The organism is Pedobacter sp. MC2016-24 (genome assembly GCF_015223055.1).
Classification (GTDB): Bacteria; Bacteroidota; Bacteroidia; order Sphingobacteriales; family Sphingobacteriaceae; genus Pedobacter.
This window is the reverse complement of sequence record NZ_JADFBX010000003.1, coordinates 519,042-576,712: the sequence shown is the minus strand read 5'-3', so window position 1 is coordinate 576,712 and position 57,671 is coordinate 519,042. Positions and strand designations below refer to the sequence as shown.

At 41.2% G+C, this 57,671-nt stretch carries 32 protein-coding genes (2 of these 32 cut by a window edge); 4 read left to right on the top strand and 28 right to left on the bottom strand.

The features are described from left to right. The 20 genes from IM797_RS10655 to IM797_RS10560 all read right to left on the bottom strand — a co-directional run. A protein-coding gene (locus IM797_RS10655) for a glycoside hydrolase family 28 protein (RefSeq protein ID WP_194127087.1) crosses the window boundary here: on the bottom strand, nt 1-30 show its 5' portion. Its footprint begins 1,332 nt before the window's first position; the window shows 30 of its 1,362 coding nt (coding positions 1-30); the start codon lies at nt 28-30; its stop codon lies beyond the left edge, outside the window. 373 nt (nt 31-403) lie between these two features. Continuing rightward, nucleotides 404-1,867, bottom strand: a complete 1,464-nt coding sequence (locus tag IM797_RS10650; RefSeq protein ID WP_228098798.1) for a right-handed parallel beta-helix repeat-containing protein — start codon at nt 1,865-1,867, stop codon at nt 404-406. A 99-nt stretch (nt 1,868-1,966) separates the two neighbouring features. After that, a complete protein-coding gene (locus IM797_RS10645; RefSeq protein ID WP_194127086.1) occupies nt 1,967-2,488 on the bottom strand; it encodes a hypothetical protein in 522 nt (173 codons plus the stop codon). A 153-nt stretch (nt 2,489-2,641) separates the two neighbouring features. Next, complete coding sequence (locus IM797_RS10640) at nt 2,642-4,408, bottom strand: RagB/SusD family protein (RefSeq protein WP_228098797.1); 1,767 nt, start codon at nt 4,406-4,408, stop codon at nt 2,642-2,644. Nucleotides 4,409-4,445: 37 nt separating this feature from the next. Next, the gene (locus tag IM797_RS10635; protein ID WP_194127084.1) at nt 4,446-7,649 is read right to left on the bottom strand and encodes a SusC/RagA family TonB-linked outer membrane protein; all 3,204 of its coding nucleotides are present in this window, start codon (nt 7,647-7,649) and stop codon (nt 4,446-4,448) included. 32 nt (nt 7,650-7,681) lie between these two features. Continuing rightward, nucleotides 7,682-9,196 carry a fasciclin domain-containing protein gene (locus IM797_RS10630; protein WP_194127083.1) on the bottom strand — a complete coding sequence of 505 codons (1,515 nt, stop codon included), beginning with the start codon at nt 9,194-9,196 and terminating at the stop codon, nt 7,682-7,684. A 56-nt stretch (nt 9,197-9,252) separates the two neighbouring features. Next, the gene (locus IM797_RS10625) at nt 9,253-10,998 is read right to left on the bottom strand and encodes a fasciclin domain-containing protein (protein ID WP_194127082.1); all 1,746 of its coding nucleotides are present in this window, start codon (nt 10,996-10,998) and stop codon (nt 9,253-9,255) included. A 17-nt stretch (nt 10,999-11,015) separates the two neighbouring features. Then, nucleotides 11,016-12,431 (bottom strand): RagB/SusD family nutrient uptake outer membrane protein, encoded by a 1,416-nt coding sequence (locus IM797_RS10620; protein WP_228098796.1) that lies wholly within the window; start codon nt 12,429-12,431, stop codon nt 11,016-11,018. A gap of 58 nt (nt 12,432-12,489) precedes the next feature. After that, the gene (locus IM797_RS10615) at nt 12,490-15,813 is read right to left on the bottom strand and encodes a SusC/RagA family TonB-linked outer membrane protein (RefSeq protein ID WP_194127080.1); all 3,324 of its coding nucleotides are present in this window, start codon (nt 15,811-15,813) and stop codon (nt 12,490-12,492) included. Between the two features lie 21 nt (nt 15,814-15,834). After that, nucleotides 15,835-18,087, bottom strand: coding sequence for a fasciclin domain-containing protein (locus tag IM797_RS10610; protein ID WP_194127079.1), 2,253 nt, complete (start codon nt 18,085-18,087; stop codon nt 15,835-15,837). Between the two features lie 842 nt (nt 18,088-18,929). Continuing rightward, nucleotides 18,930-21,257 (bottom strand): beta-galactosidase, encoded by a 2,328-nt coding sequence (locus tag IM797_RS10605; protein WP_194127078.1) that lies wholly within the window; start codon nt 21,255-21,257, stop codon nt 18,930-18,932. A 52-nt stretch (nt 21,258-21,309) separates the two neighbouring features. Then, nucleotides 21,310-22,275 carry a family 43 glycosylhydrolase gene (locus IM797_RS10600; RefSeq protein WP_194127077.1) on the bottom strand — a complete coding sequence of 322 codons (966 nt, stop codon included), beginning with the start codon at nt 22,273-22,275 and terminating at the stop codon, nt 21,310-21,312. Nucleotides 22,276-22,451: 176 nt separating this feature from the next. Beyond that, nucleotides 22,452-25,241, bottom strand: a complete 2,790-nt coding sequence (locus IM797_RS10595) for a glycosyl hydrolase (protein WP_228098795.1) — start codon at nt 25,239-25,241, stop codon at nt 22,452-22,454. After that, nucleotides 25,242-25,553: an L-rhamnose mutarotase gene (rhaM, locus tag IM797_RS10590; RefSeq protein ID WP_194127076.1), complete on the bottom strand. Its 312-nt coding sequence runs from the start codon at nt 25,551-25,553 to the stop codon at nt 25,242-25,244. Between the two features lie 48 nt (nt 25,554-25,601). Beyond that, the gene (locus IM797_RS10585; protein WP_194127075.1) at nt 25,602-26,729 is read right to left on the bottom strand and encodes a glycoside hydrolase family 88 protein; all 1,128 of its coding nucleotides are present in this window, start codon (nt 26,727-26,729) and stop codon (nt 25,602-25,604) included. A gap of 37 nt (nt 26,730-26,766) precedes the next feature. After that, nucleotides 26,767-29,703, bottom strand: a complete 2,937-nt coding sequence (locus IM797_RS10580) for a sugar-binding domain-containing protein (protein WP_194127074.1) — start codon at nt 29,701-29,703, stop codon at nt 26,767-26,769. Between the two features lie 94 nt (nt 29,704-29,797). Then, nucleotides 29,798-30,595: a rhamnogalacturonan acetylesterase gene (locus tag IM797_RS10575; protein ID WP_194127073.1), complete on the bottom strand. Its 798-nt coding sequence runs from the start codon at nt 30,593-30,595 to the stop codon at nt 29,798-29,800. An 89-nt stretch (nt 30,596-30,684) separates the two neighbouring features. Then, nucleotides 30,685-31,446 carry a rhamnogalacturonan acetylesterase gene (locus IM797_RS10570; RefSeq protein WP_228098794.1) on the bottom strand — a complete coding sequence of 254 codons (762 nt, stop codon included), beginning with the start codon at nt 31,444-31,446 and terminating at the stop codon, nt 30,685-30,687. Between the two features lies 1 nt (nt 31,447). Continuing rightward, entirely contained in the window at nt 31,448-33,775 is a 2,328-nt protein-coding gene (locus IM797_RS10565; protein WP_194127072.1) for a sugar-binding domain-containing protein, read from the bottom strand. A gap of 17 nt (nt 33,776-33,792) precedes the next feature. Beyond that, a complete protein-coding gene (locus IM797_RS10560) occupies nt 33,793-35,664 on the bottom strand; it encodes a rhamnogalacturonan lyase (RefSeq protein WP_194127071.1) in 1,872 nt (623 codons plus the stop codon). 389 nt (nt 35,665-36,053) lie between these two features. Here IM797_RS10560 and IM797_RS10555 point away from each other — a divergent pair, with 389 nt between their 5' ends. The 4 genes from IM797_RS10555 to IM797_RS10540 all read left to right on the top strand — a co-directional run bounded on the left by IM797_RS10555 (nt 36,054) and on the right by IM797_RS10540 (nt 43,053). Beyond that, the gene (locus IM797_RS10555; RefSeq protein ID WP_194127070.1) at nt 36,054-36,656 is read left to right on the top strand and encodes an RNA polymerase sigma-70 factor; all 603 of its coding nucleotides are present in this window, start codon (nt 36,054-36,056) and stop codon (nt 36,654-36,656) included. Nucleotides 36,657-36,785: 129 nt separating this feature from the next. Beyond that, nucleotides 36,786-37,784, top strand: coding sequence for a FecR family protein (locus tag IM797_RS10550; RefSeq protein WP_194127069.1), 999 nt, complete (start codon nt 36,786-36,788; stop codon nt 37,782-37,784). Between the two features lie 206 nt (nt 37,785-37,990). After that, nucleotides 37,991-41,500, top strand: a complete 3,510-nt coding sequence (locus IM797_RS10545; RefSeq protein ID WP_228098793.1) for a TonB-dependent receptor — start codon at nt 37,991-37,993, stop codon at nt 41,498-41,500. Nucleotides 41,501-41,520: 20 nt separating this feature from the next. Beyond that, the gene (locus tag IM797_RS10540) at nt 41,521-43,053 is read left to right on the top strand and encodes a RagB/SusD family nutrient uptake outer membrane protein (RefSeq protein WP_194127068.1); all 1,533 of its coding nucleotides are present in this window, start codon (nt 41,521-41,523) and stop codon (nt 43,051-43,053) included. Between the two features lie 81 nt (nt 43,054-43,134). Here IM797_RS10540 and IM797_RS10535 read toward each other — a convergent pair whose 3' ends face one another. From IM797_RS10535 to IM797_RS10500, 8 genes are all read right to left on the bottom strand, one after another. Continuing rightward, a complete protein-coding gene (locus IM797_RS10535) occupies nt 43,135-44,748 on the bottom strand; it encodes an arylsulfatase (protein WP_194127067.1) in 1,614 nt (537 codons plus the stop codon). Between the two features lie 17 nt (nt 44,749-44,765). Further along, entirely contained in the window at nt 44,766-47,189 is a 2,424-nt protein-coding gene (locus IM797_RS10530) for a hypothetical protein (RefSeq protein ID WP_194127066.1), read from the bottom strand. 11 nt (nt 47,190-47,200) lie between these two features. Further along, entirely contained in the window at nt 47,201-49,648 is a 2,448-nt protein-coding gene (locus IM797_RS10525; protein WP_194127065.1) for a glycoside hydrolase N-terminal domain-containing protein, read from the bottom strand. 126 nt (nt 49,649-49,774) lie between these two features. After that, nucleotides 49,775-50,644: a YARHG domain-containing protein gene (locus IM797_RS10520; RefSeq protein WP_194127064.1), complete on the bottom strand. Its 870-nt coding sequence runs from the start codon at nt 50,642-50,644 to the stop codon at nt 49,775-49,777. Nucleotides 50,645-50,707: 63 nt separating this feature from the next. Beyond that, entirely contained in the window at nt 50,708-51,640 is a 933-nt protein-coding gene (locus IM797_RS10515; RefSeq protein WP_194127063.1) for a hypothetical protein, read from the bottom strand. 153 nt (nt 51,641-51,793) lie between these two features. Continuing rightward, a complete protein-coding gene (locus tag IM797_RS10510; protein WP_194127062.1) occupies nt 51,794-53,080 on the bottom strand; it encodes a metallophosphoesterase family protein in 1,287 nt (428 codons plus the stop codon). 23 nt (nt 53,081-53,103) lie between these two features. Next, nucleotides 53,104-54,576, bottom strand: a complete 1,473-nt coding sequence (locus IM797_RS10505) for a SusD/RagB family nutrient-binding outer membrane lipoprotein (RefSeq protein ID WP_194127061.1) — start codon at nt 54,574-54,576, stop codon at nt 53,104-53,106. Between the two features lie 11 nt (nt 54,577-54,587). Then, nucleotides 54,588-57,671, bottom strand: the 3' portion of a protein-coding gene (locus tag IM797_RS10500) for a SusC/RagA family TonB-linked outer membrane protein (RefSeq protein ID WP_194127060.1). Its footprint extends 369 nt past the window's final position; 3,084 of the gene's 3,453 nt are visible here — the last part of the coding sequence; its start codon lies off the right edge, out of view; the stop codon is at nt 54,588-54,590.

The following is a 57,671-nucleotide window of genomic DNA, read 5'->3' as shown; positions in this document are numbered from 1 at the left end:
CATGATCAGCCCCGGTATTACTCGTTTCATATTCCCAATAATAGATAAACAAGCTATTATTGGCAACATGCACTAACCTGTACTAATTTTAATGATACTTTGCTTGAGTATTTATAAAGTTTTAGTCCATTTTTATTCTGCCGCAATGTTTGATTCTTAAGCTACAACGAGACAAGTCACGCTGTAGCTTAATATTATTTATTTGTTACCTGATTTACCAAGAAGCCACCATGCAGCGGTTAATATGATCAGCAAAGGAATTAACCATTTCAAAATGCCTCCACCGGATTTTTCCGCTTGCGGCGCGCTATGGCTTTAATTTAATTCGGCACGTTTATCTGAACGTGCCGAATTGAATTAAAGCCATAGCAACAATCGTTATCAAGTTCAAATCAATCAATTATCAAGGCGCCACAGGACCCGAAGGAATGGGGCTCTTATTGATCCCAAATTCAAAACAGCCCAGATCAGGGCTAACCCCGGTAAAAGTAAAGCCTAGATTCACACCCTTATCAATTAAGTCGCTTCCCGATACCAAACGCATAAAATCGTTGGTTGGCAAAGTAAAATCAGAGTGTCGGCCTTGAGTAAGCAAAGATTCTGTCTGACTTAAAAAATCTGAATCATTCACCGTTATGGTACTCAACTGGAAATAGTTGTTGCTGGCAGTGCTCAACGTCAGGTTAAGGTTGCTCAATTCTGTCGACCTTGCTTTGTACCCTAAATTGTTGTTCAAATTGTGACCATAACCCGCCACATCGCTGGCATAATCGGAGCTTCTGTTCAACATGTTAAAATTTACCGCATTTTTTAATGCTGTATTGTTGTACCAATTGCTTCCGCCAAGGTGATGATTGGCGTAAAAACCGGAACTTTTATTATTTACTGCCAAACAGAAACGTACGTTATGACGCGGAATAACAGCGGGTAAATTGGTGAAATTGGTTACGCCAAATCCTCCGATTTTAAATCCATTACCATCACCCAGACTGACCATTGCAGAGGAGTATCCATTGTTGAATGCCCAACAGTTTTCAAAGGTTATCGATTCAAATGCGTTGATACAATCAAAGCCATCATCACTGTTCAACCATGCCCTACAGCCCCTAAAAACATTCCCAGTATAGCCCACCCCATCGTTATTCGGGTGACAACCGAAGCCATCTACATTGCCTCCTTTTTGGTTTTCAGACACGTTATCCCAATTGTTCCAGGCATCACAATTCAGGATGAGGTTGTTGCCTCCTTTGGTGAGGTAAAAACCATTGGCCATGCCATCGTGCATTTTCAAAGCTTCATAGATGTTATTGCTGCCTTCATTTCTAAAACATTCACTTTGTGTATGGGCAGTTATGGTAACTTTCACTCCTTTTACATCCAATCCTTTAATGGTGATGTAGGAACCTTTGACCATAAATGCCGTAATGCGTTTATCAGCTGGGGTTACATTTGAAAAATCAAATACTGGTTTTTCGCCCGGGTAAGCCAGGTACTGAATTCTGGCACTCGCTGTTCCGCTCTTATCCAGATAGGTTACAATGGCGTAAAGGGTTTCCGTTCTGGCAATCTGAGCAGTTTGCATCACATAATTTCCGCCTCTAATGTAAACGATATCACCTGGCACACAGGCAGTCTGTGCTCTTTGAATGGTTAAAAAAGGCAGATCGATGGTTCCTGGATTGGTATCTAGTCCCGTTGGAGAAACATAATAGATGTTTGTAGCCAATACGGCCAGTGTGCTTAAATCATTGTTTAGTGCAAGTTTTTCATTTTGGAGGATGTTCTGCTTAGCGCAGCCTGAATTGAGGAAAAGAATGGCCATAGCCAGCCTCATGAGCAGCGAACTGCTCCGGTAATTGATGCTCATACAATAGGGATATATTTGGTTGTGCCTACTCTGTTTAGGATTTTCGGCTTACTCCTGAATTTAAAAATCTATTTGCTTCATACAGATTAACGGAGCATGTTACGGAGTAATCGTAGGATATAAATTTACTGTTGCGTCCTGAAAAAAGTCTGCTTCATCCCAGTACATGATGCCTGCATAAATCCACAATGGAACTTCTTCAGTTGTGTTCAGATCAAAAGAACCCTCATAGGAATATTCTGAGGTAGTTGGATAAGATTCGTAATCCCAATCGGATCCATATCCAGAACCTGGAGAAACATTCCACAATGCCTGTTTACTTGCATAAATAATACCTGGCCATCCGTCGTACCCTATATTGGTTTGGAATTCAGCCATTAAATTCCCAGGATTATGCGGAATATTCTTCGCGGTAACATGGTAAAAAATGGTATGGCCGTCTGGCCCAAGAGAAAAATGAGCATAAAGGAGGTTACTGTCAAATGTGTAGGACGTACTGGTGCTTGTTGCCGTAAAGGTGCCAGAAGTTGTGGAAGTGTAAATGGGATTCCAGCTAACTGTTTGTGCTTTGGCAGCCCCAACAGCAAAAAGCAAGGCGATTGCAAAAATAATTCTTTTCATTTTTGATTTAATTAAGGATGATTATTGCCTACTCTATTCAGGATTTTCGGCTTACTCCGGAGTATTAAATTTGAAATTTTAGGCACAAAAAAAGGGGGGCTAGATCAATTTCTGCTCATTCCCCCCTCTTCAACTTATGTTTGAGAACCTATGTCATTTCCATTTAAAAGGCAGATACCAGTTCTCTATGTTCATGAGTTTCGCCCTTACGGTCGAAGCTTCAGAATTACCGTCTTTTAACAATTTCTGATAGACACGTTCTGCTAAAAAAGATGGATCGTTTCTACGTCGGGCCACACGCACCAAATCTGCCCATCTATTGCCTTCAAAGGCCAGTTCCAGTGATCCTTCATCAATAAGCTTGGACTCCAGTCCGGTCATATCTGTTTGATAACTGGTATTAATTGCAACCACTCCAGACCTTCCTCTTACACCTGCATTTTTGTGATACGGACCACGATAGGCAGTGTTAGAAGCAATATACTGCGCATTAAATCTATAGGGCTCTTCATAAGGAGTGATCATCGAAGCAAGATAAGCCGCAGTATTGGTAGAAGACGCCAAAGTTGCATCTGCAAAGGTGTTCGCAATTCCGGTATTTAGTAAAGCCCATGCAAGCTTGCCTTTTCCATCTCTATTGGCTGCTTCGGCATAGTGTAAATGCAGGCCAGCACCACGCCACAAATACCACATTCCATTTCTGGTTAAGGGCACCAAAGGATCATAGTTGTAAATGTACTTCATTACCACAGGTTGGCCATTTACAGTTGTATAACTTAGTTTGCCTCGGGCATCGTAAGGAATCCCATTTCCCTGAGGATTACTTGCCCAGGCATCTATAGCTGTCTGTGCCGGCTTAAGCATATATTTTCCTGCACCTGTATTGGCAAAAAGTTCAATGAATGGGTTAGTTGGATTAAAACCAGGATTATATGGCATTGCCCAAATCCATTCATGGTTCCAATTCGCTGCCGTATTGGACAAACAAAACATAGACTTAAAGCCGTAAGTTATGCTGTAACTCAAAGCAGATTCAGAGTGCAAACCACCATAATTGGTGCCTCCATCTGTATAAGAAACACCATTTCCGTAGGTGCCATCATTGTAATTTACGTGAAAGGTGTTAAACATTGAATTTGTATTGGTATTGGTAGCTTCTGTTTCCATTACATTTTTATAATTTTTTGCAGCCTCTAAATAATTACCCTTCCATAACTGCAATTCACCTAACATGTAATATTTATTAATAAACATCCTTTGCGTATTACTTCCATCAGTTGTAATGGACAATGAAGATCCTGTTGGATAACTATAGCTACTGATATAAGGCATTTGTTTCATATCCGCGATCAGTTTATCCAGCAATGCATCTAAATTCAACTTAGGGAATAAAGATTCATTCTTTAAATCATCTACACTTGACAAAGCATCTGTTACATACGGTACGGAACCATATTGAATCCCTAACTGTAAGTATAAAAAACAGCGCAACGTAAGGATATCAGAATACCTTTTCTGATAATCATCCACACTCATCAGGTGCTTTTCATTCATGATATTGAAATTCTTCAAAACATCATTACAATTCAGGATAACTTCATAAAAAGGCCGCGGATCTGCATACGGATTATCACCCGTAACTGAATGCGTATTCAATTGTTTCAAATAGGGATCTGCATTATTGGTTACATCAAGCAAATCTGCCCGAACTTCATTAAGCAATACATACTGCTTGGCCAAATTTTGAAATTTGCCGTAAATTCCGATTACAGCAGCATCTGCATCAGCTACATTTTTATAAGCATTGTTGATATCCAGCTTATCTTCAGGTAACACTTCAAACACCTTTTTACATCCCCCTAAAGTGATAGCCATTATTGCTATCAGGACTGACATTTTAATAAATAATATCTTTTTCATTCTATGCAATTTTATAATTCCTTTAATCAACAGACACTTATAACCCTATCCTTACTCCAAGTTGAAATGACCTGACCAAAGGTTCAACTGTAGTATCAACGCCCTGCGTATAAATACTTCCGGTCGCATTAAATTCAGGGTCGTATCCTAAATACTTGGTAATTACGAACAGATTATTTCCGGTTACATAAACTTTCGCATATTTAAGTGCTTTTGTTTTTAAGGGAATGTTATAACCTAAAGCCAACGTACGTAATCTAAGATAGGAACCATCCTCAATCCAACGATCCGAGAACCGGGCATTTCCCATCGGATCGTTTAAAGTGGCCTTGGGAATATCGGTCACCTGTCCTTCCATTTTCCAGCGGTTCAGAACTGCAATACTTTGATTATTGTAATTGCTTGCTGATTCCAGGTTTGAACGGGTATAGTTATAAAGATCATTACCATAGCTAAACGTAAACAAAGCATCCAGCGACCAATTTTTATATACAAATTTGTTACTAAAACTACCTGTAAAATCAGGATTGGGGTTACCTATAACCACACGGTCACGATCATCTATGATTTTATCTCCATTGACATCTGCAAATCTAACGTCACCGCCTGAAAAAGCAACAGAATTACCTACTGGGGTTTTTATTGTATAACCTGTGCTTGCAGCATCTGCATTGCTGCTGTAAACCCCACTCGTTTTGTATCCGAAGAAGAGATTTGCAGCGCTTCCTTTTTGTGTAATGTATGTGGCTCCTCCATATGAATTTAGTAGGCTTCCATTATCATTCGGAAGTGATAAAACTTTATTTTTATAAGTGTTATAGGTTAAGCCCAGATCCCATTTCAAACTTTTGTTCAGGATCCTCGAGTTTAAACCAATGTCTACGCCATTTGTACGCATTGAGCCCGAATTAGCAACAACAAGTGCTAGTCCGCTGACTGTTTCAGTCGGCTCATAAATAAGCATTTTTGATGTTTTATTGCTGTAAAAGTCAATAGATAAAGATAGATTTTCGTTTAAGAAAGCAGCGTCAATTCCAAGATTAGCTTTCGCTACCTTTTCCCATTGCAATTCAGGGTTTCCAAAATTCCCCCTTACCAAACCTGATAAGCCCAGTAGATTCTGTTTCACATAATATTGACGGGAGGTATAGTTACCAATATCATCATTTCCGGTAAGCCCATAACTAGCGCGAACCTTTAACAAATCAATGGCAGTCATATTTGACATAAACTGCTCTGAAGAAATCAGCCAGGCTGCCGATACCGATGGCAAAACAGCAAAAGGAGACCCGCCAATTTTAAAACCATCTTTTGCCTCTGTACCGAAGCGAGATGAACCATCGACAGCAAGATTTAAATTAAGAAAATATTTACGGCTAAAATCATAAGAGGCCGCTAAGTAATTGTTTAACCATCTGTACTTTCCAATGTCCCCGCCCAGCTCTCTTAACGCTGCTGAACCGTTTCCAATACTAATTAACTGATCCGTAGCTGAATTATAGGTTCTCGCATAATCACTTTCGCTTTCGCTATTGGTGTATCTAAATCCTGCAGTGGCAGAAACGTTGTGTAGCCTATTAAAGGTTTTTTGGTAACTAATCCTTGTGTCACTATACAGATTGTATACACGCTGAACCTGTGAAGCTAAACGACTATCAGCAATCGCATTTCTAAGCGTGTCGTTTGACACTCCTTTTCTAGGTATAAAATAGCTCTCACGTTGCTTATCGTAAGTCACTCCAATTAAAGAGGACAAATTCAGGTTTTTACCTAGTTTATAGTTAAAGTTAATAGAGCCAAAAAATCTGTAATTTTTAGTGGCCGATTGCGCAGTGTTAATCAGAGAACGTGGATTACTGACTGAGAAAATATCTACATCGGATAAACTTGGCGATACATTATTATTCGCATCAACCTCATTTGGTCGTAAAAAAGGTGCTTTAACCAAGGCAGAAAATATTGGGCTGGTTGTGGTTGATAATCCCTGGTCCCTCAGATTTTGTTCAGCATATGTAAAAGCTAAATTCGCATTGGCAGTAAGTTTAGAAGTCAGTTTAAATTCAGCATTAAAACGTGTATTATATTTAATCAAATCAGTGCTATCAATTACTCCTTTATTCTTTATATAACCAATTGAAAGTGCATATTTTGCGATATCATCTCCTCCTGTGATTTTCAGAAAATAATTCTGGTTATAGCTTGTTCTAAAAACCTGATCCTGCCAATTGGTATTGTTATGGTAAGTATAATAATTCGGATTCAATTGATCATTCATGTAAGGTAAAGCTGCAACCTGACTACTCGGTATGCCCCCACTTTGCAAAAGATCAGAAAGATAAAGTCGATATCCATTCGAGTTCATCAAAGGCAATTGCTTCGGTTCAAGATTAACACCTCCATAAAGCGAAAAATCAATTTTTGTAGCCAATTCTTTAGCTTGATTGGTGTTGATAAAAACAACCCCGTTTGCGGATTTTGTACCATAAATTGACGCAGTTCCATCTTTAACCACAGTAATGTTATCGATATCTTTAACATCTATATACTGAAGCGGGTTGTTAACATGCCCTCCAATTAAACTTGATCCGTAATTATTACTATCATAGATCATTCCGTCGACTACAAACAAGGGCTGATTTGTCGAATTAATGGATGTAAAACCCCTTAAGAATAAATTAGCGCCAATACCAGCCGTTCCTGAGCGTCGGATTACGTTTAAGCCGGGAATTCGGCCCTGGAGGTAAGTATCAGGAGTTTCAGCATTTAATTTCCAGCTGCCACCAGTACTTACTGCATTTACAGCTCCAGCAATGTAACTTAATCTTTTTGAATCAAACGCATAGCTGGCCTCATCGTACAACGATGTAAATGATTCTTCGTGTAATCGTACAACGAGGTCTTTCATCCCCCTTAAAGGGATCTCCTTCTCTTGAAAACCCGCCCCAGAAACCGTAACAATAGCATTATAATCGGGCACGGTCAGAGAAAACTTACCTTTTTCATCAGTCAAAGCTGCGGAAAATCCCTCTACACGCACATTAAGTCCGGACAAACCTTTTCCTGTTGCTGCATCTACTACTGTACCTTTTAGCTTTGGTCCGGTACTTTTTTTCTTGGGAACAATGGTAACCGAGTCTACGGCTTTACCTACTGAATCTGTTTGTGAAAAAACTGCAGTTGATGCAATTAGAAACATCAGTGTTACTGGTAAACTTTTAAAAAATGAGGTGGTTTTAAACATAATATAGTTTATTTGAAATAGCCTTGTCTTAATTATTGGATTACCGGAACTAATTTCACATAGTCTAACAGCAAAGTATTAACATTCACAGCTGTACTAGCCGCAGAAACAAGCGACATGGTCACATTACCATATTTAGTGACTATACAATCTCCAATATAAAGATCAGAATAGGCTATTGCATTCGCTGTAGCATCAGTTGAAGCAACCGAAACTGGCTTATATCCTAAATCTGTTGCAATATTTGAGCTATTGAATACAAGCTTCTGGTTAAAAGTTACTGTTTGCGGATCTCCTGTTGTTCCTGCAATTGCTCTCCAGTAAACTTTATATGTTGCAGAAGGAATATTTCTTAAACGATAGTTTACATTAAGCGCAGATACTCCCGAACGATAGACTTCAAGCGTCTTGTAAGGGATGCCTTTATTATCTGATCTTATCGGATAAAATACACTTCCTGAAATTCCGCTTGAACTAAAACTACTCACAACTTCACCTTCAACAGTGATTGTTGGAATTTTTTCTGCTACGGAAAAATTCATACTACTCATTACATAAACCCAACCATTACTCGCCTTATAAGATGCGATGATTGCACTTTTATTAATTGGTATGTTAACATTATTAACAGACAGAAGTTGGGCCGGAAGTTGATTCGGAGAGTAAGACCCGCTTACTGCTAGATCTTTAACTACGTTCCAGGAGGTGAGGTTGGTTGTTGTGCTATCTGGAAAAATGCTGGTACTGTTGTAATACTTAGTCAATTTTGCTTTTTCAGCGCCAAAAGATGCGTCAGCGAGTAAAAAGAAAGTATACTGATTTTGTTCGTTGCTTACATTTTTAACCGCAGATAAAAATCTATTTGTAGTAACTAATCCCGTACCTGGTTTTAATATTGGTTTACCAGTTACTGGATCATAACCAGTGATTGTAGCTAGACTAGTATCCTGAGCTGTTTTGTTAAGTGACATCAGGTATGTTTTTTGATCCAGGCCAATAGTGGCCGAACTTACATATTCCCAGATGCTTTGTTTTACCGGTGCGGCTCCATCAATGACATGTAGGATGCCATTTTTAGCATATTGATTGGCGAGGCTGATATTGGCTTCATCAAATGTATTTTTGGTAAAAGGAACATATTTCCCATTTAACATCAAGATACGTTGTGTAGTATCTGCGGGAACGGTAGTAGCATAAGTAAGATTGGCGATGTGGTTGGCTACAAAAACTTTCAATTTGGCCGTATCAGTCACAATACTGGCGTCCAAATTCTGAAGGGCCGAATTTGTAGGTGCCCATACGGTATAATTTTTTGAAGTGTTTATAATCTCTGCATAACCAGTTTTTATTAAATATCCACTAAATGTGGAAAGGTTCGCATTCGCATTAATTTTATCCATCACACTTAAGGTCATTGCTTCGCCTGAAACCATTCCCCGCTCTTTCCAGGTATCTTTACAGGCGGTCATTACGCTCAATACACAAAGCATAACAAACATTAAAAATCGGGTAGTATTGCCTATCATATATTTTTCACTTAAAATCATTTAAATTGTTTTAGGTGGCCGGATAAATAAATTTCCGACCACGAATTGCGCAGATTTTAATATCCACAAATTTTTGCGTCAGTACTGGTCTTTTTAAACCTGCAGCTCTTTTGATCCTGATCAATTGGAATAAAATGGATCATATCCAACCAACTCACTGCGCCATAGGTTCCATTAACACAAGTTAGCCTTATCGTCTGGTATCCCGTAGTTGTAATATCTGCAACACCCAACAAGCGTCCGGCATTATTCTTTGTGCCATTTGGCTGTTCATACGAATATCTTTTATATCCTTGTGCCAACATCAGGTTATCAGAGTTTGGATCACTTAAACTAACTCCAGATGCATCGAGGTAAGAAATCATCGATGCAATATTTGGGAGGGTTTGTTCATTAGCTGTACCTGCATTCATCGTTGCCTGTAAATTTGGAGCCTTGGAACTCTGTGCTCTGTAGCATAGCCAGACCTTATATTTACCTTTTACCAACATGGGTGTTTTAAATTGCACCCAGGTGTGTCTACTAGCAACCTGCCCAAGTTGAATGGCTAAATAATCGTTGTAAGCGGTATAAAATGTTGTTCCTGTTAAAGAACCATCTACAACATAATTTGACGTTGTTGTAGCACTTGGATTTTGAAAAGTAATTCCAGCGCAAAGGCTCTTATTACCAGAGGTATTAATATCAATGGCTTTTCCTAATTGGCGGAAGAATGACGTTTGTGCACGCAATTCAGGTTGATCTCCTAAATCATAATATACAGCCTCTGGATTACGGACCTTAATTTTGAAATATTTTGAGGCGTCATTTAACACTCCATTCCTGCCAGAAACATCGCTAAAATTTCTAATAAGCGGAACCCCGGCTTCCGTAACGTCGTTAAAGGTAACCTCATTTAATATTACATCCTGACCTGTTTTCTTGGTAACAATAACTTCATTCGGCGCAATAGTAGGAAAAGATTCTGCACTCACAAGATCAGCCATATAGTTCGCCCCCGGTAAAACATGATAAGCTACAAACAACCACAAACTATCTGCATGATCTTTAGGATTATTTTTAGTAGAAAGCTTTGCCCTAAGCTGTTCGTAAGTAGTAAAACCCGCTACCCGCAAAGCACTATCACTTTGAGCAATAGCGGTTACAAACCGGCGTGTTGTATCCACATTATTAACAGTATTCAACGTATCGTATAAACCCGTAGCTCTCAGGGCTTGCGTAAAAATAGAATAACGTGAATTATCTGCAATCAGTTGTGCAACCGTTTTTGAAGCTGGAATAAGTACATGGTCCAGAACGTGAATAATTCCATTTCCAGTTCTGATATTTGCCTGTAAAATATTTGATTGCCTGTTAACAGTATATTTTGTAATTCCTCCTGTATTCGAAGCTCCGGTTAGGAGAAATTGGCCATATTCAGTTAGTGGAAGTTTTCCATCTGTAAATTTGGCTGTTGAAATCGTATCCGAGATTAAATGAAATTTAATCAAATCTTTGAGCGCATTTGCATCAATATCTGCAACTGAAGTTTTATTCAAATCTTTCAACCAGCTTTTTACAGCGTCATTTGTCGGGGCAAAAATGGTATAAGAACCGTATGCACCAAGGAAACCAGCCGATCCTGATTTTTTAATTATTTCAGAAAATAAAGAAAACTGTTCAGGATACTGATCTAAATAACCAGTAATATTTACATCACTTGTAGTCGTTAGTGTCATATGTTCTCTTTTACAGCCCATAAGACCAGTAACAAGCATAAATACAAGGCCTATTACTCCGTACATTTTTTTAGTTGTTTTCATAACCTTTATTTTAGTGATTATTTGTAAAAATTATTTTGCTCTAAAGCAGGGTCTGTGTTAATTTCATTTTGATTAATTGGGAAATAGTGGCTATCAACATCCCGATAAATAGCCAACGCAGACTGTTGTCTTGCCGCAGGAACAGCACGTTCAACGACCCTGTTAAAAATCTCATTCAATCTTTGATAGTTATTTCTTTTTGCATTTCTCAACAGATCAAACCAACGCTTACCTTCAAAAGCAAATTCTCTTGCTCTTTCATTCAGGATATAATCTGAGATGCCAGCCGCATCAGATGCATCAGGACTCTCAGCTGTAATTACCGGAGCTGTTGCCCTTTCACGGATTCTCGTTACGATATCTAAAGCATCCTGACCACGATTTACCTGAGCACATGCTTCTGCTTTCATCAATAAGATATCAGCATAGCGGTAGGCAAACCAATGTACATAAGAGGGATTATCAATCGAGTATTTTGTAATTGTAAAAGAAGTAGGATTATATGCGGCATCTTCTCCCCGGATATCCACCATGGGAGTTGGAGACTCATCAGGAGCAAAGAATTCTCCGGAAGTTGCCGGACCAGCTATGAATTTCTTCTTAGATGCAACCAAAAAGGCATTAAATGGATTTGAAGTACCGGAGGCATCAAACTGAAATTCAAAAATGCCTTCTGCTGAGTTTCCATTATAAAACAACTGAGTATACCAGCCACTTGAATGAGGTACAAGTGTAAACTGGCCAGAATTTATCAGTTTATCACATTCTAAAATGCAATTATCATATTGCTCCATCCACAAATAAACATCAGCAAGAATTGCTTGGGTGGTGTATTTTGTAACACGACCTTTATTTGACGCCGGTGTACCATACGTGCTAACAGCATTAAGTTCTGCCTTCTTTAAATCGGTCACAATTTGGGCTAAAATTGCAGCTGCTGGACTTTTTGGCAAATTTTCAAGCTGGGCATCTGAAGAAGTAGATTTCAACTTTAAAGGTACATCTCTAAAAGACCTTACCAGGTAAAAATACATCAAACTTCTAATAGCAAGTGCTTCAGCCAGATAAGCATCCAAACTACTCTGAGTAAAGGTTTTATCATGTGTCAGCACTTGAGGAGCAAAATCAATTACGGTATTACAGTTATTAATTACTCTATAAACTGCAGACCAATTGGTTAATGAATTTGTAGGTAATACGTTAACATTAATAATATCTTGCTCATCGGCATTGATTCCGGCACCAGCTGCAACCATATCGCCTCTAATTTCACCCCAGGTAAACAAGTTATAAATGAGACCGGCATCTAACAATGAGGAGTAACAGCCAATAACGGCAGCTTTGACATCTTCTTTAGTTTTCCAATATTCTTGACGAATAATACCATCCTGTGGCTCCAGGGTCAGGTATTTGCCACAAGAAGAACTGATCAATACAACTACGATCATCAGTATTTTATATATATATGCTTTCATTTTCTTCCTTTTTTAATTAAAATCTAGCCGAAATACCCATTGTAACTGTCTTAATAGGTGGTGTCATAGAGTTGTCAACAGCAACAGAGAAAGGCCCGCTAATTTTTGTGGTAACCTCTGGATCCTGCCCGGTGTATTTAGTTAATGTCAAAATATTTTCAGCTGTCATGTAAACACTAAGGCCTTTTAAATTAATTCGCTTCAACAGGTTCTTACCAAGGTCATATCGAACTGTTACAGTCCTCCATCTTAAAAATGAGGCATCCTCAACATATCTACTTGAACCTAGCCAGTTATAGTTATTAGCAGAGCCATATACTGCTCTTGGAATATCAGTGATATCTCCTTCTGCTTTCCATCTCCTTAATACTGCCGTACTCTGATTATCGTAAGAAGACATGTTGGTGGTTGCCATTTTTGTTCCGTTAATTAAATCATAACCCGTACGGAAACTGAAGAAAGCACTCAATTTTAGGTTTCCATTAAAAGTAATACTTGGTCCAAAACCTCCTGTATATTTAGGATTACTATTCCCCAGGTAGACAATATCTTTATAATCGATACTTCCATCATGGTTAATATCTTCGTATATCGCGTCACCGGCTTGAAACTGATAATTAATAGAGGCATTGTTGGCATAAAATTTCATGTATTTTTTCTGTCCGTTTAGGCCTGTGATATCATTTCCATCTGCATCTTTTGCCACGGTAGACTCAGTAGTGGGATATACGCCTTTGAATTTGAACCCATAAAATGATCCGAAAGGATTTCCAACCTGCAAATATTCTTTGTATGTGCCATTGCTTGTTATTTTCCCGTTATTTTCAGCTGGATACAATGGAGAAATCTCGCGAAGCATATTTTGGTTTTGCGCAATATTAAAAGCAAAATCAACACGCCATTTCTTATTCCTAACCAGTATACTGTTGATACTGAATTCCCAGCCTTGGTTATCCATTGTACCCACATTCATATCTACAGAGCCGAAACCAGTATAAGTTGAAAGTGCCAGGTTCTCGTAAAACAAATCTGTAGTTCTATTTCTATATACTTCCACATCCATGTTTACCCTGTTATTGAACATATTTAAGTTCATACCAAGGTTTTTACCTGTAACGGTTTCCCATCGTAAATTGGTTAACTCCAAATTAGATGATGAAACTCCTGTTTCTCCCAGATAGGTAAAATCATACGTGTTGTAGGTATTGTAAAATCGATAGTCTTTTTTTGGCGCATTACCTGCCTGACCATAACTGGCCCTGAAACTCAAATCGTCGATAAAATTAAACCTTTTCATAAATGGCTCCCCGGATAAACGATAGCGGGCTGATACCGAAGGAAACAATCCATATCTGTTATTGGGTCCGAAACGGGAGTTTCCATCTCCCCGCAATCCCACATTAATTAAATAACGATCCAGGAATCCATATTGCGCACTTATCAATGCCCCAACACTACGTGTCTGCGACAGGGTAGATACAAGTTTTAAATCGCTATTGGCCGTTCTGCCACCGCTACTTACATCAGGAAGCTCAGAGGACGCTGAATTCGCACTCATCTCCTGTTGACTCACATATCGACTGTCATTGCTTTGCAGGGAAAGCAATCCCTGAAATGTATGTTTTTCTCCTAAAGTAGGTGTATACAATAGATTTGTTTTTGTAGTTACAGTGAATTGATCTCCGTCCACATCAGATGCCCTATTGGAGATAGTTTCAGTGATAGGTCTTCCAGTGACAATTTGAGGTAAAAACGTTGTGATTTTTGAATTGTTAATATCAAACTGTACATCTGAAGTCGCAGTCAATACATTTGGAACTACATTGTACTGCACGTTAAAATGGGGTGTCACACGATCTCCCAATTGATAGTTAGACGCTTGTAATGCCATTGAAACAGGGTTGTATGTTCCGCCTAGCACATAGTTGTTACTTCTAAGGTAATAATACGCATAACCTTGAGCAGTTACGGCTGGTGTAAAATAATTAGACGTTAAATTACCGTACTCGTCATATTCATAAATACTCTGGTTAGGCATTTTTATGTAAGCTGCTTGCCTAACACCTAAATCTTTTGAACCAGTATACAATTGATTATTGGCGATGTGTGTGTAGGAAACGTCCGTTCTGAATCGAATACGTTCTGATACCGTATAATCCAAGTTAATCCTTGTGGTGATACGCCCCAGGTCAGTTCCTTTAGTAGTACCCTGCTGGTTGAAATATCCTAAGGAGCCATAATAACGTGCACGCTCTCCTCCACCTGAAATGGAAACGTTATGATCCTGCAGGTAACCTATTCTTGTAATTGCCTTTACCCAATCGGTGTTGTTACTGAAGTTATAATAATTGTACGCGTCGTTTTTGTCATATTGAAACTCTTTTGCAAATTCAGTAGTTGAAAATATTTTCCCTGCGTTATAATACTCTTCGGAAATCAAGGTAGAATATTGATTTCCGTTAAGTAATGGAATGGCGCTGGGTTGTTTAGAATATGAACCTTTAAAAGTATAAGTGATATTTGGCTTACCTATAGATCCTCTTTTTGTTGTGATAATTAATACTCCATTTGAAGCCCTTGACCCCCAAACCGCAGTAGCGGCCGCGTCTTTTAGTACGCTGATATCCTTAATATCAGAAGGCGCAATATTTAGCAATTGAGCATAGTTGTTTTCATCTGAACTGGCAAAATTAAAATCTTCTGGAATTTCTGTTTCGTAAGGCATACCATCAACCACAATGAGTGGATTAGTTGCACCGTTTATGGAGGAAGTTCCGCGAATACGTATCTGCATACCAGCCCCGGGATCTCCCGAAGTAGCTGCAATATCCACACCGGGTAATCTGCCCTGCAACGCCTGGTCTATTGAGGCTGACTGCATTTCTTCGAGTACTTTAGCGTCAATTGTAGCAACAGCAGTGGTCAGGTTACGCTTGTCGATTTTCATTCCAGTTCCGTTGTCTGTATTTTTTTTGCCACCTATCACAATCTCATCAAGCGAATTACTACTGGATTTAAGTGCAATATTGATTACAGTCCTTCCGGCGATAACAATGCCTTTTTGCGTTTCATAACCAATAAAAGAAACCATCATTTTATTAGCGGAATTATTTATCTTAAGTGCAAAGTTACCCTCAATATCTGTAGACACTCCGCCTACCGTACGATTATCTTTATCCACTTCTACAACAGAAGCCCCTATAATGCCTTGTTTATCCTTTGCATCGATTACTTTTCCCCGAATAACCAAGGGCGGCTGAGCCTGGCCAAAGGCATCTCCTGCCAGTATCAAAATAAAAGCAAAAACAAAGTACATGTTCTTGGTAAAAAATCTTTTCATATATCTGCTATTTCAGGATAATTAATAATCAAATTTTAAATAACGATCTAGTTGATGAATCACCGTTCTATTAGATAAGACATTACTATTTGAGATTACCACGTTAGCCAGTGGACTACTGTTTTTCATGTCTTTTACCTGCATACTGTTTAAACTATTCGTGATTGTTACGTAAGTGTCATTACCATTAGAATCCTTATACAAAGTCTTATACAGACCAGCTTTTAAGCCGTCCGGAACTATGGTATTACCTGAAATGATATGGTATTGAATAAACCTATTGATCTTAGCAATGTCGTTTACATTTGTTGGTGCGTAAGTGGGCGCTCCGGTTACAAGATCCCCAGGAAGTACCCCATCTTTAACTGCTTGGACTATCGCGGCATTATTAGGTACAAAAACGGTATAATTAACGCCAAGAGGTACTCCATTAATTTCAAAAGTAGTAGCATTGTAAAGTGAGCTGCCCTTAAGGTACATCGAGAAACTATAGAATGGATCAGTTGAAAGTGTACCTTTTGCTATGATATGCTGGCTGACTTGTTTTGTGGTAAACGAAAGGAACTTGTTCACAAAAAAAGCATAACCATTGCTGGCTTTTCCATCAGTGCTACTTAATGCACTGTTTACCGAGACGTATTGTTTAGTAACATCAGTACTATCCAATGTACCAGATGAATATATTTTCAAATTATCATACTTAATATATTCTCCATTCAACGTCTCGACGATTCCAGCTCCTCCGGAAAGTAAATTACTCATCTCACCATGGGACGCCGGAATGATGGCTTGCTGCAAGACCCTTTTAAAATCTCCATTTGCTGGAATTGTTAGCCGACCAGTAATTGTAGAGGAGGCTAAGTAATTCGGATTGTAGTAATAACCATTTGCGGTTAGCGTCGCATCGCTCATCATAATTAAATTCGCTTTGATCTTAGAGTTTTTCACCGATGTGTACAAACCATATTCATTCAAGAACGTAGAAGTAGTCAAATACGCTGGATTCAAATACGCTTTTCCAAACACTGTAGAAAATACGTCTGCATTTTGAACTTTACTAACACCATAAAACAAACCATTACTCAATAATTTTTTGTCGATAACATCAGAACCCGGGTTAAATTGCGGAACCTCTCCAGTAAGTGCAGCCGTCGCGTTAGAAAACTTGCTAGGCCATACCATGCTTTTATACATATGAGCATTTAAAAAATCAATCAATACCTGTTGATTACTAATAAATAAATCCTTCATAGTTTTACCAGGATAGTATTTCAACAATACATCTCTTTCATAAGCAAGTAACTCTTCATTTCTCGGCACAAACAATGTATAAGCACCTGTTTGAGAATTATTTGCTGCCCCAGCATCTTCTGTAAATGATTCATTATTTGGAGAAAATCCAAGCAATGCGTTGTAATATTTCACATATACTGAATCCGCTTTACCTGACAAGACCTGATAACGATGCGTTGCTTCGTTACTAGGAGAATACGTCACGAAAAGATCAAGCAATTTCTTAAATTCAGTATATTCAGCTTTCGATGCAACATACTGATCAAGTGTCTTCATCGGTTCGATGACATGATCAACCTCGTGTATGACACCATTTTCAGCAACAATGTCTTTATTTTTAACTGAAGCATTAACCACATTAAAGCCTGAATAGGCTGTGTTAGGAAAGAAATAATTATAATCGGTAGCTCCAAGTGCCGCCGCAGACATCGCATTGGATATGAAATAAGTGATATATTTATTGTTGAAATTAGTATATACATACGTACCATTTCCATTTGAAGAGATCACCTTAGCCTTTTTACCATTAACCGTACCGTCGTAAACGAAGTCATAATAGGTGGTACGTCTCCGAAAACCAAGATTTGGCTTCCAACCAGTGGCGGACAGATAATCACCTAAATGGTCTGTTTTATTAGCATCGTATGACAATGCATACCGAATGATATTTGTAGCTGTAGAGTCAGCAAGCTGATCAATACTATTTAATCCCTTTTCCTGGAAGTAAACCTTAAAAGCATCGTCATTTGGCGCAAATAAAGTCCAGAAGCCAGCGGTACTCAAGATTTCCTTATACTGCGCCTTATCAATACAAGCCAATAAAGTAGTAAAATTACCACGAGCTTGTAATTGTTGATAAATGGGATCGGCAAGTCCATCTGGCCGCCCATAATACGCATCAAATTCCTTCTTCCTGCAACTGGCGAAAGCTACAATAAGTGTCAGGATGACAATTAAACGTTTTTTGAAAATTTTATCCATAGCATTTTTCATTGAATAAAAAACACCATCATAACTTGACTGGTAAGTAAAGCAACAAGAAATCTATCATCAATACCTATAGGTACGGCGGTACTGATTCCAAGAAAGAAAGTAGAGGTTTTTACATACAGTTATATTTGGTTATTGACGGTGGTTAACTCGTGTTATTTGGTTAATTGGTTATTTGGTGACTCTATTATTTGGTTATTTAAATTAAAAATAAGTGATCGGCCCGCTGTTGGCAACCTGTGGTGTCCTGTATGCCGCCTCTAAACTACTAAATTTTAAAGCGCTACAACAAATAAATGTACCGAAGACGTTTATTTAAGCGGTTTTAGGTGTATGAGACACAAGTAAAAAAATATTTTTATTTTGATTCCTTCCTGAAGGAAATGCTATTGTACTGTTGATAGTTTTAGGACTCTTGTACATCCTTTTGGTCTGGTTTGGTAACCATAGGTCTTACAGTTGGGTAAAACTTTGACTTCCTTGGAGCGTTATAGGACTATAGTCCTAGCCGAGTCCTATGAAACTCCTATGTAACTCCTGTTTGGTATCCTTTTGTTACGAGCCAGCCCCCACCCAGATCCAGACCAGAATCAAACATGAACCAAAAGTACACAGAAAAACCAAAAAAGCAGCTGATTTGAAAACGTGTGAACGGATTTGACCGGGTTTGACTGGATTTGACCGATCAAATGTCCGACTTGTATATTCATAAATAGCGAAAATCTATTCGTGAACATTACTCATCCTAATTTTACATCCCTGGATATTCATGGTATGACTGTGCTAACCCTACCCCGTATTTACCTGCAACATCAAAAACCACTGGCTTTTTCCTATTTCTCATTTTTATCCTGAATTAAAAACATGGCTTTTGATACATACAAATTGAAATCCTTGACCTTAGCTTTTATTTTTTGGGCTCCTGGCAAATAACTGAACCCCGCCACCGATATATTCTTACCCAAATCGATAACTACCTGATGCGGCTGAGCCCGCTTTTCATGGCTCCACCGGGTTTGCCAGGATGTTGTTGGTTGATTATCCATCAACAGGGTAGCCAATCCATTTTCCTTCTCAAACTCTTCACTGTCGGCATATAGGATTGAACACTCTTCTCTTGGAACTTCCTGTCCTCTTGCATCGATAATCCTCAATTCGGCAATGGATGCTACGGGTGATTGTTCATAGGAGGAAGTACTTTCCAGACAAATGTACCTGCCGGTAACGGGTTTGTCTAACTGAACATTTTGCCAGCCCTCTTTATCTGTTAAAACTCCGGCTTTAACCAATTGATCTTGGCTCAAAACCAATTGTTGCCCAGCTTTTGAATGGAGCAAGGTGGAATCGAGCTGAGTGGCCCAGATCTGATCTTTAACGCCTTTTAATGAACGATTTTTCGGGTTTCCAAGCTCCAGTACCGTGATCTGATTGTTCCCTTTTTTGAGCCAGCATCCCGGGATGTACAGCGTTTGTTGTGGACCAATACTCCAATACCGGCCAATCAGTTTGTCATTTAACCAAAGTAAACCATGATCTAAATTACGGGTATCTAAATAAGTATCTCCAATTTCATTAACCTGAAAACTACCTTTCATCAGTTCAGGATATCCGTCTTTGCGTGCGGATGCTTTAAACGAGCCGAGACGATCTAAAGGGAATTGGTAATGCTGCCATCCTTTCAATGCTTTGCCGTTGAGGTAAACACCTTCAGTTATTCCTTTGCGTTCGTGATCTATTGCCGCACCAAAATTAACCCGGCCCAGAGGCTCAATCCAGATCTCTAACCGGTGCTTACCCGCAGCAGTATTTACTTGCAAAGCAGATTGATTGAGGCGCCTATCTAAAACACCCAACTTTTTACCATCTACATAAATCGTAGCCCGGTCCATCACCCGGGTAATTTTCAGCTCACCTTTCAACTCCCCATCAAAATCATGGGCATATAAAATTAAACCATAGGCCTGATCAAGTGCTTCCATTGGCTGCGGTGTGTCAAAAAAGCGCGGCGCAGGTAAATTATGCTGAAGTGAGGCAAATGGTGTAAGCTTAAACTCCGGTATCGTTATTTTTTGAATGGGCTTTGGCAGTTCAGGAAGCTTAAGCTCCGGATATTTATGCAGGATCACATCTCTGAAAGCAAAAAACTTTTCATTCGGTTCTCCGTTCTCATTTAAAGGTGCATCGTAATCGTAGCTGGTGGTATATGGGGTGAAGTAAGTGTTGCTGCCATTAGCACCCGGAAAAAAGCCGTTGCTGGTTCCACCATGAAACATGTACAGATTCACAGAGATGCCATTGTCTACCATCCATTTGAAGTCGGCCAGTTTTTCCTGGGCAGAGTGCACTTCATGTTTACCACCCCAATAGTCGAACCAACCTGTCCAGAATTCAGAATTGAAACGTGGGCCATTGGGTGCATATCCAGCAAAAGTTTCAAAATTCTTCTTCGCATTTCCCCCAAAGTTTAAGGTCGGTATCACCCCCTCAACATATCCTTTATCGTAATATTTCTTTCCCGCCCAATCGCAATTGAAAAGTGGCACATCCACTCCTGCATCCAGTAAGGTATGTTTAATCGAATTCAGATACGCTTTGTCCGATCCATATTCGCCATACTCATTTTCAACCTGTACCATGAGCACATTACCGCCTTTGGTAATTTGCACGTTTTTAAAAGACTGTACGGCGCGGTTCAGGAACTTTAAGGTGTGTGGCATGTAATTGGGGTCAGAAGAACGCAATACTATATTTTTGTTCTTTAAAAGCCAGGATGGCAAACCACCCAGGTCCCATTCGGCACAGGTATAAGGGCCAGGGCGGATAATTACCCACAATCCTTCTTCGGCAGCTTCTTTACAAAACTCGGCAATATCCAGGTTATCCTTGAAATCATACCTGCCTTGAACCGGCTCATGCGCATTCCAGAACATATAGGTGCAAATGGTATTTAAGCCCATTGCCCTTGCCTTTTTTAAGCGGTCACGCCAGTAAGCACGTGGAACCCGCGCGTAATGCATTTCGCCGGAAATAATTTGAAATGGCTTCCCATCGAGCATGAAGTTATTTTTGTCAATGGTAAAGGTATGCTTTGCTTGCGCAGTTACATCCTGCAACGAAATCAGCGTTAAAACTGATGCCAAAAGGTATTGCTTAATCTTCATATGTTTTTTGTGGAAGGACCTGAATTTAGATTTGAGATACTCTTGTTTAGGGCTATTTTACCTTAACTGGTTTAAGCTTTTCAAACACATTCACGGGTAAGATAGTCCCTTCAGCATCAAAGCGCATGGTGGAAATGCAGGTTTCCCTGTTGTAGCCATCACCTCCCGGTATCTTAAAACGGTGATAGGCGATATACCATTCGTCCTTTCCCGGAACCTGCACTACAGAATGGTGCCCTGCGCCTTTTACCACGCCTTTACCTTTGAGTACCGGGTAACCGGTTGCTTTTTTAAATGGCCCGATAGGTGATGTTGAGGTCGCGTAGGCAATAGAATAGCGTGGGTCACGGGTATCGTACTCCGACCACATTAAATAATAAAGGCCTTTTCTCTTGATCATAAAGGGTCCTTCATTATATCCAGTTGGTTTGAAAGAAACAATTTTAGCGGTATCACAGGAAACCATATCCTCATTCAACTTCACGACATTGCATTGCCCTTGTCCCCAATACATGTAGGCTGATCCATCATCATCCACGAATACCATCGGATCAATCATCTGTCCTTTTTTTGCACCTCTGGCAATCAGTGGTTTTTGAATTGGATCTGTAAAAGGGCCTGTCGGTTTATCGGATACGCCTACACCTATATTTACATTGGCTGAGTAATAGTAATAGTATTTTCCATTTTTAAATGCAATGGTTGGAGCCCAGGCACGTTCTTTAGCCCAGGTTAGATCACGGGGTAAATCCAATATTACGCCTTCATTTTTCCAATTGACCAGGTTATCTGAGGACCAGCAAGTAAAACTTGTCGACAACCAGCCTTCGGTACCGTCTGTAGTTGGGTACAGGTAAAACTTCTTACCGAAAACGGCAATATTAGGATCGGCATACACGCCTGGCAAGACTGCTGCCGGAGCATTCAAAGTATCTACTTTTTGGGCCTTAATCAACGATGATATGCCTAAAGACAATAAAAGGGTCAGGCCTATTGACCTCATTTTGTTCATTTCCATATTTTAAATACCCGGTTTAATTTGGTTCCTAACAAAACTAAATAATAAACGTTAAAATAACGATTGATTATTCCTGCTCATTTTTATTTATTTAAGTATTTTATTTTACAAAAGGAACAAAAAGCAAAAGGCCATATCGTGTTGCATGATACGGCCTTTTAATCATTTAAAAATATTTACAAATATGGTGTAATGGTCACTGGCCCAATCAGACCGGATGGCATTACGGCCCAATTCGCTGCATCAAATGGTTTATAGTTAATATTCACAAAATTGATCTCATGGTAATTCCTCCACTGGATCTTTTTCTGATCCATATAACGGATTCGATTGGCCATAAGGTTAACCACTTCAACTTTGATGATATTGTTACCTGCTTTCAGGTATTTACCCACACGTGCCTGGAATGGGATGCTCCATAGGATACCTACTTCCTGCCCATTGATCCAAACCCGGGCACTTTCATCCACCTGATTCAAGTTCAACACATATTCCTTTGCAGTTTTCGCATTCAACGTAAAATTACTGGTGTATACACCAGTTCCGGAAAAGTCCTGCAGTCTAGGGTCTGCCAGGCTTGTCCAGGAAACCAATTTATTCAGTTTTTGTGCTGCTGGTAATTCCGGGCCACCTGTAGTAAAGTTCAAGGTCCAGGCATTGTTCAAATCAATTTGTTTGGCTGCTTTATTTAAGTAAGTCCAGTTAGCAGTCCCAGCAGGCATCTTTTCTAAAACTTTCAAAATCATAGCTTCGCCAGAGCGCATTTGCAAACGAACCATCAGTTGTCCGTCTTTAACGCTGCTTGCGCCAAGTCCGGATGCACCGCTTTGCGGATCCATCAACACTACGCTGCCATTTGCATTGATCGGCAAGGTTGCATCCACATCTTTAGCCGTATGGTTTACGATGTAATAATACTTACCACCAGCAAAACTGCGGCGGATAAATTGTAAACCAGTGTCTGCAATGGCTTCGCGTTTCACAGCACGATAGGCTAAAGCTTTTTCTACATCAGTAGCCAACAAAATTACACCCTGACCAGTTTTAAACTGTTTAACACCATTACCCGCATCAGCAAAGCTTAACTTAGCCAATAATGCCTTTAACTCAGCCCTGCGTTCTTCGAGTTTGTTTAACCCAGGAACATCTTTTGGCAATTGCTGGAAGATTACGGTGGCTCCCTCATTAGCCAGTTGAATGGCTTTAGTAAGCGTTTCTACACTAATCATGGTACATTCTGGAATGATCAGCACTTGGTATGGCGATGCATTGCCAGCAGTATTGATCAAACCATTTTGCCCAGCAGATTGTGCCAGCAAACGGTCCGACGCAAAATCAAAAGAATAACCTGATTTCGCCAGGTTTTTCGACAACTTGTAAAAAGCAGTTGGATGTAACCACTCATCAATATTATGTACCTTAATGGCCATATCCATTCCTTTTGCACGGTTCCATACGTCATATACCGGCCAGTAAATGAGCAATTCATTGTCTGCTTTTCCAGATTGAAGAACGGACTGGCACCGAGTCAGATAGCTGTTCATGCCATTAACCTGTGGCCATAAACTGTTGTTCGGATTCAATTCAACAGAAGCGTAAAACAACCAGCCTGGCCATACCGCATCTGCAGGAGAATTGGTTGTACCATGGAAAAAGATGTGATTGACACCCGCAAGGAACAATTGCTCTGCTTCTGGTTTACATTGCGAGAAGGAGGTTTTAAAATGTTCGGTAAGCCAGGTAAAAGTTTCGGAAGACACCAGGTTTTTACCGCCTGTATGTGCTGCTGATGAGGCAAATTTCGACATCATCGGATCCGGGTCCACATTCCTTACATCTGCACTATCCCGGCGAAGACCTGGGATTGGGAAATGACTGGAACCAAAAGTTTCCGTTTCCGGAATCCCCACCGCTCCATACAGGTCTAATAAATTACCGGGAGAACCATGAGATTGATTCTTGGTGATTGATCCATATTTGTTCGCCCAGTTGGTCCAGTTGTGTGTGAAATTGTCCAGCAACAGATCGCTCATTGTTTCTCTGTAATCTGATTTCAAACGGGCTACATTTTCACTGGCCGAATCTTTACCCACCAATTCCTGTAAATGTTTCTTCAGATCGTAACCCCTGTTTTTTTGGAATTCTTCAAAGAAGGTAGGTGTCCAGTTGGCACCATACACTTCATAACTGTCATTGAAAAACGCCCGTACGCCTTGCGGTTTGCCATCAAAAGCCTTATCGAAACGACTCAGGTAGTTTGTTACGGCATTTTTATCCAAATGGTCCAGCGTTAAGCCCTGTCCACCCGGTGCAGCGCGTTTTACTTCCTGACGGGTTTTACCTGCAAAAGCAGCGTATACCTGCCAGTTTCCATTGCCTGCGGTCCAATTGAGTATACCATTGGCATCAACCTGACCCGATAAATCCAATACCTCTCCATTGCTGCCGTAAGCAGTTACTGCCTGTAATTTTGCCGCATCCTGTTTGGCTTCTTTGACTTTAATGGCTTCAGTTAGCTTCTGACCGGCTTTGACGTCGTATTGTTGTACAATAAGTTTGGTCGCTGCATGCTCAGGTTTAACCAGTGGGCCACCAAATGGCCAACCTGTGCCTGTATTCATGTCCACACCCATACCTAAAGCATTTGATTTTTGCACCGTATAATGCAACATATCCATCCATTTCGGTGATAAGAAATCGATATATCGTTTCTCAAATCCTACAGCACCATAAATGGGGGTAATTTCTACCCCGCCAATACCAGCCTGCTGGTACTGAGTCAATACCTTACTGATATTGCTTTCATCTACGGCATTCCCCATCCACCACCATCGGGTCCAGGGTTTCATTTGCTGCTCTACTGCCGGCCAGGGCCCTGCAGTTTTTGCTTTATTTTGCGCCAGGGCCACATTCCATAGGCATAAGCCCAGGCTCAAGGCCGTTAGCGTTGATTTTATCTTCATCATCTATTTCAGGTGAAACACCTGCTCCAACTTTATACTCACCGGCGAATTGTCCGGATTTGTTTCCATAATATCGGCCATATAAGCCCACCACTTTTGCACAATCTCTGTAGTCCCCAGATCCTGAGAGGAAGCTCCATCCTGTTGCTGAACAGCAAACAAAGTATTGGTTTCTTCATCCAGAAAGATAGAATAATCGCTTATACCATTACTGGTTAACAGGGAAGCCAGCTCGGGCCATATTTCGTCATGTCTTTTTTGATACTCCGCTTTAGCACCTGCTTTCAGCTTCATTTTAAATGCAATTTTAGCCATGTTTTCGTTGTTTGGAATAAAATATATCTGTGGTGTTGGTTGAGCAAACTATCGCTTCATTTTATAGACCTCTGTTCCTGCAAGTAAGTAACAGCCCAGTCCGTAATCTTCAAAATCAGGCATACTGGTATAACTTACCGGCTGGCCATCTTTTGGTTCCTTACCAGTGCCCTGCATATAACCCAGGAAGCCATTTTTATGAACAGCGTCCTTAGCCATGGCATTCCACGCTTTGGCAATAATCGGGGTATAGACTTTTTTGTCCAGGATTCCCTGGTTTACGCCCCAGGCCATGCCATATACAAATAAAGCAGTACCTGAAGTTTCTTTACCACCAAAATGCGTAGCATCGTGTAAACTTACATTCCAGAAACCGTCAGCTCGCTGAATAGGTACCAGGGCCTTGATCATTTCGTGATAGGTTTTCAGATATTCGTCTCTATGCGGGCCGTTTTTAGGCATAATTTCTAAGGTTTTTACCAAAGCTGCAACCACCCATCCGTTACCGCGCGACCAATAGCAATCCTCGCCATTTGGTTCTTTATACGGTGGCACAAAGTCTTTATCTCTCCACCACAAGCCATCTTTGGCATTGTATAAACCACCACCTTCAACATTTTTAGAATGCATGTACATTTTATACATATATTCGTAGTAAGCATTGTCATTGTATAAAACACCCAATTTTGCAAAAACAGGCATTCCCATTTGCAAAGCATCAATCCAGGTCCAATCGTCCACTTTTCCTGACTTCATCATCAGATCCATTGATTCCTTGATATCTTTGATGCGCTCTGGTTTTTTATCGATGTTATACAAATCAATATAGGTTTGTCCGCAGGCCTGGTTATCTGCATTACGCGTACTCACACCATCTCTTAGACCCCATTTATGTTTCTCGCCCCATTGTACGGCATAATCATAGTAAGCTTTATCCGATTTGATCTGATACAAACTCATCAGTCCTTCATAATAAACCGCACGCGTCCAGATGTTACTTGGACGTTCGCGATTGGTGATGATCGATTTACCCGCGTCAGGCCATTTATTCATAAAATAAGCATTGGTCAGTTCCAATGACTTTAAAACATTCTTCTTTGAGGGGATATTTTGGGCGACTGCCAATTGTGTCCCTAATCCAAATAGTGCTAATGCAATACCAATCTTCTTTCTCATAAGCTATATATTCATTAATGTGTGTTGCGTATTAAAATTATTTAGGTTTGTTGTTATTGGGTTTATTTTCGCTTGCTTTAGGCTTCAACTCATCCGGGCTATCTTTGGTATAAGTATCGAACCTTTCTTTAGATCCGGTTTCAAACAGATCTTTGACCACGCCATAATCTACACTAAATTTAGGTGCGAATTTGTCCGACTGCATGTAACGTTGTAAACTGAAAAACAATTGTTTTGAAACTGGCGATTCTTCCTTACCGGGTTTTAGATCGGCACTGGAAACGATCAACTTCCCCTTACCTACTTTGGCTTCAAAGATCATTGCCAGACGGCGGTTTAAAAACCAGGTATCGATAGGCTGTACAATCGGCCTGAATCCTTTAGGAAAATCCTCCAGGTTCATCACCTGGGTTTTGTTTACAATTTCCCACCATTGCATATCGCTATGATCTGCAGTTGGAAAGTTCTCAAAGGCAGGATGTTTGGGATCAACCACAAAACCTAAAGTATGTGGCGGACGCATTTTGAACCAGGATGTATTCCAGAAAACAGGTAAAAAGGTTTGTACCACCTCTTTTCCTTTGACTACTTTACCCGCTGCATTTAAGAAGACATTACCACCCTCATCCAAAATTTTCTTCGCCTGCTCGTCCAATGATGTACAATAGTAAAAGCTGGTTTTAAACTGTGGCAGCTCTGCTGGATATACCCAGAAATCCCAGTCGTTGGCAAATGTAGTTCCATCGATGCTGACCTCTAGTTTGAAATGACTGGCTTTTTGTATAGCTGTTAAAGGGAATTTGATATCGCCAATTTGAATGCAGTTGGTAACAGCAAGTGTTTTAGGTTCAAAATTCCCTTTGGCGATGATGTTTCCCTCATCTCCCTTGATTGTCCAGGATAATCTCGCATTTTGGATCGGCGCTTTTCCATAATGGGCCACTTCAATCCCGGCTTCAAAACTTTCATTGCTTTGGAACACGAATTTTGAAATGCGGGCTAAAGGCACTGTGCTGTTGCAGAAACGGTTAAATTCTTTTGCTGAAATGTATCCTTTCTCATCCCAAAAGGCATCCAGTACGCCAACCAGTGCGGTACCCTGACCAGGATAATCATTTAAAGACAACAATTGGAAACCACTGTAATTTGGTGTACGCAATGCTTTCTCTATTTCATTCTTATAACATAGTGCCTGCAATTTACCTGAGGCCATTAAAAAGGCGTCAGCCTGGTCGCCCATGTCATGATCTTTCAGATCTTCCTCAAACAACTCGAAGTTACGGGCGCGGTAAACCCCAGTGTATTTTTTGATCTCTTTAAAATTCGGGAATACGCAGTACTGTCCCATCTCATGTGCTACAAAGGGTACGGAGAATTGCTCAATTTGTTTGGCATAAGTAGACATGCTTTCGGGTCTGCGTCCCCAGTCGAGTCCACGTGCGCCAGCCCTAACCATAAATTCATTGTTCGGAATCACGGGCCAGCTGCCACCCACAGATGCACCGGTATATAATCTTCTGGAATCTTTAGCTTTCCAGTAATTGTTAAATTTAGTCAGGTACTCTACCTGCCGTCCTCTGGGTTCATTGCCATAAGCCAACATACAAAACGAAGCATAATTGCCGTAGTTTTTCGAGATTCGGTTGGTTTCATCATAAATAAACTGATCAATGGGTTTACCATCGCCTATAGACGAGCCATGATTGGCCCAGCTTGGCCCTTCTGGCTGCAGGTAAAAGCCGATCTGATCTGCCGCAATAAACGCCGCTTCTGGCGGGCACCAGGAGTGAAAACGCATGTGATTTAAACCATGAGCACGCGAAATTCTAAATATCCGCAACCAGGATTCCAGATCCATAGCGGGATACCCAGTTAAGGGAAACTCGCAATTGTTGACGGTACCACGTAAAAAGACCGGGCGACCGTTAATTTCAAAGTGCCTGCCGACTGCTTTAAATTCGCGCATGCCAAACTGTACTTGCTTTTCATCCTTTTTTCCATCTTTTGTAGTTAAAGATGCCTTTAAGCGATATAAAGCAGGATCAAATTCATCCCAGGTGACAATGCGATCGCCCATAGGCAAATTGACATCTACAGAACCTGCACCATTGCTGATGTTGAAAGCAATGTTTACCGGCTTTACTTTTAAAATGGTACTGGTATTGAAGGAAACCGCTGAAAGTGTAATTTGACCAGCAGTACTTACACCGTTTGGGGATTTCAACTGGATCTTTACTTTAGCAGATTTACTTTTCAGATCCGGATAGACCTGCAGATCTTCAATATAAATTGCCGCCCCTGCAGTTAAGTCCATTTTACCCACTACCCCATTCCAGTTGCCCTGGGTATGGTCTGTTAAACTGTGTGAATCCTGCCCTACATTAATCGCTTTGATGCTGTTATCGATGCGGAGTGTAAGGATGTGTTTACCCGGTTTCAGGTTGGCCGGAAGTTCAAATTGCTGTGCCACCACAAAAGTATATTGCGGTTTACCGATCTCCACATCATCCAGCCACAGCCTGGTTTCAGAATGCGGATATTCCAGCGATACAACTGTTCGCTGACCTTTCCAGTTTGCAGGAATATTGATTTCCTTTTGATACCAGGCAGCCCCGGTATAATGTTTTGCAGGAGTTAACCAGAAGGGAATTTTGATATTTCCTTCGGCCCGGTATTTAGCCAAACGTGGATTATAATACCAGGAGCTATCGTATATACTGCCTGTCCATTTTGTTTTCAGGGTAATTTCATCCCCCTTCAGATTTTCGGCCATGGAGCCCGGTAAATTCACCGTTTCTGGCAATACCGTTGTAAACCACTTGTCTTTTACGCCCAAATCACTGGCATCCATTTTAAATCTCCATTTTCCTTTTAAAGAAATGGTTTGCTGCGCTTTTAAAGCTCCGGAAAGTACAAGAAGAAAGGAAAGACTTAAAACAAGCCCCCTGATGAATTTGGATAATGTAAAATGCATACGCTTAAAAACAGGAGTATATAATCACTGTTAAATTTGGTTCAAGCCACTAGTATACCATTAATCGGGCGAACAGGCAACCTGTAGTATCCTGCTATTGCTTGACAAATTTATTCAAGCCACAGGTTTTCAAAGCTTTTAAGCCTTCTACAACTGAGGCCGCATTTACTTTAGCACCTGCCTCATTGGTGTGGGTATGGTCGGTTTCCGTAAAAAAAGAATTTACCTTTTCTGCACCCAGCTTTTGATACTTGTCTTTGATGATTTGATTCAAATCGATAAAACCTACGTTTTCAGCTTTGGCTACCTGCTCTGCCCAACCCGCATAGCTATCTACAGCCAGGGTTAAGACCCCATTTTTTACCGGGTTGCGTGGTATTGGAGAACACACAATCGGAGTTGCTCCTTTAGCCTTGGCTTCATTGATAAATTTACGCAGGTACCAACCATAGGTATATACAATTTCCTGTTTCTTCGTGATGGGGTTATATATTTCTTTACTTTCTGTCCCAATGCCTTTAATGGTACCACGCGCACGTGCGGTGTCGTCTAACGGACTGCCATCATTGTGTCCAAATTGCATGATCACATAATCACCAGGTTTTATTTTAACCAATACACTATCCCAAAGCCCCTTGCTGGTAAAGGTACGGGTGCTCGTCCCGCCCAAAGCATGGTTTTCGATATTAATTTTGCTCAGGTTAAAAAAATCAGACAGGTAACTGCCCCAACCCCATAGTGAGCCATCTCCCTTTCCTTTGCCATTTTTTACGGTTGAATCTCCGATTAGAAACAAGGTTGGTTTTTCACCTACCTTAATGACCGCACAGGACGCGAGTACTGCAAATGCAAAGATTAAAGCCAGACTCAGGTATTTTCTATTTGATTTCATTTGTATGTTTTTGTTGTTTTTATTTGATCAGGTATTTTTATCCAGTCTTCAGAATGCTACGCAGTTTATTTAAGGATGAAGGACATAATTTAACGCAGATACTGCGCTAAGGGACATCCCTTTAAATCTTTTATCCCTTCAGTGACCGACAAAGCGTTCAGCTTAGCCCCTTCCAGATTGGTATGTGTATGGTCTCCCGGGAAGAACGCTTTGACTTTTTCAGGGCCCATGGCATCGTATTTATCAGCTACGATACGGTTCAGGTCAACAAAGTAAACCTGCTCCTGAGTTGCAACCTCTGAGGCCCATTTCCCAAAATCCTTATCCGCCCGCAATACCTTACCATCTTTAAACTGATTTCTTGGGATCATCGAAACCAGGATTGGCATGGCGCCTTTAGCCTTAGCTTCGCGCACAAATTTACGCAGGTACCAGCCATAGGTATGTACCGTCTCCACTTTTCCATCAGGCCAGGTCAGCACTTTTGTTTCTTCTCCGGTACCTCTCAACACGCCGCGTCTACCGGCTTTTGTGGTATCGGGAGCACTGCCATCATTGTGTCCAAATTGCATCGTTACAAAATCACCTGGTTTCAAAGTTTCCAATACCTTATCCCAACGACCTTCCGACAGGAATGTTCGGGTACTTCGTCCTGCCATGGCGTTATTTTCTACATGGATCCGTGTGGTGTCAAAAAGATCGGCAATCGGTGTTCCCCAACCCCAGGTTTCTTTATTCGCGTTGCGCACGGTAGAATCACCGATGGTATGCAATGCAGGCTTATCCTGCTTTCTGAAAGCAAAAATAACGGCCATCACCAACAGGCCTAATAATATGATATCTTTTCTCAATTTATTTGATATTTAAAGTTACACTTCCTTCTTTAAGTCCGGCCGAACTGGCTTTGACCTCTATCTTACCAGAACCAGCTTTAGCAGCAATAATGGCCTGACAAAGCCCATTGAAACTCAACCTGTTTTTCGCTTTATATTTCTCATGACTAATAATGTTACCATTATCTACCGCTATAATTTCGGCATTTGCAGAACTGCTGAAGGTAATCATTTTAGATGCATTCGGACAAAGTACACCATCCGCATCTACCACTTTTGCTTTGAGATACACCACATCGTCCCAGTTGTTGGAAATGGTATTCTGCTCTGCTTCCAGGACGATTTGTGCAGGTTCTCCGGCAGTTTTATGAAGCTCCGAAGCCACTTCTTTACCATTGTTTTTACCCACTGCGCGGATTGTACCTTTTTCGAAGCTAACCTCCCAGGCACGTGGACTGTCATTCTTAGGTTTAGTTTTGCTGCCTAGGGAAATATCGTTCAAAAACAGTTCAACTTCATCACAATTGCTATACACTTCCACTTTGGCTACATCATAAGTATCAAAATCTGTCGGTGTCCAATTGCTCACCCAATTTCCCGCACCAGCATTCTCTTCTTTACGCACAATATGAACTACCGGTTTATTGCTCCACCAGCTTTGGCGTTGCAAGCCTTCAGGATTCCAGTTTCCACTATGGTCAAACAAACCCTGGTTATTGGCAATTTGCGGCCAGTCTGCCTCTCCAAGATAGTTAAAGCCTGTCCATAAAAACTGTCCGGCCATGTATGGTTTATCTCTTAAAATTAACCAGGTGGCTAATGTATGTCCGTTTTCTGTACCTAAGGCTTTGGTTTCCGGATGTGCCTCATGAAAGGCTACAAGTTCTGTTTCCCGATAGTTTTGTCCAACAATATCCATCGTTTGTGCAAAACCATTGGTATATACTTTAGATGAAGACGGGCGGAACAAGGCCATTGTCACCGGGGTGCCGGGACTCAGCTCATGAATCAGATCCTGCAGGTCTTTATATTTTTTAAACCCCTCCGGACTATCCAGGTTATCGCGGATTTCATTACCTACGCTATAAACTACAATTGAAGGATGGTTCCGGTCTCTCAACACCAGATCACGGGTATCTCTCTCCCACCAATCTTTAAAATGTAAGTTATAACCTTTCTCGCCATTATTTTTGATGGCAGTCCAGGTATCAAAGGTTTCATTCATGACCAGAAACCCCATTTGATCACAAAGCTCCAGAAAATCTGGCGCCATTGGATTGTGGCCAACACGAATGGCATTGACACCAACTTCTTTCAATAACCTGAACCTTCTTTCCCAGGCTTTCAATGGTACTGCAGAGCCCAGGGCTCCTGCATCGTGATGTAAACAAACACCTTTTAACTTCAAATTTTTACCATTCAGCCAAAATCCAGAAGCTGCTTCAAACTTAAAAGTACGTATCCCGAAGGTATTCAACTGATCATCCAGCAACTGGTTGCCCAGCTTAATTTTGGTTAGTGTTTGGTACAATACCGGCTCATCAGCGCTCCATAATTTTGGATTGGCCACTTCAAGATCCTGATTTAACTGTATATTTTTGCCAGCGCCAATATCCTGTTTACTTTGGCTCGTAGCCACCGTTTTTCCTGAAGGATCAATAACTGAGGTTTCTAAAATCACCTGACTGGCCTTAGCGGATTCATTAACTACGCTTGTCTGTACCTTAACCAGTGCTTTCTGGGCACTCACTTCCGGCGTACGGATATAAACGCCCCAATGAGCGATATGGGTTGGATCGGTAGCGACTAAGCGCACATGTCTGTAAATACCAGCACCGGCATAATATCTTGAAGCAGGCTGTACCGAGTTATCGGCCTTTACCGCAATCACATTCGTTTTACCCTGACCAAAATTTAGGTATTTTGTCAAATTGTAATTAAAACTGATGTAACCAAAAGGCCTTTTCCCAAGCTGATGTCCGTTGATCCAAACCTCACTATTGCCCATTACACCATCAAATTGAATGGAAACTTTCTTTTTAGACCAGCTTTGATCTAAAGTAAAAGATTTACGGTACCAACCGATACCGGCGGGTAAATAGCCACCACCACGGCCGGTAGGATTTGCTTTATCATAATTACCCTCAATACTCCAATCGTGTGGAACATCCAGTTTACGCCATTTTGAATCGTTAAAAGCAACCTGTTCCGCTCCGGATGCATCTTCCTGAATAAAAGACCAGTTTTTATCGAAATTCTGAACTGCACGAACCTGTTCTTTTGCTGTTTGTGCAAATACAAACTGATGCATGCAGAGCAATGCCAAGATCAGTTTTCCTATTTTCATTTTAACCTTCATATATTTTATTTGTGTGTGTCTGTTTTCTGAGGCTCTACCAATACAATATTGGGTTTAGGAGCTGGCTTCATGCCATTCCCAAAATAGAAACCAGTGTGCGGAGGCTGATTATAGCCCACATTTTGCCAGGCCACACTCAAGCGGTATTGTGGATCGTGCATCAAGGTATAATTGCGGTGTGTAGTAGGAATGGTTGTGGTATAAATGCGCAGGCTCTGATTGTCATAAGCACGAAAAATCACCTCTTCGCGCCAATCGCCAAAAAGATCCGCACTTAGTGCGGGTGTAGATTTTGTGCCATTGTTAGATACGCAGCCATCCGCTGTAAAAAGCCGTCCTCCATTATATTTATCTATGTGGTTACCATCTAACAGCTCTCTTGATAAATCTCCATCCCACCAAATCAAGAAGTTGGTTGAGCGCGGCTGATTACCGATTCGATTTCCTTTGAGGTCATATAAGCCATTAGAACCCGACCACCACATCTGGGCACCAATGCGGGTATTGTCTATGTTTTCGGCTACTCCACGGCCAACATCTTCATCCTCCGATCCCCGCCATAGGATTTCACCGGTTTTGGCATCAAAAACAGCCACACCGGGACCTTTAGTACCTTCTTCTATCTCATGAATTCCAAAAGCTTCCAAACCCGGACGTTCCGGATCCAAATCGCTCACATGAATTGCATCACCATGCCTTAAACCTGTCGTATATAAGCCTTTTCCATTGTCATCAATACACATTGATCCAAAGATAATTTCATCTTTACCGTCACCGTCAACATCAGCAACCGACAAATTATGATTCCCCATACCGGAATATGGATTTCTCGCATCCTTAGAATCAAAAACCCAACGGGAAGTCAGTTTTGCATTACGCCAATCCCAGGCCGCCAGAACTGTACGTCCGTAATAACCACGGCACATCACCACGCTGGGATGTACACCATCCAGATAAGCAACACAAGCAGTAAAACGATCTACCCGATTACCCGTATTGTCATTTTTACCATTTCCGCCACGTCCGCCCCAGGCACCGATATCCCCACGGCCGGGGATATAATCTGCAGTAGCCAATGCTTCGCCCGTTTTACCACTAAAAATGGTAAAAAATTCCGCTCCGGACAGGATTTTTCCATTGGCATTACGCCAGTCTTTATTCGGATCGCCAATTACGGTACCTTTTCCGTCCACGGTCCCATCTGCTGTTTTACAGGCAAATTCGGCAATGCCATCACCATCCAGGTCATAGACCATAAACTGCGTATAATGCGCACCTTCTCTGATATTTTTACCCAGGTTAATTTCCCATAAAAAAGTACCATCCATTTTATAGGCCTGAAAAATTGGCGGGTCGGTAATCCCATTAGAGGAATTATCACGACCACGGCCTGTTTGATGTAATATGATATCATATTCACCATCTCCATCCAGGTCTCCCACAGCAATGTCATTCGGGGTATACCCTGCCGGCGTGCGCAAAGGTATATTGAGATATTGCTGTACGGGTGCATTTGCAGGCAGACTGAACGGTTTGCTAGACTGCTCCTCCCGCCCGTTCAATACTGGTTTTATATAATAGGCATTGGCCTCTGTATTTGTTGCCTGAATATCTACATAATTGGTGCTCCCGGTAATTGGAGTTTGATTCAACTTCACAGCGGCCTGTTTTCCAGTTTGCCTGTACAAATTAAAAGCAATATCATCGGGATCGGTTCCCAACATGCGCCACCCTACATACACAGAATCAGCACTTTGCCTGACTGCCACCAGTCCGCGACCCAGCTTCTCCATCTGCCTTTGTGCGTATAAGCTTTGCTGAACAGCCAGAAAGGCTATGATCAGAAATAAATGTTTAATTAAATGGTAACGATACATATTTGGTTTGTTTGCTGTTTAGATCCCGGAGAGCGGATCAGAATCCCTGGTTTAATTTAATTCTTGGTTTTCACTTTACAGATAAAGCAGGTCCAATTTGAAAATAAAAAAACGCTTAGGCATCCTGCACACTCCTGCTCCTAAAATAGAATTTAATCAAGATTTGCAACAAAACAAGTGATAATCGTCAGAAAAACGTTTATGTCATAAAATCAACGTACTTTAGTATCATCAATTTTACACGCAGAAAAGCGCATTTGAATGGATTAATTGTCACTTTTCTTTAAAACAGGACGGTACAGGTTGCGCCTATACCTGAATAAACCTTAGGTTTAAACCTTTAATTGTGAACCAAACCATTGTTTGAGTAAAAAAGCACCCTTGGTGGTATGAATAATAAAGAGAACCTGTCTGACGAAACTTTACTGGAGTTACTCAAAAATGAGGACAGGCTGGCTTTTAATATACTTTACAACCGATATTGGAAAAAGCTGTATAACATCACCAACAAAAGGATTAAGGATCGGGAAGCCGCAGAAGAGATTGTACAGGATCTGTTTACCAGTTTATGGCTCAACCGCAAAAAAATCCACATCCATACTTCTTTTGAAAACTACCTGTACGGATCGATCCGTTACCTGATCATTGCCTGTTATCAAAAACAAGCCAGTAAACTGAAATTTGAAGAAGGATTTTCAAAAGTAAATACGATTACGGACAATACGACAGAGAACGCCATCCTGACTAACGATTTGATTCAGTCGCTGAACCGTAAAATATACCTGCTTCCCGATAAGTGCAGATCCGTTTTTGAACTGAGCAGAAAGGACCACAAAACCAATAAAGAAATTGCAGTGGTGATGGGCATCTCTGAGAAAACGGTGGAAAACCACATGACCAAAGCCTTAAAAATCCTACGCCTTAGTTTCACTTCACTAACGATAGCGGGCATCACCTGCCTGAATCAACTCCATCACTGGCTACATTTTTAAGGTGTAAAACAGCATAATTTAGTGCTGCTGTTTTTTTAAAAAAAATATTTTACTTCCAACTAGGGGTTAGGTCTTCAAATCTTCACTACATATATAACCAATATATAAACCGACACGACTTAAACGGGAATGAAGATCTCAACAACTCTAATTGACAAATATTTAAAGGACTCATGCACGGCGGAGGAACGCGAACTCGTACATGCATGGTACCGCTCATTTGAATATGAGGAAGAGCCTTTAGCAGGTCTGTCTGAGCTACAACAACAAGCGCTTAACCAACGCATGCTTGATCAGATTGATCGTAACATTTTAAAAAGCGAAAACCAATCCTCAAAGAAAACAACTTATTTCAGATATTTTTCCATTGGCCTGGCAGCTACCCTATTGGTACTGCTCGGCCTGTTCCTCTTTCAAACCGAACAACCGGTAAAAGTTAAACACAAAATTGAGATGGCTGCCGTGTCGGACTTGATCATGCTACAAAATGATTCAAAAAAAATGAAGCGACAAGCTTTGTCTGACGGAACCATCATCTGGCTAAAGCCACAGTCTCAAATTGTCTATCCCAAATCCTTTGCTGGAAATAAATTCCGCGAGGTAACTTTAAATGGGGAAGCTTTTTTTGATGTAAAACACGACAATGCGCAACCTTTCATTATCAAAACCGGCCATGTCCTAACCAAAGTATTGGGTACCAGTTTTAATGTAAAAGCTTACAACAATGCAGAACGTGCGGAGGTTTCAGTGGTTACGGGTAAAGTGCTGGTCTATCTGGATAAAAAATCAGATGACAAACATACCAGTGAAGTTTACCTGCTGCCCAATCAAAAAGCAGTTTACGCTAAAACAACTCAAGATCTGCACAAGGAAAAAGACCTGAGCTTGAAAATATGGGAAAAAGACAACTTTACATTTGACGATACACCGATCATGGAAGTGGTTAAAACTTTGGAAAAACATTTCCTGGTACACATCCAAATTCAAAACCCTGAAATTAAGAAATACACCTTAAAGGCTGATTTTAGCAAACAGAACTTACCTAACATACTGGAATTGTTAAGTAAGTCTATGGACATCAGCTACGAGATTTTAGACCAGCAGATATTAATCAACAAAAACGAATAAGCGCAGCAATGGCTGTGTAACTAACCAAATAAATATGGAGGAGCACCATGTGAACGAATAGAAAACGAGCGGCATAATTAAATGAAAAAGGAGTAAAGAAGTGGTGGGCACTTCCTTACCCCTAAAAAGTACTGATCAGGACATTGAAAACAATGTGCCAGATCGCTAACTGTCTTATTTCTGGAAAATAAAACCAAATTAAATATATGAACTTTAATTTAAAAGTCTCTATTGACTTACGTTATATTATGAGAATTACATTGAGCCATTTAATTCTATTTTTCGTATTCACGGGGGTAACCTATGCTTCTTCATCCAAAGCACAAGGTGTTCTGAATACCAATATTAGTGTTAATGTAGCTGACATGAGTCTTCGGGATGCCTTGAAGCTTATTGAAAAAACAGCCAACACAAAATTTGTCTACAGCAATACGCTGATCAATGCCAGCCAAAAGGTATCGATCCATGCGGATGCGGAAAAATTAGCTGATGTGCTGCAAAAGCTATTAACCGATAATGGAATTGCTTTTGAACTGTTCAATCAACAGATTGTATTGAGCAAGGCCAAAACTGTAGTAGCCACGACCACCGAAGGAAAAACTGCGGTTGCTGATGTGGTGCTTACCGGTAAGGTGACAGACGATAAAGGAGAAGGCTTACCAGGTGTGAGCATCAAAGTGAGTGGAACTACCATTGGTACAACCAGTAACAGCACGGGTAATTTTACCTTAAGTATTCCGGCAGATAAAGCCAATGGGAAACTTCAGTTTATTTACATCGGCTTTGAAACCCAGGAAATAGCCATTGCAGGCAAAACGACCTTCAGTGTGAAACTACTGGAAGAAAGAAAGTCTTTAAGTGAAGTGGTGGTTATTGGTTACGGAACACAGAAAAGAAGTAATGTGACCGGATCCATTGCCAGACTAACGGCCGAGGCGATTGACGAGCGTCCGATTACACGGGTAGAACAAGCCTTACAAGGTCAAATGGCAGGTGTTACGGTTAGAAGTACTTCAGGTTCTCCAGGAAGTGATCTGGTCGTTAATGTACGTGGTGCTGCTTCGTTATCTGGCTCAGCAACTCCTTTGTACATTGTAGATGGTGTGCCTTTGGACAACATGTCTGGTATCAACCCGTCCGACATTGAATCTATCGATGTGTTGAAAGATGCTTCATCGGCTGCAATTTACGGTGCCAGAGGTTCAAATGGTGTGGTATTGATTACAACAAAACGCGGCAAAACAGGCAAACCTGTATTTAGTCTTTCGGCTTATACCGCTGTTGCCAATGCTGAGCGCAAAGTAGATGTGATGAGCTCTGATGAATGGATCGATTTCAACAAAAAATATCTGGATAGGTTATGGGTTAATGCGACTAAACAAAGCGCAAGTGTGAGCCAGGCCGATCGTATTGCTTATGCCCAATCACTGGCTCCTGCAGGGACTGTGTACCAGACAAGAGATCAATTGTTAACCATTAAAAATGCTTACGGGATTTATGATCCATATTGGGGAACCAGTGCCATTGAAAAAATAGACTGGCAGGATGAATTGTTACGCTCAGCCCCGGTAAACGATTTGCAACTGAGTGTTGCCGGTGCAACAGATCAGATCAATTATTCGATATCGGGAGGTGCATTTAACCAAAAAGGTATTGTTGTAGGTTCGGGTTTTAACCGTTATTCTTTTAGAACAAATGTAGAGGCTAAATTGAGCGATCGGGTAAAAGTTGGATTGAGTCTTGCGCCTTCGATCGGAACCACTACCGGAACCAACGTAGATGGAAAAGACAATGCAGTTTCACGCGGTTTAAGTTTCCCGGGTTGGGTATTGGCTGGCAGTGGCAACATGGCCGGTGCAGATCCGTACAAATATTATGATGGCTGGGGACCTGGCGCTAACAACGTAAGCCCTTATGTTCAGGCTGTTTACAACGATCGGAAAATTTCTGACTTCAGATTGAATACCGCTTTGAATACAACGGTTAAGATTATTGATGGATTAAACTTTAATGGGTTAATTGGCTGGAATTACAGAAACAATTCGCAGAGAACGTACAGTCCGACCTGGATTCAGGGTACCTGGAACACGGCAACACCGGGTTCACTATCTACGTCAAGAAAACAAGGCACATTCTCCAATAGCTTATTGTACCAGGCCACTTTAAATTATAACAAAGAAATTGGTGACCATTCCATCGATGTATTGGTTGGAGCTACCCAGGAAACGTTTAAAGATGAAACCAGCGACCAGGGATATACAGGTTTTCCAAATGACAAGACTTTCATCTTTGACATCACCAGAGGTACAACCATCAATCAGAATTCGATCTATGCATCCAGCAATGCCATCCAATCTTTGTTTGGCCGTGTTCAATATGCTTACAAAAACCGTTACTTATTATCTGCATCCATGCGTCGTGATGGATCTTCTAAATTCGGACCGAACAACCGTTGGGGTAGCTTCCCCGCCATCTCTGTGGGATGGAAAATCAGCGAAGAGGATTTTGCGAAACAACTGGAATGGTTAAGTACGACCAAACTGAGGGTAAGCTGGGGACAAGCCGGAAATGACAGGATCGGAAGTTCCAATTTCCTTTCCAATATGGCGGCCCTCAATTATGTTTTTGGTGAAACGCAAACTATTAACAATGGATTTGTGGTCAGCAATATTGCCAACACAAAATTACACTGGGAAAAAACAGACAGTTACAACTTCGGTTTAGACCTTGGTGTATTGAAAGACAGGATCACCTTGTCAGCAGATTTGTATTATAAAAAAACATCTGATTTATTATTACTTGCCCCGGTTTCATTGACTACAGGATTTTCTACTATGTACAACAACATTGGAAACCTGGATAACAAGGGATTTGATCTCCAAGTGAACACCATTAACTTTGTGGCACCAATTAAATGGTCAACATCATTTAACATTTCAGTAAACAGGAATAAAATCACCTCCCTGACCAACTCAAATGCAGATATTAAACTTGGACAAGGCAATACAGTTATTCAGCGTGTAGGTTATCCGATTAACTCTTACTACCTGCTGGATGCAGTGGGTGTATTGAGACAAAATGATTTTACTCAGGATGCAAGTGGTAATTATACTGTACCTAAAATCCCAATTTACTCTGGGCAAAAACCAGGTGATACGAAATACCGTGATGCAAATGGAGATGGTAAAATTGATGCCAATGATTATGTTGTTGCCGGAAATTATCAGCCTAAATTTGAATGGGGTATGACCAATACCGTTTATTACAAAAACTGGGATCTTTCGGTGTTGGTACAGGGACGTGTAGGTGGTGATTTACTATCTATCGGTTCGCGTGGATGGAACAGAGCTACCGGCGATACGCGCTATAATTATATGGAGAGCTGGTTAAACAAGGCATATTGGTCTGAAGAGGATCCTGGAGATGGCAAAGTACCTGCATTTTTCTCTGCTGTTACCAGTCAGTATGATACCAACTGGTTGTACAGTGCCAGCTACTTACGCATCAAAAATATCACTTTAGGATATAACCTTCCAGTACTTAAAAAAGCATTCAACAAAATCAGATTGTACGCTTCTTGTGATAACGTATTCTTATGGGATTCTTATTATCCTGGCTATTCTCCGGAAGCAGCTACACAGGATAATGCCTCGGCCGATTGGGGTTCTTACCCACTTGCCAGGACAATATCCTTTGGATTATCAGCTAAATTTTAATCTACACTTAATTCAGGAACATGAGAACTTATAAAAAATATATCATTTTATTTGCAGGTGTGGGGCTAATGGCATTGCAGTCCTGTAAAAAAACTATAGATATCCAGCCGATTGAAAACAATACTTCAGGCCAGTTTTACAGCAATGAAATAGAAGTAAGACAAGCAGCAAACGGAATTTACGCACGCTTGGGCAGAAATGGCACCAATACGGATTTTGCTACAGATTATTTCTTCCTGGCTTCAGAAAACCGGTCAGACTTAGTTTATCTTGGCGGAGAAACCAATGCGCAAAATGATCAGCTTGATTTGAGAAAATATTTATTGACCTCAAATTCTGGTATCGTTTCTTCCATTTTTGCACGGTTGTATCAGATGATTAAAGAGGCGAATAACCTATTGTATTTTACCAAAGAGGGAGAATATATGCGTTACCGCGCAGAAGCTAAATTTTTACGCGCCTATGCTTATTCAGAACTGGCCCGTTCATTTGGTCCGACAGCATTGATTACCCAGCCGATCGAAAATCGCGATGCCATCTTGTTGCCACGCGCTCCTTTGCCTGAGATCTATGCACTAATTGTAGAGGACCTCAATTATGCCGCTGCTAATTTGCAAAAAGTCTATACCGGTGCTGATGCAGGCCGTGTTGGAAGCGTAGCTGCGAAAGCACTGCTTGGTCAGGTATACATGACTATGGCTGGATATCCACTAAATGACGCAACTGCTTATGCTAAAGCAGAAACTACATTTTCTGGTATCATTACAGATGTTACCGCCAGATTTGGACCTGTATATGCAGACCTCTTTACATTGGCCAATGAAAATAAATACGATTTATTCTCCATTCAATTTGTGTCTGGTGCATCAAACCTGGGTTCCAGTTTACCCGGTTACATCACGAGTTCTGCATCATCCGGAAGTCCTTATCCGGAATGGGTATTTAATTCTTACACCACACAGGGTCAGGATATCCGTGTAGATACTTTGTTAATTAAGGAAATGAAACTGAGCAAAGACCTGCGCTTTAAAGCAAGTATTGATACCGGCTTTTACAATGCCGTGCTTACATCCAGCAATGCAAATACGCGGACTTTCGTCTTAAAAAACATCATTACCAAATTCCTGGAGAAAGACAATACCAACTCCAAAATCAAAGCATGGAACGATTTCCCGAGAAACTTCCCGATCATTCGTGATGCAGATGTGTATTTATTGTACGCAGAAGCGCTGATCCAAAATGGAAAGGCAAACCAGGCTAAAGAATATGTGGATAAAATCAGAATACGTGCAGGAATAGGCGCCTTAGCTGCCACTCCAACTATGGCGGACATTAAACGTGAGCGCAAGTTTGAGTTTATTGGTGAAGGCCGCAGGTATTTTGACCTCGTAAGATGGGGAGAAGCAGAAGCAATAAGCACCCTGTCAGCATTCGCTACGCACTACCATTCAAAAACAAATGGTCAGCTACCAACAAAAAGGGACCTATTGTTGCCAATTCCTCAAAGTGAATTGAATACACGCAACAACTGGCAACAAAATTTCAATTATTAAGCGTAAATCATTTTCATAAAAAAAGAGGGGTACCTAACGGAATCCCTCTTTTTTTATGAACTAAATCCTTTTTTTAAGCGGCTAAAACTTATCTGTATTCCTCACCTGTAATTTCTCAAAAGAAATCACATCTGACCTCGAAGCCCAGGCCTCGTACAGCGCATTTAATTCTTTTACTTTAGCAGGATTACTGCTGCTCAAATCATTCAGTTCAGAGCGGTCTTTCAACAGATCAAACAGATGCCATTTATTGTCCGGATAATTAGAAACCAATTTCCAATTGCCTTGTCTTACCGCACGATTCCCTTCATGTTCAAAGAATAATGCATCATGTCCCTTCCAGCTTTGTCCTTTAAATAAAGGCACCAAACTCAAACCAGTGGTTGCTTTAATTTTCTGATCTTTGTAAACGGCTGGATACTTCCCTCCTGCCAGATCCAGGCAAGTCGCCATCATATCGATGATATGCCCTGGTTGTGCAACTGTTCTACCTGCTTTAACTATGGAAGGCCCGTAAGCGATAAAGGGTGTAGCAGTTCCACCTTCATATTCCCAATGTTTGAACATGCGAAATGGTGTATTGCTGACATTTGCCCCTGGAAAGCCGTAGGCAGTAAAAGAACTCGGATCACTGGATAACTTTTTACTGCTTTCATAAATTTGAGGTAAAAACCCATTAGGGTTGATCGTCTCGTTGCTGGCACCGTTATCCGATAAAAACATAATTACGGTATTGTCTGCCTCTCCAAGTTCCTTCAGTTTGGCACGCAACCGACCAATATTCTGGTCCATACGATCAATCATTGCCGCATACACAGCCATCTGATCGTCCCAGTAAATCTTTTCCTGTTGACTCAGACTATCCCATTCGGGTACCTTTCCATCTCTTGGTGAAAGTTTGATTTGCGGGTCAATAATTCCTGCAGCCTGCATTTTCTTGAACCTTGCGATTCTCAATTTATCCCAACCCTGCATGTATTTACCTTTATATTTCGCAATATCTTCTGGTAAAGCCTGCAAGGGCCAATGTGGCGCCTGATACGCTAAATAAAGAAAAAACGGTTTCCCGGAGTTCTTGTTTTGCTCAATGAACTCCAGCGCGTGATCGGTATAAGCATCTGTAGAATAGTAATTCTTTCCTGGTGTAAATTCCTGGTCATCCAATGCAATAGTCAGCTTTTGATTTGGACGATATGGATAAGGCCCGAAATAACTACCAGCACCATCAATCAAGCCAAAGTAACGATCAAAGCCACGTTTGCGCGGCCAGTGTTCAGGTGCTTGTCCAACATGCCATTTACCCGCCATCAGTGTAGTATAGCCATAAGGTTTCAATGCTTCTGCAATGGTTACGCAATTTTGATTCAGGTAGCCCTGATAAGCGGGTTCCTTGCGGGTATTCATCATGTCGCCTACGCCCGCCTGATGCTGATACAGACCCGTCAGCAAAGAAGCCCTACTTGGGCAACAGCGAGAAGCATTGTAAAACTGCGTCATTTTTAAACCCTTTGCAGCCATTTCATCCAGGTTTGGGGTGCTGGTCTCAGAACCAAAACAACCGATATCTGAATAGCCCATATCGTCGGCCAGTATGACGATGATATTTGGTTTCTTTGCTGGCGGATCCGTATGCTTTATTGCAAATCCGGTTGTTGCCGATGAGAACAATGCGAATAAGATGATTTTGTGTAACATATATTGGTATTAGTAATTTATTGAACCTGGTATTTTGCAGTCGCTACTATTGGAACGCCATTGTTTGTGATGCCCTCAGTACGAATGCTAATGGTTGATTTTGGCTCTGCATTCAAAAAGCTGAGGGTGGCCCTCCCCTGTGCATCAGTTTTTAAAAGCGGAGCCCAGAAAATGGTGGTGCGTAAATCTTTTTTTGCACCGGTTTGATCCTGATAAACCGGGGTATAAAAAACACGGGATTTATAGTAACCTGGAACCGTGGTGGTTAAAACATCCAGATTTGCACCCCCGAAGGCAGTTTCTTTCAGGTCAAGATTGATTAAATAAGCATCCTCACCACCATTTCTGATCATGTGACGTACCACAACCTTATTAATTTGATCCATTGGTAAACTATAGTAATCGTCGCGATCAAAAACATCTTCCCTCCGGTTTACAATAAACCTTGGTTTCGCTTTTTTTCCTCTTGTAATGAAAGCAATTCCATCCGTAGTATCTGAAAGCGACACAGCCCCGGGAACCTTGGTCAGCAAGAAATGTTCTAAACCTTTATAATCATAGTCAGCCGGAGTAATCACGTACTCCAGATCCGGATAGCCAAAACTGGTCAGCGTCTCATCCCAAAGTCGCACTGTTTTTTTATCCTTTCCGTCAATCACTACCTCTTTTAAACTAATGGTATCATTTATCTTCGCAATCCGGTTTAGCAACATCCGCTTAGCCAATTCGGTATTGAACATGGCCAAATCCGGACTTTTCTGCTCTGGCCCCGCAGGAAGATCAATTTTCATCGGATTTTTAAACAGTGAATCGAGCAAAATCCATCCGCCCGACTTTCCTTTATCATCTTTTGAAGTCAGCTTGATTGCCTGATCTCCGGTCCAGTTTAAACCATCCAGAAAATACCGGCCATCAGCCATGCTTTTGGTCATGTATATTTTATCACCAACCAGTCCATTGCCCATTAAAGTAATGTTCATGTCTGGAATTGGCTTACTACCTACTTTTTGCCTTACCCTGCCCGAAAGGGTGATGCCTGGTTCAGGCATAAAGCTCAGCAAAGGTTTTGATTCGGCCAGCCTTTTCCACAAATAATCCCGCCAGCCTTGCGTCATCAACAAAAGGTCCAGCTGCTTTAAGCGACCGGCATTTTTGGTATCAAAATATCGGTCCGGATCCTGTATTTTACCTTTGATCTCAGATTCCAGTAATAAATACGAGGTAATGCTGCTTCCATTTGCAGGAACAATAGCATCTACCGCAGCTAAAGATAAGTAAGCCTGAACAGGTTTACCACTTTGATCAGAAGCCTTTACAGTCAGATTCACACGCTCTTTTGGTTTATAGCTTGTTTTATCACTTGTCACAGACAAATTAATTACAGCGCCTGGGACATAGATTAATCTTTCACAATGCGGCCTTCCCTGGTTGTCATTCAGTGTAATCGCAGTCACACCCTGCGGCAGATCTTTTAGAGGAACAGATACTAAAATCTGAGATTTATCGACTTTAATATTGCCTGCATAAAATGAGTTACCGCCATGCCTCAGGTCAATGCTCAACTCCTTGCCTTGCAGTTCGGCCAGCATGGGCTCATTGATTGAAATCGTTGCTTTTACCTGTAAAGAATCGGTAGATACATGCATAGAAATTCCTTTAGCTAAGGCATCAGGAAGCACTGAAGTCACCTTTTTACCGTTTGCAAACAAGGCTTCCACACGATATTTGACACCTGCAACCGGTTTAACGGTGAATATGCCCATTCCTAAATCGGTACTCTCAAACGAACTGATCGTTTCACCGGTTTCCGATACCAGTTTACCACTGATCTTGCTCCCGTTCCCATATTGATCTACAGCCTTAAAAGCCACGATGCTCATCAAATCATTCACCAGTGATCCGCCTTCCGGAAAAAACTGAATGCTTTCATTAAGTGTTGCACCCGCCACATCATTTACTGCAACTTGTTTTTTTACAGCAGTTGCATTTTGACCTTTCAATGGAAGTGTATTACTTAGGTATATTTCCTTCTGAAAAACAAACTTATCTTCAAAATTCCGCATCCAGTTGGTATATGCCCTTAATTTATACCATCCACTGGGAATAGAATCTTTGAGTTTAAAATCTCCTTTCCCCAATCCCTGATCCATGCGGATTACTTTACGGTCGATAATTTCAGATGCAGGCGAAATGAGCTCGACATATAAATTGTTACTTGTTGAAGTTAAACTGGCACTTTTTCCATTGACCAGGTAGGCTGTAAACCAAAGATCCTCACCCGTACTGTAATAATTACGGTCGGTATGGAGGTATGTTTTTTCAAAAAACCAGGTTATACTTTTAGCGGGAGCAGTTGTGGTGGTCGGAACTTTTTCCTGTGCCAGACCAACAACAGGCAGAAGGCTTAAAGAAACTAGGATTGCAATTCGGTTCAGGTTCATTTCATATTGGGTTAAATGTTTTGGAGCGTGTAGGTGACGCCAGCCCTGGTATCGGCAATGGTTTGATAAACGACACCCAGACTGGTTTTTAGTTGTCTGGATTCTGTTTTGAGTCCGTTTATTTTTATCGGAGATTTGGTTTGCAAAGTAATTTGTCCACCGCTTTTTGAAAGAATAGTCGATTTCGTCAACATGTGATTTTCCCAATACAAATCTATCACAAAGCCACCTCTGGCTACCAGGCCTTTCACTACGCCACTTTTCCAGCTGTCTGGCAAAGCCGGCAGCAGCTGTACGGTACCCAGATGACTTTGCAGAAGCATTTCTGCAACGCCGGCTGTTGCACCGAAATTACCGTCAATCTGAAATGGAGGATGGGTGTCAAACAGGTTATTTAGGGTTGAGTTTTTCAACAATTCCTGGTACATCTTATAGGAATGATTGCCGTCCAGCAGTCTGGCCCAAAAGTTAATTTTCCAGGCTTTACTCCATCCGGTGCCCTCATCGCCACGCGTTTCCAATGTTTTACGTGCGGCATTGGCATATGTCGAATCCAGCAATGGCGAGATTTCCCGCCCGGGGTGCAAACCAAACAATTGAGAAACGTGACGGTGCTGCGGGTCGACATCTTCCCAGTCGCCATACCATTCCTGTAAATTACCTTTCTTTCCGATATGTAAAGGGTAAAGTCTGGCATATTTAGTTTTTAGCATCGCTGCAAATTCTTTATCCACATTCAAAACCCCGGCAGCTTCAATAACATTGGTAAAGAGATCACGAATGATCGACATGTCCATAGTCGACGCAATGGTTACCACTTCCTTGTTTCCATTTGGAAGAATATAACTGTTTTCAGGAGAAGTAGAAGGTGCTGTAACAAGATAACCATCCTTTTCTACCAGCCAGTCCAGACAGAACAAAGCTGCGCCCTTCATCAGTGGATAGGCCGTATCTTTTAAGTAATTTTTATCTTTAGTGAAGCGGTAATGCTCGTATAAATGCTGGGAGAGCCAGGGGCTACCCAAAGACCAGTTGGCCCATTTGGGATCTCCTGTTCCCTCTCCTACCGGATTGGTTTGCGCCCAAATGTCGGAGTTGTGGTGTACCGCCCAGCCAGACGCTTTGTAATAGTTTTGTGCTGTACTTTTACCGTTTACCGCCAGGTGTTTGATTTGAGTAATTAGAGGCTCTGTTAATTCGGAGAGGTTACAAACCTCGGCCGGCCAGTAATTCATTTGTAAATTGATATTGGTGGTAAAATTGCTTCTCCAGGATGGTCTGATCAATGGATTCCATATCCCTTGCAAATTTGCAGGAATACCGCCCGGGCGTGAACATGAAATTAACAGGTATCTACCAAATTGAAAATACAATTGTTCCAACCCAAAATCTGCTTTTCCGGATTTATAATTTGCAAGTCGCACATCTGTAGGCACATCTACCAATAACTTTCCGGTATTATTGATGGAAAAACTTAGCCTGTTGAAGTAGTTTTGATAATCTTTAACATGCGCAGTTTCCATTTGCAGATAAGGCTTCTTTTCGGCCGCTTTCAAATCATGGAGTGCTGCGGCATTTTCATCTTTCCCATTCAGATCGGGATACACGTTATAACCGTTGTAACTGGTTGCACCAGATATGAGTACCAGAATTTCTGTGGCATTGCTGACCTGTAGTAAACTATCAGTGCTCACTTTACCATCTGTACGGATTACTTTGATCCTCGCCTGGTAACGCATGCCGTTATGACGGAGACTATCGTTATATATGATCGGTTTGGGGTTCCGGCGTTCATCTGAATAGATACGTGCCTTTCCTTTCAAGATAAGTTCATTGCTACCAGCAGCTACTACCTGATGCTCAAGCTCATTGAACAAAGACAAACTGATGTTCAATGCCTTTAGTTTACTTGACCGGAGCCGCATCACCATAACCTGATCTGGAGCTGAGGAAAAATATTCACGTGTATATCGAACGCCGTTTACTGTAAACCGTGTGCTTGCAATCGCGGTAGAAATATCAAGGTCCCGGGTATAATCGGTAACTGTACCATCCACTACCTGTTTCAAAATCACATCCCCCAGGGGCTGATACATATTGGTATTTGGCCCCTGCATTTTACGCATCAATTTACTGGCATCTCCACTTCGGCCTTCAAAAAGCAATTTCCTAACTTCAGGTAGGTATTTTGGTGCTTCAGGGTTTGGATTTGGATTAACCGGACCGCCAGTCCACAAAGTTTCTTCATTCAATTGAATTAACTCTTGCTCTACACGTCCAAAAATCATAGCACCAAGCCGTCCGTTTCCAATTGGCAAAGCCTCGTCCCAGTTTTTTGCAGGTTGTTTGTACCAGAGTCTCAACGTCGCAAACGCATCAATTGATTTTGAATTTTGGGCCTTTAATACAAGGCCATTGGCACAGACAAAAAGGGCAAGCAGTGTAATTTTGTATCTCATTTCAATAGCTTAAATCCCAGTGCCAAGTCGGGATAGCTATATACATGCGATTGACAAGGGGATAAATTTGGTTCTGTGAACTTAAAAAATATCTCCCGCGCCAGCAACCTGTGGCATCCTGCTTATTTAACGTCCAAAAGCATCATAATTATCCTCAGCATATTTTTCATAACGCTGCAAGAGCTTGATATTGGCCTGTTCAATAGGGGTCAGTTCTTTGCCCACATCATTTGATATCGGGATATACCATTCCACGGGATCAAAAAAGTCGCGAATGCTGCTTTTTTTAAAAAAGTAGCCATGTCTGGCAAAAACCGTGTTCTTAATGATTTGCAAATCCAACTTACGGAGGTTTTTCAATTGAGCAGCCTTCAGCAAAGTATTCGAGGCATTGATTTCAAAAATCTGCGGAGAGGCGCTTCGAAAAAGGACCATCACTGAGGTATCCACCTTTCCATCATCCAAGGTATCTAAACGGGTTTGATCCCGGGAAGTGCTCCAATCGATATAATCGGTTTTCGGCAACATTAAGTTCGGATTGTATACAAATGCTTTCTTTAACAATTTATACTGCATTTTACCCATTTGATCATCCTTTTTGAAACCATTCCACACCCCAATTAAGGTATCGCCTTTCAGTTCAAATTCGTAACGCCCATCGGTTTTTAAACTACCAGATTCATCCATTACAAATCTGAGTTTATCGCCCTCTTCAAACACTTTACCGATTAAAATACGTTTTTTCCCACCTACAATACTCTGCCCTATAACTTCGTTTTTTGTTATTTTTTTGATTACAATATTTATTTTAGCCGGACGCTCATTTCCTTCATAAACATAATCCCCTTCGAAAAGAAAATCACCCACCCAGAAACCGTATAAATCTTTATGAATTTCATCCTGACCTCCAGGATTGGTGTTGGTACCAGATTTATTTTTATCACGGCAAGCGCACATCAGCATCACAATGCTACAGATCAATACTATTTTCTTCATAAGCTTTATACAGGTAAATGCGTTTTATCAACAAGTTAAAAATTATACAACAAAAATCAATAATTACTGTTTTTGCAGCTTCTTCAATTCTTTTTTAGAAAGCTCTTTTTGTAAAACCTCCGGTGAATCTGCTGCTGTATATTCTTGTTGAGCGGCCAGTATCGCTCCCGGATCCGCTGCCGTGAAAAATTTAGGCGTTACAAAACCATAAATACTTTTAGATTCTTTAACACCTTTCTTCCTGGCGTCAATATCTGCCGATTTCAGATAAATGGTGGATAATAAGATCCCATACCGGCTGTTTGAATTGGTTTTACTATTCATTCCCAATACTGTAGAGGGAAAGACCGTTTCTCCAACCTTTACCGAAATACTACCTTTTTTAAAGCCTTTATAAGTGGCAAGTGTACCATCGGCGTGCTCGACAGTAAGTTCATTTGTTTTACTCGTATAAGAAGCCTCATTGGCGGATTCTGTTTCGTACAAATCTTTAACGTCAACGATTATCCCCTTACGCACTGCTACAACCGGTTGCTCGTCCTGCGTATAAAAACGATATACTTTCCAGTCTTCTGGTGTGGTGGTACCAAAATATGTGGTGTATAAATATCCTGCTTCAGCAACCCTGACTTTAGTTCCGCTTTTATAAGGAAGGATATAAACAAAATCAGCATTATACTTTGGATTCAGCTTGCCTCGAAAAGTGTAATACGTATAAGAGAAATTTACCTGTCTGTCTTTATTTTCTGGCTTTGCCGTGTACACTGTTCCGGAATAATTTTTAATCCCGATCTGCTCCTGATCGGAACTGTTAAAATTGCTAATGTCCCCAAACTTAAGTACGATGGTATAACTCCCAGGATCAGGTTTTTCAAACTCCAGATCAACAGAACGGTCTGCATTTACCTTTCGGGTAATTTTTACCGGATTTTCTTGTGCATTCAATTGCCCGCAGCTATAAACAAGCAGCAAACTGAGGATCATCTTTTTTATCATGGATAGAAAACGTTAAATAAGGCCGCAAGGTAAAACATTCAGGTTAAAATAAAGTAAAATCAGCAGCAAATGATTTACCAATGCAAAAAGAAAACGCTGTATCAGATGATACAGCGTTCCCGAAGTTTTTACGTAAAAAAACGTCTTTATTTACTATTTTTTGGCAGCAGGATTCAGATCTTTAAATTCTGCTGCACGGTCCCGACTTGTTTTCTTCAATGAAAATGCATCAAATAGTTCTCCTGAGGTTTTATAGGCTTCAAATTTCAGGTTTTGACCATCTACATGAATCGTTTGAAAAAGCTGGGTATTTTCCAGAGAAACATTCATCCATCTGGCACCATCCACTTTGTACATTTTAGGCCCAGCTACAGAAACCAGATAAACCGGTCCGCTTGCTTCCCTGCCCGATAGGCCACGTGGAAGGTTTTGTCCGCGGCTATAGGTATGGTCATGCCCCTGCAAAACCAGGTCGATGTGGTACTTGTCAAACAAAGGTTTGAACTGCGCTCTAAATTCTTTATTATCCCTGCTTTTTGCTGTAGAAAAAATAGGATGATGAAAGGTAATGACCGTCCAGAGTTTCTTATTCTCTTTTAAAACCTTTTCCAGCCATTCGTACTGGATCTTAGCCGAAGCCTCGTCCAGGATAATCATTTGCGAGTCCAGTGAGATGATGCGAACATTCTGATAGTCGACATAATACACAGATTCTTCCAAGCCTTTAGGTCCATTACCCGGCAAGGTGTATTGAACACCCCAATGTGGATCCAGAATCAACTTCCGGGTGTCGTCCCGTACATATTCATGGTTACCCGGTGAAGGTAAACTCGGGATCATCCCATTGATAAATCCACCTCCATAATGCCATTCGCCCCATTCCTGATCGTTGTTTGACCGGTTAATTAAATCACCTGTATGGATGATAAACCGGGCATCAGGCTGATGTGCAAATGCTTTACGGATGACGCGTGACCATTTTGAACGGATATCATTCTGAGCGTCCCCCAGGTAAATGAAAGAAAAAGGTTTATTGGTATTGGATGCTGTCGTAAATTGAAACCATTCACTCCAGTAGTCGCCCGATCCTACACGGTAGGCATATACCGTTCCTGGTTTCAGGTTGGTAAAAGTAACCTGGTGATATTTTGCAGTGGCATAGTTATTTCCACCAGACAAAATACGGGATCCTGCATCGTAGGTAGTGATGGACTCTTCCAGGGCCGGACTAGAATCTTCGGCTTTGATTTGAGCTTTAGAAGCCATAATCGTGGTATCTGTACGCCAGGTAACCGTCTGACTTACTTCAGGATTTCCGGTCCAGGTTAAAATCACCCGGTCTGGAAAATGTTTCGGATTAAAATCCTGGGCAATTGTTTTACCGATACCTGCCATAAGAAGCAGCGCCGTCAGTACCATTGATCTTTTTAAATTATTCATATTTCAGTTTAATGTGTTTTATTTTATTTTAGGGACCACATTAATGTAGACTCCTTATCTGCGCCGAAAGCAGCTACTGCTTTTTGATAATTGGTTTTATTTTTAGCGCTTTCAGAATCTGGGAAAACGTAGCGTTTCGGGATTCCGCGGCCAGCAGCAAGTGGACCAGTTACAAAAGCAGGAAACCCTGTGCGACGCTGATCAAACCAGCCCTCTGCACCTTTAAACAACATGGCCATCCACTTCTGGGTGATCAGTTGTTCCAGCGAACCGTCGTACTTAACGAGCACCTGATCGTAATAAGCTGCTGGCGCTGTAACTGCGTAACTGCTCATCGATTCTCTAATCGCTTTATAATACATAGATTCAGCAGTTTCACCAGGCACAGTGAGCTTACCTTTCTGCATCGATTCAGCCAAAATAAAACACAATTCAGTATAAGTAACCAAACTTGCCTTTAACAATGGATTTGACGCTGCACCGTTCTTTCTGAAAAAGGTAGAAGAAAAAAGGGATACATGATCTTCACCGCCATTATAAGCCGCAGGCGCATCGATGGCATTAGGCACACCAACATATCTGTTGAGGTCTACGGTTGACCCGGTTGTACTTTTAACCGGCTCTACCCAAACACCCAATCTCGGATCGTTTCTTTGCACGAGACGGTCAACCAGTTCCTTACTTACTTTTGTTTTCTGATAATCAAAATCAATCATTGCCAAAGGACCTCCAGGCCAGCTGTATCCAGCCAGGTTTCCTAAGTAAGCGATTTCGGCATTGTCAGCACTGCTTTCAAAAATTGGATATGCAGCTTTATCATTGATGATTTCCTGCATTTCTGTAAATGCAGAAGCATAATTTTTGGAGATGCGCAACAACATTCTTAAACGCAAGCTGTTGGCAAACTTACGCCACTGTAAGGCTTTACCTTTGAACATTACGTCGGCTTTGGCATTGAATTCAGCAGGTGCCCCTTTCAGTAGCTCATTGGCTTCACGAAGTTCCTTCAATAAATCCGGATAGATCACCTGTTGCTGGTCGTACTCCGGATAAATTACATTGCTCTCTTTAGATTTAAGTGCCTGCGAATACGGGACGTCTCCGTATAAGTCGGTTAAATAACTAAAATTAAAAGCCTTTATAATTTTACTAATGGCGATATACTGGTTTTCAGAGCGTTTCTGCGCCGTTTCCATGAATGTTTTATTGACCGACAAACGGGCATAGATATCATCCCAGTCTACAGGCCCCCAATCAAATAGATCATACCCCGTATTACGCACCAGTGTCAGGTAGCGTGCTGCAGAAGCTGGTCTTCTGCCAACCGCATTTTCCTGGTAGGCATAGGCCGTAGAAAGTACAACCTCAGACATCAGGAATTCTGTGTTGGTGGTTTCCGGAGAATTTGGATTGGTGTTTATTTTTTCAAAGTCTTTGGTACATGCGCCCAATAAGGTCATAAATAGCACCAGGATGGTTTTATATTTGAATTTCATTTTCTTATGGATTAAAAATTACAACTTAATTTAAAGCCAAAAGAGCGTGTGCCTGGCTGTGTCCAGTGTCCAACACCCAATTTAAAGCCTTCGGTGACGCTCATCGTAGTTTCAGGATCATAACCCAATCCGTTGGCTGTCCAGGTATACAGATTTCTACCAATCAGGGAAAGCGAAAGGTTGCTGATTGGAAGTTTACGCAACAGTTGCTTGTCAAAGACATAAGTTAAAGAGGCTTCTCTCAACTTCAGAAATGATGCGGAATAGGTTAAGCGCTCGTAGTATTTATTGTAAGTATTGTTGTAAAAATCAGAAGCGGCAATGATGACCTTATTTTCAGAAAAGCTTCCATCGGTATTGGCAATATAGCCCGGAATAATCATACCGTCATTCCTTGATCTTCCTTGTGAATCAACCCATGGCAAGCCACCTGTTTGGGCATCCCTTCCTGCGAGCGTATTATCTGTTAAACCGGCATTGATCAAACTTTTAACTACATAAGAGTAAAAATTTCCGCCTTTACGCCAGTCTAATAGAAAATTTAAGGTAAGGCTTTTATAGCTGAAGGTATTGTTAAAGCCTACTGTAAAATCAGGATTGTAATTACCTACTTTGATGTATTCGGTATTGTTGCGGATATAATGTCCGGTTTTATCCAATAACGCAGCACCTGCATTTGGCCCGGTTGGTACCTTAGTATAGCTTGGTGTATAAAAATCTCCGATTTTGGTTCCCTCTTTAATCAGGTAACGGATGTTATCTCCATCGGCACTGCCCATAGAATATTCGGGCAAACCTTCCATTAAGGAAATTACCTTATTTTCATTTTTGGTGAAGTTGACATTCATTTCCCATTTCAATGCTGCTTTGACCGGAACGGCAAAGAAGCCAATTTCCCATCCACTATTCTGAATGTTACCTGCATTGATCAAACGGTTTGAAGCACCAGAAGCAATGGTTGTCGGGATATTGATGATCTGGTTTCTTTTATTTGTTTTATACCAAGTGACATCTAAGCCCAACCGACTATCCAGAAAACGCAGATCGCCACCAAACTCATATGAAGTTGCGATTTCTGGTTTTAAGAAGTTATTCTTAAGGTTAAATTCAATGGTTGCTCTTTTCACATCACCCCAGTCCTGATTAAAAGGAATGGTGTTGTACAACTGGTAAGGATCGGTGTCGCTACCAACCTGTGCCCAGTTGGCCCTGATTTTAGCAAATGACAACACATCGGACTTGATTTTAAACACATCTGTTAAAACCGTACTTAAGGAAACTGAAGGATAGAAATAAGAATTATTTTTTGAAGGAAGTGTACTAGACCAATCGTTTCTTCCTGTCACATCCAGAAACACCATATCCTTGTAAGAAGCATGACCCATTCCATAAAAGCTGTTGATCCGTTTACGGGAACTGCCTTGAGAATTGGCAATAGTTCCTGCCTGTGCATTGCTGATGTTATAGATGCCTGGAATACTCAAACTCTCCGTACGCTGTGCTGTACTCCGGCCAGTTTGATCCATCTGGTTACCGCCAACAGCTATATCAAAGGACCAATCTTCATTTAAAGTCTTCTTATAGCTTAGCAGAAAATCTGTGTTTTGCTCTTTGAAGAAACTATTATCCACACCATAACCACCAAATTTAAACCGTTTGGAACTAAAAGGGCGTTTGGTTTCATGCTGTTCATTATACAGATCAAGTCCGGTACGTGCCATAAAACTCAGGTCCTTGGTTAAATCAATTACCAATTGTACATTTCCAGTAATGCGATTTCTATCGTATCCATTGGTATGTTCGTAAGCCACAAAATAAGGGTTGTCCGAATCATCCGGAGAGAATTGCTCTAAATTTTCCCTTCCTGGTTTCCAATAATTCTTCAAATCATTAATGTTCATATTTGACGGCATAGAATACAGCATTTGTGTTACGCTTTCCCGATAAGCCGATGGACGGTTATCACTCTTGTTATTTACGTAGCCCAAATTGGTGCTGATTTTAACTTTAGGATGCAATACATAAGTTGCAGCCAGATTTAAGGTATTACGACTTAAATCCGTGTTGGGCACAATGCCTTTATTTACCAGGTTGGTATAAGAAAGCCTATAATTACCATCTGCATTTTTACCGGTAATGGCAATGTTATTGGTATAGGTAGAACCTGTTCTATAGAAATCTTTAGCATTATTGGGGTGCGATACCCAATCTGTAGGGACTGGTTTTCCATTCGCATCAAGCGGACTGTTCCATTGCAGGTGTTTGGTACCCACATCTAATCGAGGCCCCCAGGCCGAGGTTGTAGAAACGGCAGGATCATCGGTATATTCTCCTGCACCAAACTGGTTTTGGAAATGAGGAAACATCCAGGCCTGGTCGTACATGGCATTGGAGTTGAAGCTTACACCTAAACCTTTTTTACTTGTCGCCCCACTTTTTGTAGTAATGAGCACCACCCCACTTCCTGCCCTGCTGCCGTATAATGCCGCAGCACTGGCACCTTTCAATATGGTAACGCTCTCGATGTCATCCGGACTAATGTCAGCAATGGGACTACCATAATCTACTGATGAACGACCGACTTCTGATGTTGCCCGTAAAGAATGTGCTACCGGAACACCATCTACCACAAAAAGCGGTTGGTTGTCGGTCGCAATAGAAGACTGACCGCGAATGGTGATGAAAGCTGAAGAACCGGGATCGGAGCCCGCACTTACTACATTTACACCAGCTACCTTTCCAGCCAGGGAATTGATCACATTGACTTCTTTAACGGTGTTGACATCGCTTCCTTTAACCGTTGCAATGGAATAACCCAGTGCCTTTTCTGATCGTTTGATACCCAAAGCGGTAACCACTACTTCGGAAAGCGCAGTTTGATCAGGTTTAAGGCTGACATTAATGATCACCTGTCCGTTTATAGCAAGCTCCTCATGCTGATAGCCCATCATTTTAAAAATGAGTATTGATGAGCCGTCCTTCACGTTCAGGCTATACTCCCCATTCAGGTTGGTTACCGAAGTATTGTCCACGCCTTTTTCAATAACGCTGACACCAGGCATAGGCAGTCCTTTTTCATCAGTTACCTTACCTTT

Coding starts and splice junctions, on each gene's coding strand:
- IM797_RS10650 (WP_228098798.1), bottom strand. CDS start 1,867: ATGAGCATCAATTACCGGAGCAGTTCGCTGCTCATGAGGCTGGCTATG.
- IM797_RS10645 (WP_194127086.1), bottom strand. CDS start 2,488: ATGAAAAGAATTATTTTTGCAATCGCCTTGCTTTTTGCTGTTGGGGCT.
- IM797_RS10640 (WP_228098797.1), bottom strand. CDS start 4,408: ATGAAAAAGATATTATTTATTAAAATGTCAGTCCTGATAGCAATAATG.
- IM797_RS10635 (WP_194127084.1), bottom strand. CDS start 7,649: ATGTTTAAAACCACCTCATTTTTTAAAAGTTTACCAGTAACACTGATG.
- IM797_RS10630 (WP_194127083.1), bottom strand. CDS start 9,196: ATGATTTTAAGTGAAAAATATATGATAGGCAATACTACCCGATTTTTA.
- IM797_RS10625 (WP_194127082.1), bottom strand. CDS start 10,998: ATGAAAACAACTAAAAAAATGTACGGAGTAATAGGCCTTGTATTTATG.
- IM797_RS10615 (WP_194127080.1), bottom strand. CDS start 15,813: ATGAAAAGATTTTTTACCAAGAACATGTACTTTGTTTTTGCTTTTATT.
- IM797_RS10610 (WP_194127079.1), bottom strand. CDS start 18,087: ATGGATAAAATTTTCAAAAAACGTTTAATTGTCATCCTGACACTTATT.
- IM797_RS10605 (WP_194127078.1), bottom strand. CDS start 21,257: ATGAAGATTAAGCAATACCTTTTGGCATCAGTTTTAACGCTGATTTCG.
- IM797_RS10600 (WP_194127077.1), bottom strand. CDS start 22,275: ATGGAAATGAACAAAATGAGGTCAATAGGCCTGACCCTTTTATTGTCT.
- IM797_RS10595 (WP_228098795.1), bottom strand. CDS start 25,241: ATGATGAAGATAAAATCAACGCTAACGGCCTTGAGCCTGGGCTTATGC.
- rhaM (WP_194127076.1), bottom strand. CDS start 25,553: ATGGCTAAAATTGCATTTAAAATGAAGCTGAAAGCAGGTGCTAAAGCG.
- IM797_RS10585 (WP_194127075.1), bottom strand. CDS start 26,729: ATGAGAAAGAAGATTGGTATTGCATTAGCACTATTTGGATTAGGGACA.
- IM797_RS10580 (WP_194127074.1), bottom strand. CDS start 29,703: ATGCATTTTACATTATCCAAATTCATCAGGGGGCTTGTTTTAAGTCTT.
- IM797_RS10575 (WP_194127073.1), bottom strand. CDS start 30,595: ATGAAATCAAATAGAAAATACCTGAGTCTGGCTTTAATCTTTGCATTT.
- IM797_RS10565 (WP_194127072.1), bottom strand. CDS start 33,775: ATGAAAATAGGAAAACTGATCTTGGCATTGCTCTGCATGCATCAGTTT.
- IM797_RS10560 (WP_194127071.1), bottom strand. CDS start 35,664: ATGTATCGTTACCATTTAATTAAACATTTATTTCTGATCATAGCCTTT.
- IM797_RS10555 (WP_194127070.1), top strand. CDS start 36,054: ATGAATAATAAAGAGAACCTGTCTGACGAAACTTTACTGGAGTTACTC.
- IM797_RS10550 (WP_194127069.1), top strand. CDS start 36,786: ATGAAGATCTCAACAACTCTAATTGACAAATATTTAAAGGACTCATGC.
- IM797_RS10545 (WP_228098793.1), top strand. CDS start 37,991: ATGAACTTTAATTTAAAAGTCTCTATTGACTTACGTTATATTATGAGA.
- IM797_RS10540 (WP_194127068.1), top strand. CDS start 41,521: ATGAGAACTTATAAAAAATATATCATTTTATTTGCAGGTGTGGGGCTA.
- IM797_RS10535 (WP_194127067.1), bottom strand. CDS start 44,748: ATGTTACACAAAATCATCTTATTCGCATTGTTCTCATCGGCAACAACC.
- IM797_RS10530 (WP_194127066.1), bottom strand. CDS start 47,189: ATGAACCTGAACCGAATTGCAATCCTAGTTTCTTTAAGCCTTCTGCCT.
- IM797_RS10525 (WP_194127065.1), bottom strand. CDS start 49,648: ATGAGATACAAAATTACACTGCTTGCCCTTTTTGTCTGTGCCAATGGC.
- IM797_RS10520 (WP_194127064.1), bottom strand. CDS start 50,644: ATGAAGAAAATAGTATTGATCTGTAGCATTGTGATGCTGATGTGCGCT.
- IM797_RS10515 (WP_194127063.1), bottom strand. CDS start 51,640: ATGATAAAAAAGATGATCCTCAGTTTGCTGCTTGTTTATAGCTGCGGG.
- IM797_RS10510 (WP_194127062.1), bottom strand. CDS start 53,080: ATGAATAATTTAAAAAGATCAATGGTACTGACGGCGCTGCTTCTTATG.
- IM797_RS10505 (WP_194127061.1), bottom strand. CDS start 54,576: ATGAAATTCAAATATAAAACCATCCTGGTGCTATTTATGACCTTATTG.